Source organism: Opitutia bacterium (genome assembly GCA_016217545.1).
GTDB lineage: Bacteria > Verrucomicrobiota > Verrucomicrobiia > Opitutales > Opitutaceae > Didemnitutus.
Genome location: JACRHT010000003.1, coordinates 113,992 through 171,662 on the forward strand (window position 1 = coordinate 113,992; position 57,671 = coordinate 171,662).

Consider the following 57,671-nt stretch of genomic DNA (forward strand, 5'->3'; position numbering starts at 1 on the left):
GCAGCCGCGTAGGGCTCGCGCGTGCTCGTGGAGAAGACGTAGGTGTTCTCCTGCATCGGCGCGCCGACCTCATTCCACCGCAGGCGCACGAAGAACAACTCGGTGCACTCGGGCACGATCTTGAACGCGAAACGATCCACCATTGCGGAAGCGTTCTCCTGTGCCGGCACGCGCCAGTTCCGCTGCGCGAGCACCACGCCGCCGAAGGTCAGCAACTCCGCGCACAGCTCCACTTCGCATGCTCCGCCGGAGTTGTGCAGGTGCACCGAGCCGACGAATTCCTCGCCGACGCCGTAGCTGAGTCGCCGATAGTCGAGCGAGGCGTGCAGCGGCGCGAAGGCTTTGCGCGCCCAGTAATACGCCATCTTTTTCTCGCCGTAGTAGTCCACGAGACTCGTGCACGAGATGTTCGGCCACGGCTCGTTGAGCTGCCAGATGATGCTGCCGCTGTTGCGGGGCTGGCGGCGACGATTCGCCTCGAGGATGAAGCGCAGTCCCTCCGCCTGGATCCACTGGCTGCAATCCGCGAACGTGCGGAGATCGTCGACCGGACCGAAGAAGTCTCGGTCGCGCTGCGCCGTGTCCCACCACTCAGCGCGATGCCGCCAAACCAGACTGCGTTTCACGTCGGTGGGCTGCTGGTGCGGCGGCGTCAGAAATTTCCGCAAGGCGCGCGCATCGGCACAGCCATCCACGCCAAACTCCGAGTGAAAAAGGCTGTCGGACTCGCCGTAGATCGCGTAGTGGTCGATCGGTCCGGCATACTTCCAATGGCCGTGCACGTCGTGCATCACGCCCTTGCGCGTCGTCATGTGCTCGACCGGACCGGAGGCGGAGGTCGGCAGAAACAGCCGCGTCGGATCGTGGCGCTGCACGAGATCGCGCAGCATCGCGAGGTTCGGGTCGGCGAGGGTCGAGGGGACGTTGTTGGCGTCCATCAGTTCGTTGCCGCCGCTCCACACCGCGAGGCAGGTGTGATTGCGTCGCTCGTGCAGCGCGGCCTCGGCGGACTGACGCAGCAGCGCGAGAAACTCCGGCCGCTGCGACGGGATGTTGTCCACGCCGGAGCTGGACTGGATGAACTCCTGCCAGACGAGGATGCCGTGGCGGTCGCACAAATCGTAGAAACGCTCCTGCTCGATCACTCCCCCGCCCCACACGCGCACGAGGTTGACGTTCGCCGCCACCATGCTGCGCACGATCCACTCGTAATGTCCGGTCGTGACGTTGCCGTAGAGGTGATCGAGCGGCGTGAGGTTGACGCCCTGCACATACAGTCGGCGGCCATTCACGACGAAGGTGTAGGGCAACGCGTCGGCCGGTCCGCCCGGATTCTGCTCGTAACGCAGCCGTCGGAAACCGACGCGACGCTCGCGCTCGTCCACGAGTTCGCCGTCGACATAGAGCGCCAGCCGCAACGCATACAGCGGCTGCGCGCCGCAACCATTCGGCTGCCACAGCTGCGGGTGCGCGATAAGCAAGGATCGGCGCAGCGCTGTGCCGTCGCGTTCGACGTCCAGCCGCTCTGCGGCGACCTCGCGTCCGTCTGGATCGCGCAACGTGATTTCCCATTCCGCACGCGCGTCCGTCACCGCAAAATGCGCGAACTCCATTCCGACGTTCAGTTCGCCGCATCCGTCCACGACATCCGTGTCGATGGCCAGCGTCGTGATCGAGCAGCACCGGTGCACGCGCAGCTGCACGTCGTCCCACAGACCGATGTTCACCAGCCGGGTCGAGAAATCCCATTTGTAGCCAAAGCGACTCTTCTGCGTCGAGGTGAGCGAAGTGCGTCCGATCTGCCCCATTTCCGGCGGCACGCCGCGCAGGAGCACACGCAATTCCACGCGATCGCGCGTCGCGAAGATCGCGCTGAGATCGAACACCGCCGGGTGAAACATCCCGCGATGCTCGCCGAGCAGCACGTCGTCGGCATAGATGTTCGCCTCGTAGTCGAGTCCGCGAAAATACAGCTCGACGCGATCGCCGCAATCCGCCGGGCGCTCCAGCGTGGTGCGGTAAAGCCACCAGCGATTCTCCACCCACTCGCACGCAAGGCTCTGCGCATCGACATACGGATGCGGAATCAGCCCCGCGCGAAACAGATCGAAATGCACGCCGCCCGGCACGGTCGCAGGGAGCCAGTCGGTAACGCCCATCAGCTCCGAGGCCGTTTCCATGCTGCGGCCTTGAAGCGGCACCCAGGGCCAGAAGCCCTTCAACTGCCAGGCTTGGTGATTGAGCGAGACGATTTTCATCGCGAAAAATTTCCCACGCGCGCCATGCGCACCGATCGGGCCGCCCGTGTGAGCTGCGCCGTTCCCAACTCGACCGCGCGCGTTCCGCACGCCGTTACGTCGCGGGTTGATGTCCCGATTTGTCCGCCGACGGCGGCCGGCCGACGATCTGTTTGTAGACCCGCGAAAAGTGATAGGGATTTGAGAAGCCGAGCCGGTAGCCGACTTCCTTCACCGACATTTCGGTCTGCGTGAGGAGCTGCTGGGCGTATTGCACGCGCAACTGCAATAGCGCGCGGGCCGGCGAGGTCTGGAAGAACCGCGCGCAGCGCTGGCTCAGCACGCGCTGGCTCACGCCCAGCATCCGCGCGAGTTCCGGCACCGAGGGCGAGTTGTGCATGTGCTGCGTGAAGCACTCGTGCAACCGCTCCATGAAGCGCGTCTCTGCCGGCACCGGCGCCAGCCACGGCGCCAGCACCGACGTCGGGAACACGCGCACCAGTCGCCAAAACAACTCCGACATCACCGCATCCTGCACGTGCGCCGAGGCCCGGTCGGGGCTGCGCGCCTCGTCGGATATCTTGTCCAGCAGCGGCAGGTAAGTCTCCGCCGGTGCCGAGGTGCATTGCTGTTCCGGCGTCACTTCCGGTCGGAAAAAGCGCAACGCCTCCGCGCCCACCGCCGTGCGGGGAAACGAAAACCGCAGGCCCGCGTAATCCAGCGGCGGATCGCAGTAGTCCTCGTGCCAGTCTCCGGGTTGCACGACCATCACCGAGTTGTCGCTCAAGCGGAGCTCGTGGTCGTTGAGCAGGCAGCGGTATTTGCCGCGCAGCACGAGAATGATCTCGAACTCCGAGTGCTGGTGCCGGCGAAAAACGTAGGGCTCCGCCATGCGGTTCAGGATGAACTGTGTGAACACCGGCTGGCACATCGCGCCCGGATCCTCGTCGTGCGCGCGCGTGGCGCGGTTGAGATGCACGATCGCCGGATTCGGATTCGCGAACACCGTCTGGAGCGAACGCTTGGATCGCACGCGACTGAGACGATGAGCCGTGGGTTTCGCCACGAGGACAGTTTTCCGGTCGTCGCAGCGTCGGGCAAGGCGGATTGCGGTGGCAGGTGTGCACAGCGTGTCGGTCATCGGCGTCGGGGTGTTGCGCCGGCTGGAAAGGCGGGTGGTTCAGGAAGCGCGCGCCCGCACGCCCGCAGGCGAGAGAGGCTCGGTATTCTTGAAAGTTTGAGTTGAGCCGTCCGTCCACACGCCCTCGATCATCGTGACGGCGGCGCCCGAAGCGGTGCCCCGTTCGCCGACCTGGATCTGGCGCGCCAGCGCCTCGATCGCGAGCTGGCCGATCGTCCGCGGCTTTTGAATCACACCGCTCCACCGTCCGCCGGAGGGAACGTCGAGCGCGAAGACCGCGCGGTCCACGCCCGCGGCACGGCAAACGGCGGCAACTTCGTCGGCCGACTTCGCGTCCGGCACGAGCAGCGCGTCCATCGCCGAGCGGCGCAACAGCACGGCGTTGTCATCCGCACGGGTGCCCGGGGAAAGCGAAACCAAATCCACGCCCACGCCCCGCTGCGCGAGACTGTGCGCGGCCAGCGACAGCGCTCCGGCGCTCTCCTCGCTCGCACCGCGCGCGACCCACGCGACCCGGCGATACCCAGCCTCGGCGAGACGCCGAAGCGCGAGTTCCGCGATTTGGAAATAGTGCGGCGTGACTCGCGCGAGGCTCGGCGAACGCACGAGGTTTGTCACCGCCACGGCGGAAAACTGGTCCCAATCCAGCAAGTCCCGGCAATCCGTCGCCTCGGCCAACGGACCGAGCACCACTCCGCGCACTCCGCGCGAAGCCAGGATCTGCGTCACGCGAGCCCGTCCCATTTGCACCCGATCGATCTCGACCGTGTCCAAGGCAAAACCGAGCGCTTCAGCCCGCTCGCGCAGTCCCCGTCGCAGTTCGCGGCCGAACTCACCCGCCGCCGTCGAGCTGCCCTTGAGCGTCAGCACCGCCAGCGTCGCCTTGATCTGCGGACGATGCCGATCTCGCAACAGAAACATCAAACGACCCAATTCCGGATTGGGCGTGTAGCCGATGCGTTTCGCAATCGCGCAGATCCGCTGCCGCGTGGCGCAGGAAATCTTCGGGTCTCCGCGAATCGCATACGAGGCGGTAGCGAGCGAAACGTTCGCCGCCCGCGCCACGGCGGCCAAAGTGGGACGTTCGGCGGACGAATCCTCCAGCGGGAGCGATGGCGTCGACAGCATCGATTCAACCATGACGGGGAGCGAGACGAGTTTGGGGTGAGAGAGGAGCGGATATCCGTTTCCGCCGCAGGCGCGGAGCGAGATCACCGGACTGCGAGGGGGCGCAGCCCTAAAGCACGGGGAACTTGAGACGGCATATCTCTTTCGTCACCCCTCGACCCATATCCAACCTCGCGAGCGCATATCCATTTTCGCCGCCCGTGGTTTTGCCCCTGCCGCCAGTCAGCGAAACGTCACCTTGTCCGCGCCGCCGAGCTCCGCTTCGACGCGGCAGCCCGCCGGCACCGCTAGAGTGTAATTCCACGCATGGCCCGAGCGGCGTCCGACGACTTTCACCCATCCCCATGGCGTCGGCACGTTGCCGCGGATCGATCGCAAGTCACCCGGCGCGGGGCGGAAGCGAACAATACGCGATCCCGGCCTGCCGGGCGTGATGCCTAAAATCGCCGCGCTGAGAAAATACGTCGGCGCCGCAGACCACCCGTGGCAATGGCTGCGCGTCAGCCGCCCCGACGTGAGCGACCACAGTTCCCAGAACGTCGTCGCTCCCTCGCGCAGCATGAAGCCCCAGGAGCGGCGCATCAGTTCGAGCATCGCTCGACCGTCCGCGTTGCGCGCCAGCAATTCCAATTGGAAAAACACGAAAAACGGGCTGCCCGCGCGGACAAATCCCTCCGGCGCGTGCGCGACGATTTCCCGGCACCGCTGCGCGCGCTTCCCCTGCGCGACACCCGCGAGCAACGCGGCCACCTGCGTCTGCTGGCTCCGCACCGCGCCGAGAGCCCCATCGGCCCGGAGGCAATCCGCGTAAGCTTGCGTGCCGTCGTCCCACAAATGGCGGTTGACCGACTCGCGCAACTGCGCGGCGGTCGTTCGCCAGCGGACCGACTCGGCGCGGCGGTCGAGCCACTCGGCAAGTTCCGCCACGTCGTCGAGCGCCTGGGCCGCGAGACAGCTCAAGTGCGTCACCGCGCCGTCGGCCGGAGTCTCCATCGCGGCCCAGTCGAACATGTTCCAGGCGCGCAAACGGAAGAGCCCATCGCGGCCGACATTCGCTTCGATGCCAGCGACACACTTGCCGACCCAACCGAACAACTACTCCGCGCCGACGCGATCGCCGGTCCACCAGAGATATTCGCGGCAGGACCGCAGCCACAGAAAACTCCAAGCGGGCAGCAAATTCTCCCACGAACTCGGCACGTGACTCGGCACCAGCGGCAGGCGCTCGAGTCCGCGTCCCGCTTGCAGCAGGCAGTGCCGCCACAGGCGCGCATCGCCATTCACGACCCAATCGACCAGCGCCTCATTGCGCGCATCGCCGACCCAATGCGTCTGCTCGTAAGTCGGACAATCCGTGTAGGTGTCCTCCGCACAGCAGCGCAGCGTATGCGCGCCAACGCGCCAGATGCGGTTTAGCAACGGCTCAGAACAGGAGAACCCACCGCGTCCACTCTGCGGATACGTGCTGACCTCGACATCCAGTCGGCGCAGCTGCACCGCACGCCCGCGCATGTCGCGCGCGACGAGCCAGACATAGCGAAACCCACGGCGGTGGAGGCTGCGAAATTCCTGCCGCCCGTCACGCGACGTGTAGCGCAGCGTGTTGTTCATGCCGGTGGCCAGATTGTGCCGCCCGTCCGGTTGGATGAACTCGAACCCGTGCAAGTCGATCTGCACGCCGGCCGGCGCCTCGATCTCAAAACCGAGTCGCCCCACGACCATGCGACCGAAATCGAACAGCATCCGCACGTCGCGGCCGCGCGCGGCTGGAGCGATTTCCCATCCGTGCGGCGTCGCCGCGCCACGAGACGGACGCGCTCGCGTCGCGAGCACCTCGTCGCCGCACCATTGCGCAAACACGTCGGTCGTAAGCAGCTCCGCGGATGTCAGCGGGCGCATCCATTTCGCGTTCTGCCACGCATCCCACTGCTCGGCCGTCGCGCTCGCACAGCGCAGTGCCTGCGTCCGCGTCGCACCGGTCGGGAAACGTTCGGCTTGGACCACGCGCGGGAAATCCACCTGCGCCCGCATCGCCGCGGTCTGCTTGGCACTGAGCGGAAACGGGCCCGCAAACGCCCACTCTGCCCCGCCCTTCTCTGCCCGATACGCCCAGCGCAGCCACCGCTGTGCCCGCACCGTCAGCACGAACACCGGGAGATGCACGCCGCCGGCGGGCAAGTCCGCCGCGAGCGCATCGCGGTAGCCGGGATAAGGGAACACCACGCGATTCCAGCCACGCTTCAGCTCGACGGGCTGCGCGATCACGTCGCGATCCGCCGGCAACTCGATCGCCGGATAGCGTTTCGTGCCCACGAGGAACGGCCCGGCGTGGTGATGTGGGCGAATGAACTCCACTGTCTGATCGACGCTCGAATGCACGCTCGAGACGACGAAGCCGCGCACGAAGCAGAAATTCGGAGACGTATCGCGCGGCGCGAAAAGCGGCTTGAGGTCGAGATTCCAGACATGCGCGGGCGGGCGAACTTCCTCCTCGGCGAGCAGCGTCCGCGCAGCTTGTGTCTCGCCCGCCAAGTGCGGGATGTCGCGCGCCTCCACACGACGCGCCGCCGCGGGCGCCAGCACGGCGCGCCTCCAGCGCGCGTCATCGTAGTCCGGCGCGCGCCAGCCGTCTTCCGCGCGCGCGTCGTGATGTTCCTCGAAGCCGAGTTGAACCGAGATCCGCGCGGTGTGACTCGCCTCAGTGGGCGCGAGCGCCGATTTCCAATGCGTGCCGGTCTGATCGACAACGTGGCCTCCGCCCGTCTGGAGACGCACCGCCAGCCCTGCCGGCGCGGGCAGGTATTGAAAATTCCCGGCGCGCCAATGATTCACAATCACGGCGATCGCGTTGGGCCCGGGCCGCAGGTGCGGCGTGAGATCGTAGCGGTCGTAGCTCCAATGCGTCGGCCACGCGCGCGCGGGCCCCGCGCCGACAAACGCTCCGTTCACCCACAGCCAATAGCGCGCGTCAGCCGTGATATCGAGGTGCAGCGGTTCTGCCGGAGCAGCGATCTCCAGCGCGCGCCGGAACCGCACGTAGGCGTTCGGCGCCCAGACCGGTTGGGCGGTCCAAATCCACGGCACGTTCCAGTCGCCGGCGGCCGGCGTATCGTCGTCGCGCGCATGCCCCTCGCCGTCCACGGCACTCACTCTCCGGCGTTGCGGTGTCCCAGCACCCGGCCGTCGTCTTCGTGGTTCACGGTCTTGGTTCGGATCTGGGTAAAGAAATCCTTCAGGTCACGGAAGCCGCCCCAGGAGAACCACACTGTCGTAATCGTCGCGACCACGAGCGGGACCCCAAGCCCGAAGATCCGCCAGAACATCGACCACCGCTCAATGGACCACGGCGACAGCCAGCACCACAGCGTGCCGACCAGCGCGATCACCGACATGCCCATCGTGAAAGCGAAAATCCCGCCGACCACCCAGCGGTCGCCGCGCGTGTGATCGGCATCGAGACCGAGCAATCGCTCCCAGAATGGCAGTTTCGGCTCGAGGGCGTCATGCTTCTTTTCTCGCCGGTGGAGCATCGCCTCGAGATCGAAATCGCCGCGATTGGTGGCGAGCGAAACCACGACGTAGAGCGTGGTCGCGATGACCGCGACCCAGAAGTAGATTTCGATGCCGTTCAGCGGAAACGCGTCGCCGTAGAATTGCCGCAGCAAAATCCCCGCGGTCGACAGCACCATGCCCGCAATCACCGCGGCCCACGCACCCGCCGCCGTGCCTTTGCGCCAATACAGGCCGCCGATGATCGCGGCGCCGGCGCCGCCGACGTAGATGCCGGTCGTGAGCTGGAACCACATCACGACATACTCCGTCTGCTTGAACAGGCTGCCGAAAACGAAAGCGAAGGCCGCGACGCCCACGACGGCCCAGCGCAGCACGCGAACGTGCTGTTGCGGCGAGAACGGCTCCCTGCGCAGCGGCACGAGGACGTCCTGCACGAAGATGCTGCTCCACGAATGGAGGTGCGTGGAGTCGCCGCCGAAAATACCCATGACCATCGCCGCGCAGAACAAGCCCAGCACGCCCACCGGCAGAAACTCCGCGATCGCAACCGGCACCTCCATTTGTTGGCGCACCTGCGGGTTGTCGATCTGCTGCAGGCTCGCGGCCATCGCGCCGGCGCGTCCGGCGAAATCCGGATGCGTCATCCATGTGAGCGCGCAGACGGCGAGGACGGAGATGACGGCGTATTTCGCGATCTCCGGCATGCGGGCGAGCAGGATGCCCATCTTCGCCTCGTGCGGCGTGCGCGCCGCCGCGTTGTAGGAGCTGGAATTCTGCAGCGCCATCGTGCCGTAGACGCCGAAGAACGTGCTCATGAGAATGAACCAGACGTTGAAATCCTTCAGTCCGCCCGAATCCATCGGATTGAGCAGCGACTGCCCTGTCGGCGCGGCGGTGAGCGTCTCGACGATCTGGCGCCATTCGAATTTCTGCGCGAGGACGATCATCAGGATCACGAAGGTTGCCTGCGCGAAAATGCCTTCGAGGCAGTTCGTGACCATCACGGTGATCACGCCGCCCGAGAGCGTGATCAACACGCTCAGCGTCAGCAGCAGCGCCATCAGCGCGACGTTCGTCGGCAGCGCGAATCCGGCGATTTGGAGGTGCACGGGCAAACCGAGCAGGTGGACCATGAGCCGCGCACCGACGGCCGGAATGATGCCGAAATTCAGGATGCCCGCCACGAAGGCGAGCATACCCGTAAACACGCGAAAACTGCGGCCGTAGCGCAGCTCGAAGAACTGCGCGAGCGTCATGGCCCGCGTCTCCCGGAAGCGGTAATAGACGAAGCCGAGCATCGCGATGATGAGCCCGACCGGCCAGTTGGCCCAACTCCACCACAGCGTGGTGAAGCCGGAGTGCCGGTGCACCTCGAAGAGTGCGACGAACACCACCGCGCCGGCCTGCAACTCACCGCGCGCGACGCCAAGCAGATAGCGCCCCGCCAAGCGTTCGCCCGCCATGTAGGCGGCCACACTGCGCATGCAACGCTGCGTGTAGATGGCCACCGCGATGATCGCGGCCAGCGGCAGCAGCATCACTAACCAGTCGAGGACGTGCACAGCGTAAAGGGGTCGAGGAGGAGATGGAAAAGCCGGGCGGCCCGCACAGGCCGCCCGGTCACGGTTTCACCCGCAATCAGAAGCGACGCCGAGCCGAAAACACGAAGCCACGCGGCGTGCCGCGGAGCCAGCCTGCTTCATTGCCGGTCGCGTAGTAGTCGCGATCGAAGACGTTGCGGATGTTTAGGGAGACGTCCCAAAGCTTGCCCGCGGAGTAATAGAACATCGCGTCCACCACGGTTGCGTCGGGCAGCGACGCGAACCGGCGCGTGACGAGCGAGGCGGGCGTCCAGACCTTGCGGCCTGCCGCGTAGTTCATGCCGAGGCCGAAGCCGAGGCCTTTCAGTTCGCCGTCCGTGATCGTGTAGCGAGCGAGCGCGTTGGCGCGGTGGCGGGCGAGTCCTTGCAGCGGCAGGCCGAGCTGGCTGGCGTCGGTGGAGGACGAGGTCTTGCCGCTGGTATAGGCGTAGCTGCCCATCATCTGAAAGTTCTTCGACAGGACCGCGATCGTGGAGGCTTCGAAGCCCTGAGATTCCTGCTCGCCGATCTGGCGCAGGAAGCCGGCGCGGGTCGGAGCGGACTCGACGATGTTGCCGCGCTTCAGTTTGAAGACGGAGAGGTTCGTTGCGAGGCGTCCGCCCAACGCGGCGGCCTTGAGGCCAACTTCATACTGCTCGCCGGTCTCGGGCTTGAGGATCGAGCCGTCGGGATTCGAGTTGGTGACGATGATGTAGGCTTCGCTGTAGCCGGCATAGAGCGCCACGTCCTTGTTGAAGTTGTAGACGAGACCGCCGCGCGGCATGTAGTTGGGCTTCGCGTAGAATTTGTTGCGGCCGAGATCGAGGTCGGTGACCGGCTGCTGCGGCGGCAACGGCCACTTGATCTGCGTGGCGGAGATTTGCTGGAAGTCGTCGTAGCGCAGCGCGAGATTCACGCCGACCTTGCCGTCGAGGAGCTTCAGCGAATCGCTCACGTAACCGGCCCAATACCACGTCTCGGTGCGGCGGTGGCCGTAGCGGAGGTTGTTGAACACCTTGTCGCCGTATTGCCCGGAGAGCGCGGCGTAGGAGAGGTTCGAGAGGTCGATGCTGGAAAGCAGGCCGTTGTAGAGCGTGAGATCGTCGACGTCCTGCGTGACTTCGACGCCGGTCGTGAAGGTGTGCTCCACGGAGCCGGTGTCGAATTTGCCGACGAGGTCGAGCTGGTTGAAGTAATTGCCGACGAGGCGGTCGGTGTATTGCGGGCTGCGGACGAGCCAGTTGGCGGAAACATTCGCTGGGACGCCGCCGATGAGCGGAGTGCCGTCCGGGGCGACGATCACAGCGGCCGCGGTGCCGGCGGTGGCGAAGCCGAAGGTCATGCCGCCCTTGTCTTCCTTGTGGCGCGTGAGCTGGAGCGCGTTGCGGAGCATCCACTGCCGCCCGAGTTGCTGCGTGACCTCGAGATTGAAGGCGCGCCGGGTGGATTTTTCCTCCGAGAGGTTCTCACCGGGATTGAATTTCTGCGGGAGCTTCACGAGGGAATCGCTGTAGGGATTCCAGAAGTCCGCGTTGTATTCGGCGTGCGTGATCTGGCGTCCGTATTCGAGCGTGCCGCGCACGGTCGTGTTGCGCGTCGGGCGCCACTCAACGGTCGGGCGGATGTATTTGCGCTGAAGGGTCACGAAGTCCTGGAAGTCGTGTGAATCGATCCAGTTCGTGATCACGCGATACGCGGCGCGGTCGCCGAGCTTGCGGCCGAAATCGAGCGAGGCCTGGTAGTAATCGTTGTCGCGCACCTGCACGAAAAGCTCGGTGATCGGCTTGCTGAAGTCCGGCTTCTTCGAGATGCGGTTGATGATGCCGCCCAGACCGAAGGTGTTGCCGTAAAGAATGCCAGCCGGGCCCTTGAGAATCTCGACGCGCTCGACGTGCATCTGCTCGGAAGGCACGCCCTGCGGTTCGCGGAAACCGTCGAGCAGCGGCACGAGGATGTTGAAACCGCGGACCTGGATGTCCTCCGTCTTGTTATCGGAGGTCGTGACGCCCGGCGCGTAACGCAGGAGTTCCTGCACGGTGTTCGCACCGAGATCGCGGATCAGCTCCTGGTTGACGATCGAGATGGTGGCCGGGATTTCCTGCAGCGATTGGTTGAGCTTCGTGCCGGAGCTGGCGTTGGTCGACATGTAGCCGCGGTCCTTGTCGGTCGTGACAACGAATTGCGGCAAAGTGAGCACTTCGCCGTCCTTTTCCTTGGCGGACTCGGCGGGAGTGGCGGATTGCGCGTGGGCCAATCCGGGTTGGAGCAAAGCGGCGAGCGTCGCGGCGCAGGCGAGAGCCTGTCCTCGACGGCGGAGCACACGGAGTGCGGGGGCGAACGGGGTCTGCATTGGGCTGGTTGGGATCGGGGTTGGTGCCGCCCCGGCGCGGATGCGTTCGGGGCTGGGCACCTGCTCTGCGCCGGTGACCAACCCGCAGCAAGAACGGCCACGGTGAATCCTTCACTCGCCAGCAGGCAATCCCGCGCTCGCGATTCGGGGTGGAAATTTCACCGCAAAATGCCGAATTGGAAATGCGCTTCCGGTTGTCGAATCGCCGACACTCGCTACGGCTCCGCCTCGGTTCAGCCTCCTCCCCTTCCCATGATGCTCGTCGCCGTCCTCTCTCTCAGCGGTCTCTTCCAGGACCACATGGTCCTCCAGCGCGACCGCGCCAATCCGATCTGGGGCACCGACCGCCCGCGCCAGACCATTACGCTCACCGTCGAGGGCGCACCGCAGGTCGTCACGGCGTCGACGGTGGCCGACGAACACGGACGTTGGACGCTCCACTGCCCCAGCCTCCCGACCGGCGGCCCGTATCGGTTGCGTGTCTCCGGCTCGAGCGAGCGCGTGATGGAGGACGTGCTCGTCGGCGACGTGTGGATCGCCTCCGGGCAGTCGAACATGCAGTTCCCCGTCGGCGGCGTGATCGACGCCGGCCAGGAAGTGCGCGACGCGCAGTTTCCCGCCATCCGCATCGCCAAGGTTCCGCAACGCACCGCCATGACACCCGCCACCGACGTGCAGGTCGAATGGAAGCTCGCCACGCCGAAAGACGCCGCGGGATTCACCGCCGTCGGCTACTTCTTCGCCCGCGAGATTCATCGCTCGCAGCGCGTTCCGGTTGGCGTGATCGACGCGTCGTGGGGCGGCACCCGCGTCGAAGCCTGGGCGAGCGCCACGGGCCTGCGCTCGGCCTGGCCCGGCGTGGATGTCGAGCTGGCCCACCTCGCCGCGACCGCATCCGAAGTGCCGAAAATCCAAGCGGACTACCATCAGGCAATACAGCGGTGGGTCATGGCTGAGTTTCCGCGCGACACGGAGAACGTCGGCTTCGCCCGCGGCTGGGCCGCTCCCGATTGCGACGACCGCGCGTGGACGAACATCGACCTTCCCGCGACAATCCAAAGCGCCGGCCACGCCGACAACGGCATCTTCTGGTTCCGCCGCGAACTCGATCTCCCCGTCGAATCCGCCGGCCGCGATCTCCTGCTCGAACTCGGTGCCATCGACGACCGCGACCACACCTATTTCAACGGCGAACTTGTCGGCCACACCGGCATCGAGACGCCGAACGGCCACGAAGTGCTCCGTCGCTACACCGTGCCCGGCCGCCTCGTCCGCGCGGGGCGCAACGTGATCGCGGTGCGCGTCTTCGATCACTACGGACTCGGCGGTTTCATGGGGCCGGCCCGCGCGCTCGTCGCGCGCAGCGGCGATTTCAACCAGCCACTCGCCGGTCCGTGGCGCTGGCAGGTCGAGCGCACGATCCCCAAGGTTCCCGACAGCGTTTTCGCCACCTGCCCGCCCCCGCCGCCGGAAATCAATTTCCAGAATCAACCCGCCGCGCTCTTCAACGGCATGATCGCGCCGCTCGTCCCGTTCGGACTGCGCGGCTTCATCTGGTATCAGGGCGAGTCCAACGTCGGCCAGCACGACAGCTACCAGGCACGCTTCACCGCACTCATCCGCGACTGGCGCGGGCGTTGGGGGCAAGGCCAGCTGCCGTTCTATTTCGTGCAGATCGCCAACTTCGAGCAAAACGGGCTCTGGCCGCAGCTGCGCGAGGCGCAGACGCGAACGCTCGCGGAACCCGCAACCGGCATGGCGGTGACCATCGACATCGGCGATCCGCGCGACATCCATCCGCGCAACAAACAGGACGTTGGACGCCGCCTCGCCTTGCTGGCTCGCGCCGGCACCTACGGGGAAACCGAGATCGTCGCGGCGGGGCCAACACTCGCGCGCGTCGAGATCGACGGCGCCGAGGCGCGCATCCACTGGAACTCAGCGCGCGGACTGCGCACGCGCGACGGTGCGACCGAAGTGCTCGGCTTCGAACTCGCGGGCGCCGATGGCAAATTTCATCGCGCCGCCGCCCGCATCAACGGGGAGACCGTGATCGTGACCGCCGCCGCCGTGCCGGCGCCACAGCACGTGCGCTACGCGTGGGCCGACAGTCCCGCGACCAACTTGGTGAACGGCGCCGGCCTTCCGGCCGCGCCGTTCCGCACCGACGCTTACTGACGTCGCCCGCGAGTGCGGCGGGCTCGTGCCGCCGCGCTCAGAGGAAGCGTTGCAGGAAGCCCAGGATCTCGGCGGCGTAGTTGCCGCCCTTGATCGCATACTCGTCCTTGTGCCGGAGCAGGCAGAAGCCGCCGACCGACTCGATCTTCTCCTTCATCGGCGGACCGAACGACGGATGATGAATGCCTTTCTCCGGCGGCGAGTCGGGCTCGAGCGGCGTCAGCGGATCGTCGTAGTAGAGAAACACCGGAGGATCACCGGCAGTGACGTGATCGTAGGGGGAGACCTCCCGATAGAGCGCGAACGCCTTCTCCGTGTAGAGTTCCTCCCGCGGCAGCTGAAAGATGATCGGCGCGAGGTCGATCTCCGCGAGGCGACCGCCGACGTATTTCTTGATAAAACGCAGGTCGTAGGAAGTCTGCGCGCCCCAGACGAAGCTGCACGACACGCGCGTGGATTCCCGCGCGACCGGATCGGCGCTCTCCGGCTGCGCGAGGTCGTCGTGAAAATTCAGCCACAACGCGATGCCCGCGCCAGCCGAGCCGCCGCACAGCGCCACACGCTTGGGGTCGAGGCGGAGCTTGGCGGCGTTCGCCCGAAGGAACTGCAACGCGCGCCCCGCATCGAGCATCGGCCCCGGCAGCGGCACGCCCGGCCCACAATAGCGGTAGTTGATCGCCGCCACCGAGTAGCCCTGCCCGAGCAAGCCGAGCAGCATTTCCGGAGTGATGATCGACTTGTCGCTCGAGACAAAGCCGCCGCCATGGATGAAGATCACGAGCGGTGTCGGCGCCTTCGCGGCCGCCGGCGCAATCCACAAGTCGAGCACCTGACGCTCGTGGTCTCCGTAGTGGATGTTGGCCAAGATCGGCTGCGGTTTTTCCGGTGTGGCCGGCGCCGCACCGGCAACCAGCGCGATCCAAGGAAGAATGAACAGGAGTCGTTTCATGGGGTTGGAGCCCGGCCCAAGCACTAGCGCCGCGCGCCGGGTGCGCGCAAGCAACCACGCACATCAGGCGCGAGCCACGGACAATTCATGCCGCTTCCGTGCGGTGGGATGCCTTTTCCGCCGGCTCGGCGCGCGCTACGTCGCAGACAGCGACGCGCTGAAAGGCCGGGCCAGACGTCCGCACGCGGCCGCCTGCGCCGCATCCGTCGTCATCTGAAAACCGAGTTTCCCGCCCGCGACGATGTGCGCGTGGGAGATTTCGAGGCTGTCGTGGCGCCGGCCGTTGAGCGCCGCGCGCGCGACATACGGCGGCAATTTTCCTAGTCGCCCGCCGCGTGCCTCGATCACGAATTCGCCTCCGCCCGCGACCTGCAGAGTCGCGCCCGGGAAACGCGGCGCGCCGAGCACGTAGCCGGGATGCCCGCAAGTCAGCGGGAAGAGGCCCAACGTCGAGCAGACATACCACGCCGCCATCGCGCCGTTGTCTTCGTCGCCGGGAAAATGCTCCGGCGTGTAGAGTTCGTCCACCACGCGACGCACCCAGTGTTGCGTGCGATCCGGACGGCCCGCGCTGGTGAACAAATACAGCACGTGGTGCACGGGCTCGTTGCAGTGCGCGTATTGGCCGAACGGCACCGCTGCCATCTCCGTCATTTCGTGGATCTCGTGCGGATAACAGCCGGTCTCGAATCGCGGCGGGAGCGCCAGCATCTGATCGAGCCGTCGCACGAAGGCTGCATCGCCGCCGTGCAATGCGATCAAACCCGCCGCGTCGTGCGGCGCGCCCCACGCGTATTGCCACGGGCCGCCTTCGATGAAGTCGCCCGACCACTCGAACGCCCCGAACGGCGTCCTCCAGCTGCCATCGGCGAGACGGCCGCGAAAGAAGTGCGTCCGCCGGTCGAACACGTTGCGGTAGTTCCCGGCGCGAGCGCCGATGCTGCCGGTGAGTTCGCCGCGCCCGAGCGCGCGCGCGAAGCGGTCGATGGCGAAGTCGCTGTGCGCGTAGTCCTGCGTGCGCGCGACGGCATGCGGCGTGCGGTCGGCCGCGACGTAGCCACGCGCGGCGTAGTCCGCGCCGCCGACGCGTCCGAATTGCGCCGAGTCGGAGTCGGCCGTTGCGTCCTTGAGCAAGGCCTCCAGCGCCAACTCGCGGTCGAAGCCGCGGATGCCCTTCAGCCACGCATCGGCGATCACCGCTGTGCCGTGCGAGCCGACCATGCAGGCGCGATAGCCGGGACTCGCCCAATTTGGCAGCCATCCGCCCTCGCGGTAGGCGTTGAGCCAACCGGCGATCATGTCGCCGAGCACTTCGGGCGCGATGAGGCTGAGCAAGGGAAACAAGGCGCGGTAGCCGTCCCAAAATCCACAATCGGTGTAGAGCGGCCCATCGTGCACGCGGCCGTCGAACGGACTGTAGTGCCGGCGCTGTCCACTGCCATCGGTCTCGTCGAGGCGGCGCGGGAAAAGCCAGCAGCGATACAGTGCGCGGTAGAAAGTCCGGCACTGCACCGCATCGGCACCGAGGATGCGCACGCGGCCGAGTGCCCGCTCCCACTCGCGCTGCGCCGCCGCCCGGACCCGCGCGAACGTCTTTCCTTCCAGTTCGCGGCGCCAGTTGCACCGCGCCTGCTCCGCGTCGATCAGCGACGTGGCCACCTGAACGGTCACGACTCCGCTGCGCGGCCGGCGCAACTTCAGCCAGAGTCCCGTGCCGGTGAATCCCGGCACCGTGGCGCCATTCGAGGCGAAGGTTCCCGAGTCGATGATCGGCGCATCGATTGCCGCCACAAAGTGAGCCCGAAAATTTTCCGGCGCGCCGCCTTGGTTCGAGGTGGAGTAGCCGCTGATCCATCCGCGCGCGCCATCGGTCCGAGTCACTTCTCCGCGCCCGGATTGAAAGGCCAGCCACACCTCGCCCGGCCCTGCGAACGTGAAGCGCAGGCAACCGCCATGCGGCGTTGGCGTGATCTCGACGCGGATGTCGTAGCGCCGCAGGTGCACCCGGAAATAGTCCGGCCGCGCGATCGTCGCCTCCGCGTCGTAGGAGGAATCGACCACGCTCGGCGCGACCGGCGCCTCATGCCCGCCCGCGCAGGTGACGAGAAACTCGCCGTAATCGCCGATCCACGGACTCGGTTGGCGCGTCGCGCGAAAGCCCTGCAACTTCGCCGCACGGCGATCGAATATCCAGCGCCCGGTCGCGCTCTGCGGCGTCCAGCCGACGGCGCCGTGCGGCACCGTCGTCAGCGGCAGCGTGTTGCCGCGCGAGAAATCCGGATCGGAGTCCGTGCCTTGCCGCGTATCGACCCAGTCGAGCAGCGAGTCCCCCGGAGATGTCGCGGAGTCTTGGCTCATGATCGGCAGTTCAACGCAGGTAGCGCTCGAGAAAGTCGTGGATGTCCGCCGCCCACGAACCGCCCTGCGCCGCATAGTCGTCCTTGTGGCGCAACAGGCACACGCCGCCGACTTCCTGCACGCGCGCCTGCAACGGCGGACCGAACGCCGGATGGTGCGCGCCTTCCGTCGGCGGCGCATTCGGCGGGAGCGGCTTTCGCGACTCCTCGTAGTAGAGCATCACCGGAGGGTCGCCCGCGCTGACGAACTCGATCGGCGAAACTTCGCGGAACAGCGCGTGCGCCGCCGGCGTGTCGAATTGCTCGCGCGGCATCTGATAGAGCGTCGGCCCGAGTTCATGCTCCGCGAACCGGCCGCCGATGTAGCGGCGGAAGAAACGCGGATCGTAGGACGTTTGCGCGTCCCAGACGAAGGCGCAGGAGACGCGCGTGGATTGCCGCGCGACCGGATCAGTGCCGCGGCGCTCGGCCAAGTCGTCGTGAAACGCCAGCCACAGCGCGATGCCCGCACCCGCCGAGCCGCCGCACACCGCCACACGCTGCCGATCGAGGCCCCAGCGCGCCGCGTTGGCGCGGAGAAATTGCACCGCGCGCGCCGCGTCGCGCATCGGCTCCGGCAACGGCACGCCCGGACCGCAATAGCGGTAGTTGATCGAGGCGACCGCGAATCCCTGCGCGAGCAACCGCTCGAGCATGCCGTGCATGCCGAGCACGAGACTCTTGTCGCCCGAGACGAAGCCGCCGCCGTGGATGAACACGACCAACGGCGCATCCGGCCCGGTCGGCTTCGGCAGCCAGAGGTCGAACACCTGCCGCTCGTGCGCGCCGTAGTGGACGTCGGTCGCATCGGGGACGGGCGTTTCCGCGGCCGACAGCCGCGCAGCGCAAAACAGAGCAGCGCCGACAGCGGACACAGCGAACGGGATTTTCATACGGGAGAAGGCAGGCACACGGCTCCGGAAAACGCGCAGGCTAGCCGGCCGCTCGCCGAACTCACGCCTGCAATCCTGTCGCCGCGCGTTTCGGCATATCTGTTTGGGCCGCCTGGGCGCGGACCATCTCCTCGGCCCGCAATTCGCGCCGAAGATATTTTCCGACTCCGGACTTGGGCAGGGCCGCGCGAAACTCAACCAGCCGCGGCACTTTGTAGGATGCCAGATGCTGACGGCAGTGCGCGATCACCGCTTCGGCATCGAGCGCCGCTTCAGGCCGCCGCACGACAAAGGCTTTCACCGTCTCGCCGCGATAAGGATCCGGCACGCCGATCACGACCGCCTCCGCGATCGCCGGATGACGAAACAACGCCTCCTCGACCTCGCGCGGGTAGACGTTGAAACCCCCGGCGATGACGAGGTCCTTTTTTCGATCGATGAGAAAATAGTAGCCCGCGTCGTCGCAGTAGCCGATGTCGCCGGTATGCAGCCAGCCGTCGCGCAACACCCGCGCGGTCTCCTGCGGCGCTTGCCAATACCCTTTCATCACCTGCGGGCCGCGGATCACGATCTCGCCCGCCTCGCCCACCGGCAACTCGCGCGTGCCCGTCTCCACGTCGACGACGCGCACCTCGGTCTCCGGCGCCGGCCGGCCGATGCTGCCCGCGACCACGGGCCCATCGGGTGGATTGGCGTGCGTCACGGGCGACGTCTCGCTCAAACCGTAGCCCTCCGAGATTTGCCCGTGGCGCAGGAGGCGCGCTTGGAAATTCCGCATCACCTCGACCGGCAACGCCGCGCCGCCGCTCATGCACACGCGGATCGAATCGAAATCCTCCGGCGCCGCCTCGGGTGTGTTGAGCAAACCGATGAACATCGTCGGCACGCCATGAAAGATCGTCGGTCGATGCCGGCGGAACGTCTCCACGACGTTCCGCGGCTCGAAGCGCGGCAAGACAATCACCGTCGCGCCATGCGCCACTCCGCCCGCGAGCACGCAGGTCAGCGCGAAGATGTGGAAGAAAGGCAGCGCGCCGACCAACACGTCGTGCTCGGCGCGGCCGAGTCCCACGCACGCGGCGGACTGAAACACGTTGGCGACGATGTTGGCGTGCGTGAGCATCGCCCCCTTCGAGACGCCGGTGGTGCCGCCGGTGTATTGGAGGCACGCCAGATCGTCGGCGGTGAGCGCGACCGGGGCAGGCCGTTCTCCCGCCGCCAGCCAGGCGGACCAGCTCGCGCTGTCGGCTCCGTGTGCGCCGGCGCTGACGAACACGACAGCCGGCGCGGGCGAGCAATCGCCTGCCGCCGCGCACGCCACCTCGGCGCATTTCGCATCCGCCAAAATCAGCACCGCGCCGGCGTCGCGCCATTGCGCGCTCGCCTCGGTGCGCGTGTAGATCGTGCACGTCGGCACCGCGACCGCACCGATTTCCCACAGCGCGAAAAGCGCCACCGCAAACTCGACCGAATTCGGCATCATCAGCGCCACGCGATCACCGCGCTGGATGCCGCGCCGTTGCAGCCCGGCGGCGACGGCGTGCACGTCGCGGCCAAACGTCTCGTAAGTCACGCGGCGGGATTCGGAGAGGAAAGCAACGCGTTCCGTGACGCGCGCGAGTGTCCGAGCGAGGAGCTGCGGCAAAAGCAGTTCGGGGGCAGGCATAGGTCGCCCTGCGACGCGGCGAAAAGGGGTAACGCGGGACGCGCAGTGGCGCGGCCAAGACGCCACCGAGGCTTCCGTTCGACAACGCGTTCCGTTTGTCGATTTGGGCAGGCGAATGTCTCGGCGTCATGCCCTCACAGCGGCAATCAACTGGGCAGTCGCGGCGCAGGATTGCGGGGAACTTTCCCGCACGAGGGTCCGCGGCTCCGAGAGACGACGATTTCGTCTCCGACGTCCCGGACGTGAATCCGCAATCCTGCCGCCGGTGGAAACTCCGGAGGTGGACCCGGCGAGCTTGCCGCATACCGGCAACTTCCTCTTGGTGGTTGGGTCCTTCGCTGTCGGCTCCCGATTCGCCCCCGCATGTTCCGCTCGCTTCCCATGACGTTCAGTTCCTTTCGCGGACGCCTGCTCCTCCTCGGCGTGGTCGTCGCGGCCGCGTCCTTGATTCTGGGCGTCGCACTCACTTGGGGCGCCTACCTGCACGAACGCGACGCCATCGCGCGCGACCTGCAAAACACCTCTCGCGCCGTCGCCACGCTGATCGATCAGGAACTCAAATCCCACGAACGCTTCGTAGGCTCGCTTGCCACTGCCGATCCGCTCTATCGGGACGACTTCGCCGCATTCTACGAACGCGCGGCGCGCATCGCCTCGGGCAACGCCCGGTGGATCGTCCTGCTCGACCACACCGGCCAGCAGTTGATCAACACTCGCCTGCCGTTCGGCGCGCCCCTGCCCCGCAGTGAAATCCCTCCCGCTGCCCTGGAATCCTGGCGCGCCGGCCGTTCCTACATCTCCGACGTGATCGTCGGCTCGGTCGCGCAAAGCTACGTGCTGGCGATCACGGTGCCGCACATGCGCGAAGGGAAATTTCGCTACGCCGTCGCAATCGTGCTGACGCCCCAGGCTTTCGTCGAGGGCGTCGACCTGCGGCAGATTGCGCCGGGCTACATCATGTCCGTGCTCGATCGCACCGGGACGATCGTGTGGCGCAACCGCGCCGGCGAGGAATTCATCGGCAAGAAAGCCACTCCCGACATCGTGCAGGCGGTTCTGCACCGCACGCCCTACCTCGCTCCGAGCCGCACGCTCGAGGGTATCGACGTGCTCTCGGCCGTCTCCCACGGCGCCGATACCGGCTGGGCCACGGTGATCGGCGCTCCGGTCGCGCTGCTCGAAGCCTCCGCCAAGCACCTGCTCTGGCTCGGCCTCGCGATCACGCTCGGCATCCTCGCCATCGCCGTTCTCGTCGCGTGGCGCATCGGCCGCGACGCGGTGGAGGACGTGAACGCCCTCGCCGCCGACGCCGACAAGTTCGCGCGCGGCATGCTGCCCCCGCCGCGCACCTGGGCCTTCGCGGAGACCGCCATCGTCGCCCAAGCCCTGCGCCGCACGCTCACGCAACTGCACACCGAGCTCCATCACCGCACGCAGGCCGAGGCGACGCTCCGGCTCCTCGAGCAACGCTTCCGCCTCGCCGCCAACGCCGACGAGCTGACCTTCTTCGAACAGGACGCCGAGCTCCGCTACACCTGGCTTTACCCCGAACACCCGGAGCATCGCCCCGCCCTCGGTCAGAGTGACACCGAGTTCGCACCCGCTGCCGCCTCGCTCGTGCAACTCAAACGCGAGGTGCTCGCCACCGGCGAGCCGCGCCACGGCGAAGTCTCCGTTCAGCTTCCCACGGGGCTCCGCCACTATTCGCTCTTCGTCACGCCGCGCCGCGATCACGCGACCGGCCGCATCGTCGGCGTGGCCGGCGCGGCCGTCGATATCACCGACCGCAAAAACGCCGAGCAGGCCCTCGAGCGCGCCCAACTCGACCTCCGCCGCGCCAACGCCGAACTCGAGTCCAAGGTCCGCGAACGCACCGAGTCCCTCCACGACCTCGTCAAACAGATGGAGGAGTTCACTTACAGCGTGTCGCACGACCTCCGCGCGCCGATCCGCGCCATCACCGGCTTCTCCGGCATGTTGCTCGAAGACCACGCGCACCGCCTCGATGCCGACGCGCAGAGCATCCTGCAGCGCATCGTCCGCAGCGGCGAGCGGCTCGACCGCCTGATCAGCGACCTCCTCGCCTTCAGCCGCATCGCCCGCCACGACGCCGACCTCGCCCCCGTCGACGCCGCCCGCATCCTCCGCGACCTCGTCAACGATCACCCCGCCCTCCAACCGCCCGCCGCGATCGTTTCCCTGCCGGCCTCGCTTCCGCCGGTGCTCGCCCACGACGCGCTCCTCCAACAGGCGCTCTCGAATCTTCTCACCAACGCCGCCAAATTCGTGCCGCCCGGCCGCACGCCGCGCATCGACGTCTCCGCCGAGACGCGCGGCGATCGTCTGCGAGTCTGGGTGCGCGACAACGGCATCGGCATCCGCCCCGACCTGCAGCCGCGCCTCTTCCGCATCTTCGAACGTCTCCACGGCCAGGCCTACGAAGGCACCGGCATCGGCCTCGCCACCGCCCGTCGCGCGCTCGAACGCCTCGGCGGCGGCATCGGCGTCGAATCCGATGGCGTGAACGGTTCGCAGTTCTGGATCGAGCTGCCGCTCGCGCCGGACTCCGCGGCGTCATCCGCCGGACCGGCATCGCCCGCCTGAAAACCGCCCGCGCCGGGCCACGCCCGGACGCCTCAACGCGCCGAGTAAACGATCTCGCCCCCGACGATCGTATGCAGGCAGCACGTCTTCAAAATCTCCGGCTCGGAAATCCGCATGATGTCGGCGGAAAGCACGGTGAGGTCCGCCCACTTGCCGACGGTGAGGCTGCCACGCTCCTCCTCCTCGAAAGCGGCGTAGGCCGCGCCGAGCGTCATGGCGTGCAGCGCTTGCTCGCGCGTGAGCCGTTCCTCGAGATGCCAGTCCTCGTTGGCAAAGCCGTCCAGCGAGCAGCGCGCGACGGCGGCGTAGAACTCGATCATCGGTTCGCCGCGCTCGACCGGCGCGTCGGAACCGGCCGCGAAGCGCGCACCGCTCTTCAACAGCGACTGCCACGCGTAGGCGCCGGCGAGCCGCTCGCGTCCCAGCCGTTTGGGCGCGAAGTAGAGATCGCCGATGGCATGGGACGGCTGCATCGACACGATGACGCCCAGCTGCGCGAAGCGCGGGATATCCGCCGGCGCGATGATCTGCGCGTGCTCGATGCGCCAACGCGGCAGCTTCACCGCGCGCTCGCCGGGCGGCACGGCAGCGAAGGCCTTTTCATACCAGTCGAGCATCGTGCGGTTGCCGCGATCGCCGATCGCGTGCGTCTCGACTTGAATGCCGCGTCGCAGAGCGGCTTGGAGAAACGGCACCAGCTTCGCCTCCTCCTGCATGAGCAAGCCGCTCGATTGCGGCGAATCGGCGTAGGGAGCCAGCAACGCCGCGCCGCGCGAGCCGAGCGCGCCGTCGATGTAGAGCTTCACGCCGCGCCGCGTGAAACGCCCGGAGCTTTCGCCGATCACCGGGCCGGCCGCGAGGAGCTTCTCACCGCTGCCGTCGGAGCCGCTGACGGCATCGTAGACGCGCAGCTTGACGCGCCCGTCCGCCACGAGCTTCCGCACGGTTTCGGATTCCTCGTAGCTGTTGCCGGCGATCTGGATTCCGGTCCAGCCGAGGCTCGCCTCGCGCTCGGCCCCGACGATGAGCTGGCGCTCCACTTCGGCGGGCGTCGCGGGCGGCACAAGACGCAGGACGAGCGCCATGGCGCGATCGACGAGCATGCCGGTCGGCTCGCCGGCGGCGTCGCGGAGAATCTCGCCGCCGGACGGATTGGGCGTGTCGCGCGTGACGCCGGCAAGCCGCAGCGCGACGGAATTTGCGACGACGGCGTGGCCGTCCGCGCGTTCGAGCACGACCGGGTGATCGGGTGAAACCGCGTCGAGTTGCTGGCGCGTGGGAAAAGCCGCCGGTTGCCAGTGCGTCTCGATCCAGCCGCGGCCGACGATCCAGCGTTTCGCCTCGGTGGCGGCGACGCGCTCGGCGAGCCGTCGCTGGAGATCAGGAATGCCGGCGGTGCCCTCGAGATTGAAAGAGAGTTCGCGCTCGCCGATGCCGGCGAGGTGCAGGTGCGCGTCGTTCAGGCCCGGGACGGCGGTGGCGCCGTGGAGATCGAGCACGCGTTTCGCGTCGGCGCGGAATTTGGCCGCGCCGTCGTCGTCGCCGACGTAAACGATGCGTCCGTCGCGCACGGCGAGGGCGGTGGCGTGCGGCTGCGCGGAATCGAGCGTGTGGAGGTTGCCGCGGACAATCAGGAGGTCGACCGGCTGGGCGCCGGCGATCGCGACGAGGGCGAAAAGGGCCAGGGGCAGGCGAAACATGCGCGCAGCACGGCGCAAGTTCGCGGGGTTGGCAAACTCCGAGCGACGATCAGGCGGCGGCGAGCGAGCGCACGCGCTCCTGGATGTTCTCGGCGGCGAGACCGACGGCCATGATCTGCCGCGGCGTCTGGGCGGTGAGCATGCCGAGGTAGTTCAGCGCGTCGTCGAGCGCGACGAGTTCCTTGTTGGTCTCGTCGATCTTGTGGCGGAAATCGGCGAACATCGTGCGCAGGTTCTCCGCCTCGGGGATGCGGGCCGCCTCGGTGAGGCCGCGGACCTGCGCCATCTGGATGCTCATGGCGACCTTGCTCAATTGCTCGCGCGACTCGGCGAGCAGCGCGGATTCGGTTTGCAGCTCCAGGATGGAGCGCGCGGCGGCGCGGGTGCGCTCGACGAACGCTTCCTCGAGGTCGAAGAGCATCGTGGATTTTTCGTTCGCGGTGCCGTGCGCGAGCTCGGCCTGGTAGGCGAGGATCATTTCCATCTGGAGGCGCGCGATGGCGATGTCGGCGTTGATGCTCTCCGTGGCGGAGGACGTGCGCGTGACGTGGCTGCGCAGCTCGTGGGTGCCGCGGCCGAGTTCCTGCGCGTAATGGTCGAGGAACGTCGCGACCACGCCGACCGTGCGGCCCTCGAGGCCGTGGCGTTGCGCGGTGATGTTCACGTTCAGCGCGTGCATGCGGAAGTCGTCGGCGACACCGAGGACCGAGCGGCCGGCATTCTGCAGCTGTTCGTGGAAGCGGATGAAGCGGTGCAGTTCCCCGTAGACCTCCGTGACCTGGCGGTAGACACGCAGGCCGTCGTCGTAGAGTTGCGCCACGGTGGCGGAGATGTTCTGGCCGTGGAGCGCCGACGGGAAGAGTCCGAGTTTGGCGGATTCGAGGCGCGAGTCGCGTTCGCACAGCTCCGCATTGAGCGCGACGTGCGAAAAGAGATCGTAGCTGGCGAAGCCGAGTGCCTGGAGTTCCTCCGCGAGCTGGGCACGGCTTTTTTCCATGGCTTCCTTCGGCGTGGCGCCGCCGGCGATCGCGACGCTCTCGGTGCGCGCGAGCTTTTCGTAGAGGCGCTCGACGACGGCGAAGGTCGGGCTCGTGGGTTTGAAACGGATGGAGAGGAACCGGCCGCCGCTGATCGGCACGATGACGGCGAACACCCAGTAAAAGGCGCCGTCCTTGGCCATGTTCTTCACGTAGCCGGCGAACGAGCGACCCGCCTTGAGATTCTCCCACACGAGCTGGAACGCCGCGCGTGGCATGTGCGGGTGGCGAATGATGCTGTGGGCGTGGCCGACCAGCTCCTCGGAGGTGAAGCCGCTGACGCGCGTGAAGACCTCGTTCCCATTCACGATGACGCCGCGGGCGTCGGTCGTGGAGAAGAACATTTCATTGAGTTTGAACTCCCGCGCGATGCCGAGCGGGGTGACAGGACGCACATTCATAGGGGACCGGCGTGCGGCGTGGCACGTCGCCACCTTTACTAACGGCACAAAGCGCTCACGCTGAAGGCCCGCCGCCGAAAATTCGCCGCCGGCGTCAGACCCCCACGGCGCGCGCGACCGCCGCGAGCAAGTCGCCGGCCGCGAACGGCTTCTTCAACAGCGCCGGCGCCTGTCCATCCGTGTCCTTCGTGGCCGCTTGCACCGCATCGAGGTCCATCAGGCCCGACATGAAAATCACCGGCAGGCCCGGTTCCTGCCGCCGGATGTCCGCCGCCGCGCGATCGCCGGTGAGCAAGGGCATCATGATGTCCATCAGCACGAGCGCGATCGCTCCGCGCCGTTCGGAGAAGATCACGAGCGCCTCGCGGCCGTTGCCCGCCTCGACGACCTCAAAGCCGGCATGCCGGAGCACACTGCTCGCGACTTCGCGCACGCTCGGCTCGTCGTCGCACACGAGCACCAGCCGGCCGCGACCCGCGACCGTGGCCAACGGAATCGGCGCGGCGGAGTCGACTTTTTCCGGCGCGATGGCCGGCAAGTAAACGCGGAATTCCGAACCGCCCCCGGGCGTCGAGTCGACTTCCACGATGCCACCGTGACTGCGAACGATCCCGAGCACGGTCGGCAACCCGAGCCCGGTGCCCTTGCCGCGCGGCTTCGTGGTGAAGAACGGCTCGAAAATCCGCTCGCGCACCGCGGGCGTCATGCCTTGTCCGGTATCGCGCACGCTGAGCACCACGTAGGCGCCGGGCGGCAGCTCGCCCGTGAAACCGTTGCGCCGCGTCGCGACTTGTTCAGCGCGCGCGCGCAGCGTCAGCGTGCCGCCCTGCGGCATGGCGTCGCGCGCGTTCACCGCGAGATTGAGCAACACTTGGTGGAGCTGCGTCGCGTCGCCGCGGACCATGGGCAAATCCTCCGCGACCTCGCGGTGCACCTCGATGTCCCTCGGAAACGTCTCCTGGATGATCAACGCCACTTCGCGCAGCAGGTCGCGCGGCCGCACCGGCGAGCGTTCGCCATCGATGCCGCGCGCGAAAGTCAGCACCTGCCGCACGACACCGCTGCCACGCCGCGCCGCGGACTCGATCACCTCGAGCACGCGCCGGTCGGCCGCATCGTGGATGCGCAGGCGCAGCAACTCGGTGCTGAGCAGGATCGGCGCGAGCACGTTGTTCAGGTCGTGCGCGATGCCGCCCGCCAGCAGGCCGATGCCCTCCATCCGCTGCGCGCGGAGCAGTTGCTGCTCCATCACCTTGCGCTCGGTGACGTCCTGTTTGATCGCGATGAAATGCGTGATGCCTTCGCCGCCGTGCGACACCGGCGCGATGATCATGTGCTCGTTGTATTCGGTGCCATCCTTGCGCCGGTTCACGAGTTCGCCGCTCCACACCTTGCCACTGCGGATGGTGTTCCACATCTGGGCGTAGAAGTCATCCCCGTGGCGGCCCGACTTCAGCAGGCGGGGATTCCCGCCGATCACCTCGTCCGCCGCGTAACCGGTGAGACGCGTGAAATGCTCGTTCACCCACTCGACGCGCCCCTGTTCATCGGTGATCACGATGCCGGAGGGCATGGCTTGAAGCGCCGTCTCCAGCAGCGTGAGCCGCTGGCTGGCGCGCCGCACCTCCGTGAGATCGGCGAAGGTCCCGATCATGCGCCGCGCCTCCCCCTCCGGCGTCCGCTCCACGACCTTGCCGCGACTCAACACCCAGCGGTAGCTGCCGTCGCGACAGCGGACCCGGTGCTCGGCATGCAACACCGCGGTGCGCCCGCACAGGCAATCGACGAGCCGCGCCCGCGTGCGCGGCAGATCGTCGGGGTGCACGTGCTGCTGCCATTCCTCGTAACGGCCACGAAACTCCTCCGGCGCATAGCCGAACATCCGCGCGAGTTGCGGCGAGAAAAACGCGTCACCCGTCGCGACGTTCCAGTCCCACACGCCGTCGCCGGCGCCTTCGAGGGCGAATTGCCAGCGCTGCTCGCTCTCGACCAGCGCCGCGGCCTGCCGCTCGGAACGCTGTCGCACCGCGATGACGTCCAGTCCGTGCGCCAGATCGGTCGCGAGTTGTTCGACCAGCAGCGCGACCTCGCGCGTGAAGAAACCGGATTCCTCGGCGTAGATGGCCAAGGCTCCCCGCGCGCCATCTCCCAGCCGGAGCGGCACCGCCATGATCGCCCCGAGCCGGTGCTCACGCGCGCGCGCGCGCCACGGCGTCATGGCCGGATCGAACTCGATATCCTGGCAGACGAAGCTCGTGCCCGCGCGCAGCGCCCGGCCCACCGGTCCGTGGGCTTCCGGTCGCGCCGGGTCGACCGAAACCACGATTCCGTCCACGTAGCCCGCCGCGAGTCCGACCGCCACTTCCGTGACGACCTGCTGCGTTCCCTCGTCGACCCAGCAGATCCAGGCGAGGCGCAGGCCGCCGCTCCCGATCAACGTCTCGCCAATGGCGCGGCACAGCGGCTCGCGCTCCCGCGCGGTGAGGGCGATCTCGTTGGCGCGCGCCAGCGCGGCGTAGATGCGATTGGCGCGCTGCACGGAGCGAGCGCCCTCGAGCGCGACGTGGTGCCGTTCCCGCTCAGCCGCGCGCACGCGGGCCTCCATCGACCGCGCGAGGCGGTAGAGCACCAAGCTGGTGATGATGACGAACAGGCCGCCCTTCCCCATGTTGAGGGCGAGCGCGCGCAGTGTTTCGTGGCCGCGCACAGCTACGATCGCGTCGGAAACGACGACCCACCCGCCCGCGAGGAGTGCATAGGCGAGCGTCAGTTGAATCGGTGCGGGCAACTTTTCTCGGAACATCGGCAGCGTCGAATGGCCCGTCGACGGCGCGAAGCTACGGTCCCGCGACCGTCACACAATCTTTCTATTCGCGCCTTGGCCGGATTTCGCGGCGCAGGCAGCGGAGTCTTTTTCCGTCACACACTCTAGGAATGGTGGACGCTACTGGACTCGAACCAGTGACCCCGTGCGTGTGAAGCACGTGCTCTAACCAACTGAGCTAAGCGTCCGAAAAAACCGGACGGGCACGGTTGCGGACCGTTTTTCGGAAATCAAACTTTCTTTTCCGCTTCGACCGACACGGAGGCTTCATCCGCGACACGCAACGCCTTGAACAATTCCTCCTCCCCGAACGGCTTCGGCAAAAAGACCGCAACGCCCAGATCGGCCAGGGAAAGCGCCTCGCCGCCGTCTCCCTTTTCGTCGGCGTAGCCGGAGGAGCACACGATCTTCAGATTCGGCGCCAGCGCCCGCAGCTCCTGGATCAAGGCCGCACCACGCATGCGCGGCATCACCAGGTCGACGATCGCGAATTGGTAGGCGGCCGGCAGCAGTCGGAAGATCTGCAACGCCTCGACCCCGTCCGCCGCGGTCACGACTTGGAAACCGCGCCGGCGGAGGAGTTGGTCGAGGACGGTGCGGATCGGCTCTTCGTCATCGACCACGAGCACGCGGCGGCCCGCGCCGGACGGAACGACCGGCACCGAAGGCTCAGCCACCGCGGCGGCATCGACAGTCACCGCGGGCAACAACACGCGGAACGTCGTGCCGCGACCCAGCGCGGTATCGACCTCGACCGTGCCTTCGTGGCTGCGCACGAGTCCGTAAACCGTCGACAACCCGAGACCGGTGCCCTTGCCGCGCGGCTTCGTGGTGAAGAACGGCTCGAACATGTGCTCGAGCACTTCGTCGGGAATCCCGGTGCCGGTGTCGGTCACCGCCAGCTCCACGTAGGCGCCGGGCGCGATGCGGGAGAGCGCAGCCGCGCGGGTCGCGTCCACTTGCGTCAACCGCGCGCTGAACACTAGGCGTCCTCCCCGCGGCATCGCGTCACGCGCATTCACCGCCAGATTGAGCAGCACTTGGTGCAACTGCGTGATGTCGCCCCGGATCGCCGGCAGATCGCGGCCGGCGTCGACCGACACCTCGATGATGCGCGGGAAGGTCTCCTGCGCGAGCTGCGCGACTTCCTTCAGCAGATACCGCGGCTGCACGACCGTGCGCTCGCCCTCGACGCCCCGCGCGAAGGTCAGCACCTGCTTCACGATGTTGGCGCCGCGCTGCGCGGCCTGCGCGACGAGATTGAGGCGCGCGACCGTGGCCGGAGGCAGTTGCCGCTCGGCGCGCAGCAGCTCGATGGAAAGCACGATCGGGGTCAGCACGTTGTTCAGGTCGTGCGCGATGCCGCTCGCGAGCATGCCGACGCTCTCCAGCCGCTGTGACCGCGCCAGCTGCTGTTCGAGGCGGCGCTCGTTCGTGATGTCGTCCTTCACCGCGACGAAGTTGGTGATCGCGCCCGCGCTGTTGCGCACCGGCGCGATGGTCATGCGCTCGAAGTAGACGGTGCCGTCCTTGCGTCGGTTCTGCACGTCGCCCGACCACACTTCGCCGCGCAGGATCGTCTCCCACATCCGGCGATAGAAGACGTCGTCGTGCTGACCGGAGCGGAGCATGCGGGGATTCTGCCCTTGGGCTTCCGCGAGCGAATAGCCGGTCAGATTCGTGAACGCCGGGTTGACCCACTCGATCGCACCCGCGGCGTTGGTCACCACGATGCCGGCGGGCGTCGCCTGCAGCGCGGCGTGCAGGAGCTGGAGTTCCCGGTGTGCCCGCTGGCGCTCCGTGATGTCACGCGCCACGACGACAACGGAGCGACGTCCGTTGTGGGTCAGGCCGTTGAGCGTGATCTCGGTTTCGACATGCGATCCGTCCGGCCGCTGCAACCGCCATTCGAACGCCGGCACGCGCTCGCGCCACATTCGCTCAAGGATGGCGTTCGCCTTGGGCAGCGACTCCGCGCCGTCCGGCTGGTGGGTCGGGAAGAATTCCGCCAGGCGCCGGCCGAGCAGATTCTCCCGCTTCGTCTGCAACAGCTCAACCGCGCGCGAGTTGGCGCTGGCGACGGCGAACTGCTCGTCCGTGGTGAAGATCGCGTCGTTCGCACTGTGGAAAATGGCGCGGAACCGCTCCTCGCTTTCCTCGATCGCCTGCGCGACGCGCTGCCGGGCCGTCACGTCGTGCGCCACCACGACGCGCGCCGGCCGGCCTTCCCAGACGATCGCATGCGCCAGGATGTCGACCCAGATGATCTCGCCGTTCGCGCGCAAGTGCCGCCACGGCCCCGAGGCCTGCACCTTGCGACGAGGTTTCCCGAGATGATCCAGCAGCAGTGGCACATCTTGCGGTGGCCGCAGCGCGGCGATGTTCATCCCGACAAACTGCTCGCGCGGATAGCCGTAGTGGGCGACCGCGCAATCGTTCACCGCGAGGATGTGCATCGTCTCCGCGTCGAAGATCCACATCGGATTCGGGCTCTGCTCGAACAACGCCTGGTAACGCACCGCCTGCTCGGCCAATTGCTGCCTCAGCTCTGAACGTGCCGTGATGTCGTGGTGCGTGCCGATCATCCGCAACGGCCGCCCTTCCGCGTCGCGCTCCACCACCACGCCGCGATCGAGCACCCACGCGTAGGAGCCGTCCTTGCGGCGGAGGCGGTGCTCCGAGTGGTAGGCCGCAGTCTCCCCGGCAAGATGTCGCTCGAGCTCCGCGCGCACCGCCGGCAGATCGTCCGGGTGGACTCGCGCTTCCCATTCGGAAACGTGCGAGCGAAATTCTCCCGGCGCGTAGCCGAGCATCCGCTCCAACGCCGGCGAGAAATACACTTCGGACGTCTGGACGCTCCAGTCCCACAGTCCGTCTCCCACCCCGTCGAGCGCCTGCCGCCACCGCGCCTCCTGCCGGATGTATTGTGCTTCCGCCGCGGCGAGTCGCGCGGTGAGACGCTTCAGCAGCAGAAAAAGCAAAGCTGTCGTCACGCCCACGAACGCGATGCCCTTCGCCGTATCCCATCCAAAATGCAATCCCCGCGCGCCCGTCCGCGCGTCGAGCCACAAATCCGAGAACACGATCCAGCCCGTCGCCAGCAGGCCATAAGCTGCAGCGTAACGCCAGGGCACGATCGAGGACAGCCAGTTCACCAAGTGAAGACTCTACGACATCGCCGCGCCACCCGCCTGCGCAGCAATTGCGCGACCGCGAGCGGCGATTGCGCGTCCGCGGGAAGAAATCCCGCGCCAAGAAACGCGCAGCAATTCTCTTACACCTCCACCGCCACCGCGCCGATAAACAGGTCGACGACACCCCCCGAGCCGTCGGAGTCCCAAGTCATGTCCGTTACGTTCACGATCTCGCGGCGGGTGAGCGCAGGCTTCACCCTCCTCCTCGTCATCACGCTTCTGCTCGGAGCGTTCTCTGCCTGGTGGATGAATTCCGCCTCCAGCAACGCTCAATTCCTGAGCCGGGCCATCGCCCCCGAAGCGGACGTTTCCGCCCGGCTCGCCCAAGCCTCCGCCCAAACGCAGCTCACCGTCCGCACCTACGGTCTCACCGGTGACGTCGCGCAACTCGAACTCGCGAAGAAAAATCTCGCCGAGGTCGACCAAGCGCTCGCCGCGTGTCGCAAACTCTCGCAGGCCGAGCCGACGCTCAAGACACTCGCCGACGGGATCGCGAAGGCCGACGCCGTCCTCGCCGCCTACCGCGAGGGATTCGAGCTGACCCGCGCCAATCTCTCCGAGCTCGCCCGCATCCGCGGCGAACTCGACACCAGCGCCCGCGAATTCGTCGCGAAGCTCGAAGCCTACATCGAGAACCAGGACAAGATCCTCGCCGAGGAAATCGCCAGCGGCCTCGCCGCGGAAAAGCTCAACGAGCGGCGCCAGAAAATCGCCACCGCCAACGACATTGTCGACCTCGGCAATTCCGTCCGCATCGCGAACTTCAAATCGCAGGCGCTCCGCGATCCCGCGTTTATCGAGCAGGCCCTGCCCGCTTTCGAGCGCATCGACCAGCAAACGGCCAGCCTGCTCAAAGTCACCCGCCAGGAAGTGAACATCGCCCAGCTGCGCAGCGTCGAAGCCTCCGCCCGCGACTACCGCGCCGGCGTCGAGCACATCGTCGCCAACTTCAAGGAAGCGAAGGCGATCATGGAGCGCCGCTCGAAAGCCGCCGCCGAACTCGACGACGTCATCGGCAGCGTCCTCGATGGCTCGATCCAGCGCACCAGCGAGGAAGCGAACCTTGCCTCCACCACTCTCGGGCACACCACGACGCTGGTCCTCGTCGGCGTCCTCATCGCACTCCTCGTCGGACCCGTCACCGCGTGGCTGATCGTCCGCGCGCTGAACCGCACCCTGCGCGACACCTCCATCGGCCTGACCCAAGGCGCCGTGCAGATCGCCTCCGCGTCGAGCCAGGTCTCGTCCACCAGCCAGAGCCTCGCCCAAGGCGCCAGCGAGCAAGCCGCCTCCCTCGAGGAAATCAGCTCCTCGCTCGAGGAACTCTCCAGCACCACCAAGCACAACGCCGCCAACGCCAGCGCCGCCAAGACCGCCGCCGACGGCGCCCGCGCCACCGCCGAACACGGCGCCGAGGAAATGGCGAAGATGGAGCAAGCCATGGCCGGCATCCGCCAGTCCTCCGCCGACATTTCGAAAATCATCAAGACCATCGACGAGATCGCGTTTCAGACCAACATCCTCGCGCTGAACGCCGCCGTCGAAGCCGCCCGCGCCGGCGAGGCCGGCGCCGGTTTCGCCGTCGTCGCCGACGAAGTCCGCACGCTCGCCCAGCGTTGCGCCGTCGCCGCCAAGGAGACCAACGAGAAGATCACCGACGCCACCCAGCGCAGCGAGCAGGGCGCCGTCCTCTCCTCCAGCGTCACGCAAAGCCTCCAGGAAATCGTCGGAAAGTCGCGCGAAGTCGACCGCCTCGTCGCCGAAGTCGCCACCGCCTCCCGCGAACAAAGCGCCGGCCTCGAACAGGTGAACACCGCCGTCACGCAAATGGACAAGGTCACCCAATCCAACGCCGCCAGCGCCGAGGAAGCCGCCAGCGCCGCCGAAGAACTCAACGCGCAATCGCACGAGCTCCGCCACGCCGCCGAAGGCCTCGCCGCACTCGTCGGACTCACAACCCACGACGACGAACCCGTTCGCCCGGCCACCATGGCGACGCGGCCCGCCGCCAAGTCGACCGCCACCGCGAAAGCCACGGCGCGGAAGTCCAAGACGCCCGAGCCGGAGCCCGCCGACCTTCATTTTCGCTGATCAGGGGTGTTCAGCGACTGCGCCGCCGGTGCCCGCACGGGACCGGCGGCAAATATTTTCTCACTTCCCGTCGGAGAGCCGGGCCGCGAAAAAACCCGACACCACCGTCCAGGCCTCCGCGCTTTCGGGCAGCGCCGGATTCGCGAAGAAACAGTGACCCAGCCCGTCCCACACGTGCAGCCGGGCATCGACACCGACGCGCGTCAGCCGCCGGTGCGTATCCGCCGCCGCGCTCAACTCCGGCGCGCGCGTCGCCGTGAGCAACAGCGTCGGCGGAAAACGGCGCAGCGCCTCGTCCGACGCGATGGGCGAAAGCAACGGATCGTCGAACTTCGCGCCACCGTAGTAGAAACCTTCGTCGAGCGACGGCGGCGTGCTCAACTCGCGCAACGGCTTCTGCCACGACCAGCTGTCGCCGCCCCACTGCGCGTCCGCCGACGCGCCCATGATGGCGATGCCACCGGGCACCGGCAGCTCGTGTCGCTGAAACCACACCAGCGCCTGCGCCGCGAGCAAGCCGCCCGCCGAACAACCGTAGAGGCCGATCTCCGCCGCCCGATGATCGCGCAAAAGCGCGCGATAGGCACGCGCCACATCCTCGCTGGCCGCGGGAAATTTCGCCTCGGGCGCCTGCCGGTAGTCCATCGTGAACACATCGAAACCCGTCGCCGCCGCGACCGGGATCGATTCCGCCAAACCCATGCCCGCCGCACTGCCCACGAGGAATCCACCCGACGGCAGGTTCAACAGAACGGCGCGGCTCGCCTTGCCGTCGGCGCGTTGCTTCACCGCCGGACGCACCCAAAACCCGTGGACGCCGTCGAGTTCCGCTTCAACGAACGTGACCCCACTGCGCGCCGCGAGCGCCTCGGCGGCGCGCAGTCCGTCGCGTGCGATGGCGGCGCGCAAGGGCGTGATTTCGCCGTTTCGGATCTGCTGCTCGACGCTGGTAGTCTCCGGCCCGAGTCCGTCGCGCAATGTCCGTCGCGCCTCCGCGCTGAGATAGGGCGAGGGCGGCAACGTGTAGGATGGCACGCGGATGTTCTGCCCGTTGTCCTCTGCGCCGGCTCCGGCGCTCGCGTCCGCCGCGCACGCGAGCGCGAACCAGAATCCCAAACGACAGAACGGCGACGGAAAAGCGAAAGGACGGAAGGCCATCGGAAAGGGGGATGTGAACGCGGCATGCTGATCGCATTCGCGGAGCCGGCAAGCGCGGCCTTCCGCGCGATCCTCACTTCCGCGTCTTCACCGGCCGCGTCCGCGCCGGGAACAGCGTGCCGCAAATCTCGCACACCGTGCCGTCGCAGCCGTGCGCCGTGCAGTGATCGCGGCCGTAGTAGATGATCCGCAGGTGCAGCGGATTCCACTCCTCGCGCGGAAACAGCTTTTTCAAATCGCGCTCCGTTTGCTCGACGTTCGCGCCGCTCGTGAGTTTCCAACGCTGCGCGAGCCGATGGATGTGCGTGTCGACCGGGAACGCCGGCACGCCGAACGCCTGGCTCATCACCACCGACGCCGTCTTGTGTCCCACGCCGGGCAATTCCTCCAGCTCCTCGAAGGTCCGCGGCACTTCGCCGCCGTGTCGCTCGATCAACAATCGCGACAGCCCGCTGATCGCCTTCGCCTTCCGCGGCGAGAGCCCGCACGGCCGGATGATCTCCTGAATTTTCGCCACCGGCACGTGCTGCATCGCCGCCGGATTGTCGGCGACGCGCCACAAGTGCGGCGTCACCTCGTTGACGCGCTTGTCGGTGCACTGCGCCGAAAGCAGCACGGCGACGAGCAGCGTGTAGGCGTCGCGATGCTCGAGCGGGATCGGCGGCGCGGGATAGAGCTCCGCCAAACGCCCCGCGACGTAATCGGCGCGCGCCTGCTTCGAGGAAAAATCCCGTCCGCTCGCGCGGCCCGCGTGCCCGCCGCTCATTTCGCCTCCGCCGGCGGCGTGAACTTGAACGGCAGCTCCGCCTTGCTCTCCACCGCGACGCCGGCCTTCACCGGCGGCAGGAAGCGCCACAGCCGCACCGCCGCGAGCGCGGACTCGCCGAATTCCGGCGCCGTCGCCGAAGCGACCTCCGCGCTGAGCACCAGGCCCGTGCGCGTCACGCGGAAGCGCACGACGGCCTCGCCCTGGATCTTGCTCTTGAAGAAAGCCCGGGGGTATTCCGGCGCCGGCCCGATGAACGGCCGCAGCGGCGCGTCGGTCACGCCTTCGAGTCGGCGGCTCACCATCCGATCGAGCACCTGATCGCGGAACAACGGCGGCTGCTCCGAGTGCAACAGCTCGCCGCCCTCGGAAAACAAGTGCAGCTGGAAGTGCCCCTCGCCCAGCTTGAAGCTCACCGGCACGTAAACCTGCACGGGGCGCGGGACGCGCGGCTCGAGTTGGCCGACCTCGTAGTAGAAGATGTATTTCCCCGCCTCGAGCTGCAGCTCGAGCACGAAGAACACGTCCTTGAGCTGGAACGGCGACTCGAACGTCGCGTGGAATTCGAACTGGTTGTTGATGTCGCCGCTGCCGCCATTGCTGTGGAGCGTCAGGTAGGTGCTCCGCGCCTGCACGTTGCGGACCGAGACGAAGAACGGGAGGAACTCCTTCGCGTCGAGCAGCCCCGCCTTCGCGCCGCGCGAAGCCTTGATCCGCTTGCCCTCAACCTCGATCTGCGGAATGCCGTCGCGCACCGCGCGCACGACCGCGATCTTGCCCTTGTGCTCCACGCACAGCAATTGCTGCGCTGGAGCGGTGATGCCGGTCAGCGCCGCCAGCGCGACGATGAACGTCCTGATGTTCTTCTTCACGCATACCGGTGTAGCGCGGCGCTTTTTGCCGGGCAAGCTGCAGAACAAGCGGCACGGCACACGTCCACTCCGATCCCGCGGCGACGCGCGATCCGGCGGCGACGGGCGGCACGCTTCGCTCCGCGCGCCCAGCGCGATTCAAGCGTGCCCGGACATCGGCGCCGCCCGGCGGCGCCACGCGACCCAACCGAGCATCGCGAGCCCAGCCAACGCGGCGGCGGCGGCGGGCTCGGGCACGGCGGACACGGCGCTGAGCTGACCAGCCGTCAGCGCCAGCGTGGCGGTGCCGAGGAACTCGCCGCCTCCGAGGCGCCATGACGTGACGTTCGCGAAATCGAAACCGCCGCTCGGAGTGAGGGCGGCCTGCACGGTGGCGAGGTTCGCACTGTCGAAGCTCGAGACGAGGAACGTGCCCGTGGCGCTCTCGCCGTGGCTGTCGAGGAGCGTGATCGAGAAGCTCGAGGCGGTGTTGGTGCCGGCATCGATCTGCGCGGTGAAGGCGAGCGCATCGTAGCCCGCGAGATTCCACGCGCCGGTGAACTCGGCGCCCATGGTGTCGTCGGTGCTGCCGACGAACGAATATACTCCGACCCCCGGCGTGCCGCTCCAATCGCCCAGGAACGTGGGCTGGGCGGCGGAAAAATCGTCGAGCGACACTTGGGCGAGTGCCGGGGCAACGAGGCCGAGGAAAGCGAGGATCGCGAAAAGAGCGCGGTTGTTCATGGATCAGTAAGGAAGCGGAAGGACGAATTCGGTGGTGCCGGCGGCAGCGCCGGGGCGTTGGATGAGGATCAGCGAGCCGGCGGGAACGGGGACGGAGTTGCTGACCGCGCCTCCGGAGAGCGCGATCCAGTTGCTGCCGTTGTAGACGTAGCCGGCCCAGGCGGTGCCGTTGTGGAGGTAGACAGCGTCGGCGGTGGTGGTGGTGCCGGAGCGCCAGCCACCAAGCCGGGTCTGGAACGCGAGGGCACCGAGCGTGGTGTCGGTCGGGAAGCCATGCGTGAGCGTGGTGGCGCCGGCGTTGGCCACGGGCTGGCGGTAGGCGGTGCCGAGGACGCGACCGGTGGCGGTCACGGTCTTCGCGGCGCCGCGGCGCAGGAGTGCAAAGCCGGAGCCGGGACGCAGCGTGGTGTCGTCGGCGTTCGCGGTGGCGGTGGAACGGCGCCAGCAACCGAGACCCGTATCGTAGAAATACGTGAGCGCGGTGCCGCCGGTGCGAATCTGGACGTTGTCGGCGTTCGCGGCGGTGGTGCCGCCCTGGAGCGTCGCGGCGCCGAAGAGCGTGCCGAGGGTGTCGAGCGCGACGAGTTCGAAGGTGTCGCCGACAGCCACGCCGAGCGCGTTGAGGTCGGCGTTCTTGAGCGTGAGCGTCGTGGCGGTGTTGCCGGCGATGTCGACGAGTTTGCCGGCGGCGTTGCCGCTGGTGAAACGCACGGCCCACGGCGCGGCGGGGGCGGCGAGCACGCCGGGGCTCCAGCCGCCGGAGGAGTGCGAGAGGGTCGTGGCGGTGAACGCGGCGATCTTGCCGCCCTTGATGCCACTGATCGGGCCGGACGCGTCGTCGAGCGGAATGCCGAAGGCGAGCGTGCCGCCGTTCGTAAGCGCGAAGTTCATGTAGCCGACGGGGACGGTCGCGGTGCCGCCAACGAGCAGACGGAAGAACTCCCGCGTCTGCGTGGCGGGCACCGACGCGACACGCGTCTCGGTGCTGGCGTTCGAGGATTCGATCGTCGTGGAGATGGTCGTCCACGTCGCCAGGTCGGTGGATTTCTGGACGATGGAGACGAGGTCGGTCGTCGCGACGGGGCGAGTGTAGCGGAAGACGAAGTTGCCGCCCTCGGACGTGCCGGTGGGAAGGACGGCGGAGCCGGCGACGGTCGGATCGGTTCCCAGGGCATATTCGAGGAGATTGGCGATGCCGTCGCCGTCCGGATCGGCGGCATCGGCGGCGGTGCCGGTGCTCGCGGTCACGCCGAAGTAGGTGTTGCGCCAGTTTTGCTGGACCGTGAGCACGGAGACGGCGGCGGCGGTGCTGGTGGCGGAGCCGCCAGAGTTGGTGACGACAACGTCGTAATCGCCGGCGTCGGCGAGCGTGACGCTGGAGAGAGTCAGCGACGCGGTGGCGGCGGTGGCATTGCCGGAGATGGGCTGGCCGCCCTTGCGCCACTGGTAAGTCAAGGCGTTGCCGGTGGCGGTGACAGTTAACGTGGCGCTCGCACCAACGGTGACATTGCGCGAGTTCGGCGAAAGCGTGATCGTGGGCGCGAGATCGGGCGTGCTGAAGCTGAAGTCGTCGATCGCGAGCGCGTGGTCGTTGCCGGAGTCGTTCGCGTCGGTCCAGCGGAGGACGAGCGTCTGGCCGGCGCCCCACGTGAGTCCGGTCACGGTGGCGCTGATCGCGGTGCGGTTGGCGTTGGCATTGCCGTCGAGCGCCGCGGCGGTGCTGCCGACGGTGGGCGAGGTGAACTTGAGCGCGGACGCGACGGTGAAGGTGCCGGCGTTGATGCTGGTGGCACCGACGCCGTATTCGAACGCCAGGTCCTGCGCGGCGGTGTTGCCGCCGTTGCGCCATTGTTCGCCGATGTAGCTGAGCGTGAATTGCGAGATCGCGCGGCCGGTGGTGTTCACCAGCACCAAGCCGAAGCGGGAGATGGTGCTGTTGCTCGAGATGGTGCCGAGCGCGCGATCGGAGACGGGATTGGCGCCGGCGACGCCGAAGGAATAAGCGCTGCCGGTGGTGCTGGTGCCGGTGCTGATGTTGAACAACGCATTCGCGCCGGTGCCGCCGAATTTCGCGAGGTGCCAGCCGCCGAGATCCATGGCGTTGAACGGCGCGCTGTCGAAGGCGTGCGGCCCCGCGCCGGTGAGCGTAAACGTGCCGCTGCCGGGCAGGGTGTCGAAATTCTGGGTATAGGAACCGCCGGCGTAGGCGACCTGGCCGGGGAGAATGGTCTTCAGCGTGAGCGCCGCGGCCGCGCTGGTGGGCAGGCCGATGCCGTTGCTGACCGTGACGGTGTAGCTGCCGAGGTCGGCATTGCTGACGTTGCCGACGCTCAGCGTGGCGGTGGCCGCGCCGGAGATGTTGCCACCGTCGGTGAGCGTGACGCCGTCCTTGCTCCACTGGTAGGTGAACGGCGTGGTGCCGCGCGCGGCGACGGTGAGCGTGGCGGTGCCGCCGGCGATCACGCTGGTGGCGGCAGGCGGCGTGACGATCGTCGGCGCCGCGGCGTTGACCTGCAGGGCGACGGCGACGCTCGTGGCGGAGTTCACGGAGTTGGTGACGACGACGTCGTAGAGGGCCGCGTCGGCGGACTGGACGTTCGTGAGCGTGAGCGTGGCGGAGGTGGCGCCGGAAACGTTGCCGCCATTGGAGAGCGGTTGCGTGTTTTTCCGCCACTGGTGGCCGAGCGTCGCCGAGCCGCTGGCGACGACGTTGAAGATCGCGGTGGTGCCCGCGGAGACCGTCTGTGCCGTCGGCGCAGTCGTGATCGATGGCGGGATGCCGGTGATGTCGAGCACCGCGGCGCTGCTGGTCGTCGAGCCGACGTTGTTGGTCACCGTCACGGTGTAGCTGCCGGTGTCGGTGGTCTGGACGGGATTGAACGTCAGCGAAGTGCCGGTGGCGCCGGGGATTTCCACGTCGTCCTTGGACCACTGGTAACTGAGCGGGGCATCGCCGGTGGCGGTGACGGAGAAGGTCACCGCGCCGCCGAGCGCGACGGTTTGCGAAGCCGGATGCGTCGCGATAACGGGCATGCCGCTGACGGTCTGGCCGTCGACTTTGGTGCGAAGGACGTTGGCCGTCGCCGAGGGTAGCGCGGTGAGGAACGTGAAGCCGGTGTCGGCCTCGATCTGCGCGATAGAGGTGACGTAGTTCGTCCAAGGATCGCTGCGGACGCCGGCGATGTTGGGAATTCTGATCGCGATCACACGCGTCGAGGAAGTGACGCGATCAATGGCCATTCCCGAACCCGTGGGCACGACGAGGACGATCTTCCAGACGTAACCGGGAATCCCCACCCCGCTGGCGATGGTGGAGCCGGTGAAGCCGCTGCCGCCACAGGTGATCAACAGTTCGTTACCCTGCGAGGCGAGCGTGCGGCAGTAGGTTTCAAAATTGGCCCACACGCCCTGATTGTTGTCCGGTGTCTGCGGGACCATGTTGGTCATGTAGAAAACGATCTTGTTGTTAGCCGCATCGATCGTGCGGTCCGCCGAGGGACACATGTGGCCGCGATCATAGCCGGAGCCGGAATAGTCGCCGGTGCCAACGACCGTGAAGCTGGCGGGCAGGTCGGGATCGACGGCGAAATTCGAACGCCCGCTTCCACCCACATCCTCGGTCGTGAGATCCCAGCTGACCCAGTTCGGCACGCGGCGAGTGTCGTTGTAATCCATCGCGTATTGATCGCGCTGGATCAGGTAATGGACGTGATCGCTCGTGGTGCCGGTCGCGTTGCTCGGGTTGCCGAGCTGCATTTGGTAGGCGACACCAATCTTCGCCTGCCCGGCGAGGGCGGAGAACCAAAGCGACGCGACCAGCGCCAGTGCGATCTGGGCGGCGGAACGGAGAGAGCGGAGGATCAACATGAGAGGAAAAGGAACTCGGAGGATTGCTTGCAGGACCAGTTTGGTGCCACGGCACGCTCAGCGGCGGGCAAAACGGCGGCGGACAATTGCGCCGACCAGCGCCAATCCGCCGAAAATCGCGGCATAGGTGGACGGCTCTGGGACGGCGGAGAGACTCGAGTAACCAAGATAGTTGTCGGTGCCGGCGACCGCGGCGTCGACGGTGGCGTTCGACACTTGCGTCCAGACCGACGAGTAGCTGGCGACGCTGGTGCCGGCGGTCAGATTGTAGCCCGCCGCGAGGGAGGTGCGAACGAAGGCGCGGTCGGCCCCCTCGTTGCCCGCGTTCGTGAAGCTCAGGGCATCGACGATTCGCGAGGTCGAGTAGCTCGCCTGATCGTTCCAGAGCACCAAGCTGTCGTTGCCGTTGAAGGCGGCGACGCCGGTCGTCGTGACATTGGCCGAGGAGGAGGCCCGCGGCAGCACCGCGCTGGAGTGGGCGATGAGAAACGAGCTTCCGGACGCGAGCGTGCCGATCAGCGCGAGGTTGGACGACGAGGTGGAACCGGACTTCCAGTTCTCGGCCGCCGCGTTCGAGTAGAGAGAAACAGTGTAGGCACTGAGATCGACGCTGGCGGCACCGACATTGGTGATTTCGAGCCACTTGTTGTTGCTCGCCCCCTCGTAGTATTGCGTGAAGACCAGCTGCGCGTGCAAGGTGCTGGCGAGCAGCGTGAGCAATCCGCCGAACTTGACGGCGAGATAAGAAAGACGGTTGAGATACATGGGAGACGAAGGCTGCGAGGCGCGCACCGCGTCGATCAATCCGCCCAGGTTACGAAGGCGTTGAGATCACGTGACGAATCTGAGCGCCGCAAACGCCCGTCGAGCAGCGCCGCTTTCGCCCCACGTATGGTCCTTAATGCCCGCGCGCCGCTCCAAATCTCTGTTGCGGGCCGCTCGGACCGGGTCCTAGGTTCGCGCATGGCATTGTCCCGCGAATCCCTCGCCCCGCTCGACACCTTTGAACGCCGCCACACCGGCTCTCCCACCGCCGAAGTCGCCGAAATGCTGCGCACGGTCGGCTACGAGTCGGTCGACGCCCTCGCCGACGCCGCCGTCCCGGCCAAGATCCGCCTGAAGCGCCCGCTGCGCCTGCCCGCCGCCACGGGCGAGCGCGAGGCCCTCGCCGAGCTCCGCGCGATCGCCGCGAAGAACAAGGTCTACCGCTCGTTCATCGGCCTCGGCTACTACGACACCGCCACGCCCGGCGTCATCCAGCGCAACATCCTCGAAAACCCCGCCTGGTATACCGCCTACACGCCGTATCAGGCCGAGATTTCCCAAGGCCGCCTCGAGGCGCTGCTGAATTACCAGACGCTCGTCACCGACCTCACCGGCCTCGAAATCGCCAACGCCTCCATGCTCGACGAAGGCACCGCCGCCGCCGAAGCCATGATGCTCGCCCACCGCGTGAAGCTCGGCGAAGCCGCCGGCGCCTCGACGTTCTTCGTCTCCGAACGCTGCCACCCGCAGACGATCGACATCGTCCGCACCCGCGCCAAGCCGCTCAACGTCACCGTCGTCGTCGGCAATCACGCGACCTTCGACTTCGCGGCGGGCAACGTCTTCGGCGTCCTCGTCCAATACCCGGACACCACCGGCAGCATCGTCGACTTCACCGCGTTCTTCGAGAAAGCCCACGCCGCCGGCGCGCTCTGCGTCGTCGCGACCGACCTCCTCGCGCTCACGTTGTTGAAAGCCCCCGGCCAATTCGGCGCCGACGTCGCCGTCGGCTCCGCGCAGCGCTTCGGCGTGCCGATGGGCTTCGGCGGACCGCACGCCGGCTTCCTCGCCACCAAGGACGCCTACAAGCGCCAGATGCCCGGCCGCCTCGTCGGCGTCTCCAAGGACGCCCAAGGCAACCCCGGCCTGCGCCTCGCCCTCGGCACGCGCGAGCAGCACATCCGCCGCGACAAGGCCACGTCCAACATCTGCACCGCGCAAGTCCTCCTCGCCGTCATGGCGTCGATGTATGCCGTCTATCACGGCCCAGAGGGCCTGAAGAAAATCGCCCAGCGCACGCGTTGCCTCACGCGACTCCTCGCCGACGCCCTCAAGACCACGCACGCCATCATCAACAGCGATCCGGTCTTCGACACGCTGACCGTCTCCGGCGTCAACGCCGCCGCGCTCCACGCCGCCGCCGACTCCGAGAAAATCAACCTCCGCCGCGTCGACGACACCACCGTCGGCATCTCCCTCGACGAGACCACCACCCTCGCGGAAGTCGAAACGCTCGCCGGCCTCTTCGGCGCCACGCTCAACCTCGAGGTCGAGCCCATCGGCTACGCGCCCACGCTCGCCCGCACCACGCCGTTCCTCACCGCCAAGGTGTTCAACAGCTACCACACCGAGCACGAGATGCTGCGCTACATCAAGCGCCTCGAGCTGAAGGACCTCTCGCTCGTCCACTCGATGATCTCGCTCGGCTCGTGCACGATGAAGCTCAACGCCACCGCCGAGATGTTCCCGGTCACGTGGCCCGAGTTCGGCCGCCTGCATCCGTTCGCGCCCGCCGAGCAATCGAAGGGCTACGCGAAGATGTTCAAGGATCTCGATAAATGGCTCAGCGAAATCACCGGCTTCGCCCAGGTCTCGCTCCAGCCCAACGCCGGCTCGCAGGGCGAATACGCCGGCCTCCTCGTCATCCGCGCCTACCACGAGTCGCGCGGCGAAGGTCACCGTAACATCTGCCTCATCCCGACGAGCGCGCACGGCACCAATCCCGCCAGCGCCGCCATGTGCGGCATGACGGTCGTCCCCGTCGCTTGCGACGCGTCCGGCAACATCGACGTCGCCGACCTGAAGGCGAAGGTCGAGCAACACGCCGCGAATCTCTCCGCCCTCATGGTCACCTACCCGTCGACCCACGGCGTGTTCGAGACTGCGATCCGCGACATCTGCAAGATCGTCCACGCCGCCGGCGGCCAGGTCTACATGGACGGCGCGAACATGAACGCCCAAGTCGGCCTCACCTCGCCCGGCTTCATCGGCGCCGACGTCTGCCACCTGAATCTCCACAAGACGTTCTGCATCCCGCACGGCGGCGGCGGCCCCGGCATGGGCCCGATCGGCGTCGCGAAACACCTCGTGCCGTTCCTCCCCGGCCACGTCTTTTCAGGCTCTCAGCTCTCAGCTCTCAGCTCTCAGCTCGGCGGCGCGGTCAGCGCGGCGCCGTTTGGCTCCGCCAGCATCCTCGTCATTTCGTGGATGTATATCCGCATGATGGGCGCCGACGGCCTGACGCGCGCCACGAAGTTCGCCATCCTCAACGCCAACTACATCGCCAAGCGCCTCGAGAACCATTTCCCCGTCCTCTACAAGGGCGGCAACGGCCTCGTCGCCCACGAGTGCATCCGCGAATTCCGCCCGTGGAAAAAGCACGGCCTCGAAGTCGAGGATGTCGCGAAGCGTCTGATGGATTACGGCTATCACGCGCCCACGATGTCGTTCCCCGTGCCCGGCACGCTCATGATCGAGCCCACCGAGAGCGAGACGAAGACCGAGCTCGACCGTTTCTGCGACGTGTTGATCTCGATCCACGGCGAAATGGCCGCGGTCGCCAGCGGCGAGAGCGACAAGCTCAACAACCCGCTCAAGCACGCCCCGCACACCGCGGCGGTCGTGACCGCGACCGAGTGGCCGCATCCGTATTCGCGCGAAGTCGCCGCGTTCCCCGACAAGTGGACGCGCGCCTCGAAGTTCTGGCCCGCCGTCGGCCGCATCGACAACGTCTACGGCGACCGCAACCTCGTGTGCTCGTGCGTGGGCATGGAAGCTTACGCACAACAACCCGCACAGGCCTAACCGGTAGGGGCGGTTGCCCTCAACCGCCCTCGCTCGCCCGCTCACGGTAGCCCGCGACCTCCGGGCGCGGGTCTCGCACCTTGTGAGGTAGGGCGGGACCGCTGGACCCGCCGCAAACTGCCGTTGTCATTCAAGGCCCCGCCAAACAGCGGGGCTTTTTCACTCCATCAAGGCACGATCAATTCTCTGTAGCACCGCGTGCCGGTTCTCCATCCATTCGACGCTGTCCACGTGAACGATTCTCCAGCCACGCCGCCGTAACAAAGCCGCGCGTTGGGTCCGCCGAAATGCGCCATCTTCGTAGCTTCCGTCGTCACACAGGATGGCGAGCTGGTAGGCGCGTCCATTCTTCCCCTCCACGGCGACATCAACACGGAAGCCGGAGGATCCGAGTTTCACAATGGCCCTGCGCGAATTGGAGAGGAGCGCCTCCGCAATCTGGCCAGATAGAGGCACAAAATTCGGCAACGGTTCGACGGCCTGCACTCGCGCCGCCTCAGATGCGGAGCGCACGAGATCGAGCACCCGGTGCGCGAGCGTCCGCGAGTTCGCAGACAGATGATAGACATATTCCAAGTATGCCTTGAACAGCCTCGGACCATCGTTCTTCGCTCGTGCCACGCTCAACATCGATGGTTCGAACGAAGCCACAACCAGCGCCTCGGCCCGAGCGCGCGAGACGGCCACGTTCAAGCGGCGCTCGCCGCCACGCTGTCCCACGGGGCCGAATCGGGCCGGAACATATCGTTCTACCCCACGAGTGCGATGCCTGCGCTCCACAGGAGCATGACCGACGGAGAAGATGATGATGTCGCGCTCGTCGCCCTGGACGTTTTCGATGTTCTTCACAAACGGACGATCGTCCAGCAATTCGCGGGTCTCCGCTTCTGAGAAGACTCGCGCGAACTCCGGGTCATTGGCTCGGCGTCGGTCAATCGCATCGAGCACCGTCCTCCGTTGCGACAGGTTGAAAGTCACCACACCGACCGTTGGAGCGGGTTTCCGTCTGAGCGCATCATGCAAGAGATCGACCACCCGCTCCGCCTCCTTTTCGTTTCTGCCTTCCGCATAGACGGCGTCGGCTACGGCCACCCAGCGCAACGCAGGCTCAACCAAAGGCGTGGCCTGCGACGGGCAGGTCAGCAACGCGCCGCCATACATCGCATGATTGGAAAACGCGATCAGCTCCTCCTCACGACAGCGATAGTGCCAATCGAGACTGCGCTTGGGCGCGCGCTGCCGCGCCAAAGTCAGAAGCGACTCCGCATCCAGAAAATCAGCCGCCTCGCCTTGGCTTGCCTGGGTCTCCGCTTCCTCCTCGTCGGGTGCCGCCTTGAAAAAGGACGTCGGGGGCATCTGTCGATCATCGCCTGCAATCACCACCCGGCGCGCCCGCATCAATGCGGGAAAGCCGCTGGCCACGGTGCATTGCGACGCCTCGTCAAATATCACCAGATCGAAGATCGGGCGGCGGGGAAAAAGCACGGTAAGCGTCTCCGGCGAAAGCAACCACACGGGAAGCGCATCAAATAATCCAGCATCGGCGTAAGTGCGGACAAAGGTCCTGAGTGGCATCAATGCCCGTTGTTTCGCCGCTTCACGCTGCAACTTCTCCTTTGCCGCCTGCTCAAGCGTGCGGCGGGCGTGCTTCTCTGGCGGAGGCAACCGGATCAGGGGCGTCTCGTTTGCCCGTGCGACGGCGAGTTGCCGACGTCCGATGGCGTCCGCATCGAGAACATCGGCCAACTGGCGCGTGCCGGAGTCATCGCACTCCGCCCCGCGCAAGCGCGGAGGCAGACCCTCGTGTGCCGCCACCCGCGCTGTTGCCCAAGCCTTGGTCACAATGTCCCCCCAACGGACCTCCGGTCCGGCCTCGCTGCAGAGGGCGAGGACAAGAGACCCCTGTGAGTCGATTGCCTCGGCCGTGGTGAGCACGCGATCCATGTCAGCCGCTCGGTCTGCTTCTTCAGAGAACTTGGCAAGCAACTGCTGTAGTTGCTCCATTCCGGTCGCTGCATCGATGCCATGAAAGACACCCGAAGCCTCTCTGGCGGCAACCTCGTGCGCCTGCTGCGCCTCGGCTGCGGCCAACCGCGCGGAGAGTAGCGAGCACCACCTTTCGAAGTCGCTATGCGCCCAAGCGTTCAAGGATTCGAGCACCGGCCTAACATTCCGTAGTGCCAGAACCGGTTCCGCCACGTCGGCGGCCCGATCAAGAATGCGCGCAATCTCTCGCGCATCCCCCGAAAGACAATCGCGCAACCCGTCTCGCGCCGCTGCGTCATCTAATCGCTTCCACAAGCGTGCGAGTCGCATGCGACGATGTAAATCGCGCGCAAGCGGAACATCCAGCGGACGCCCGACGGCATCCGGCCAAACCAGAGGCAAGCGGTTACGCACCGCACCCCGCGCGTTCCACCATGCCGGTGAAAAGATGCGCAGGAACGAATCCCCCTTCGCAAGCAGGACCACCAACGCGGGCTCCAAATCGGGATCAACCTGCATCCGCACCGGGAGTGGCTCCGACTGCCACACTCCCGCTTCCGCCTGCCATTCGAGCCGCAAGCCCGCAAGCGAGCGAGCGCTGTCATCCGAGGATGCGCCCAAAAGCTGGGCCACCAAGGGTTCGATTTTGGTGAGCCGCCCTAATGAGGCCAGCGCCGTGCGCATGATCGGCGCGGACTGAAGGCACGCGGATGGAGAGGCAGGTTGCTCTGTCGCTGCTCGTTCAACCCGCTCCTTCGTCTGCACGACACGGGACAGCAGAGTTCGCATTTCCGCCCGCTCCTCCCGTGTGGTGCCAGCCAGTGAGCGGCGGACCGGACGCCCTTCGGTCGGTCGCCACGGGCTGCCGGGCAATAACAATGCCGACCACGGGCGCACGGAGTCCGCGACTCGCGCCAATTGCAGCGCCGATTTCGCTGTCAAATGTCCTAGCCGGGGCATCGCGGTCGGCACCATGACCTGAAAACCCGCGGCGTATGCCGCCAACGCGCCGAGTGTGGGCTCACCATGATTTGCCTGTCGCAGATGCGCGATGCGCTGGCGGAGATCACGCGCGATGCTTTCTCGATCACCGGATGCCACAGACGCCTGGGGCGCTCCGGCTTCCGCCGCATCTTTCGTCAATCGGGCGCTAATACGGCGATACAGTGTCTTCCGATCTTCGAAGACATCATGCACCACTCCGGTCAATTCTCCCAGTCCAGCATGGGTCAGTCGGTTGGCTACGACGTCGAGTGCCGCGCGTTTTTCCGAGACCACGGCGACGCGCTCACCCCGCGCGACCGCATCAGCGACCAGATTGACGATCACCTGGCTTTTGCCAGTGCCCGGCGGACCATCGACTACGAGTGCCGGCACTTCGCGTGCCATGCGCACGACGGCCACTTGCGACGGATCAGACGGGATGACCGGCACCACGGGCAAGTGCAGTTCGCGCGCTGCGCGCTCGCTCACCCGTAATGAGTCCCTCAGCGCCGCCGGCAGCAATTCCCGCGCGCAACCGAGCAGCTCGCCCAGATCAGCACCTGGCTTGGCGATATCAGCCAGCAATTGCTCGTAATCCTCCAGCAACTCCGAATTTGACTGCGGAAAAAGACCCACCACTGCACAAGCCTCCAACTCAAGGCGCCGTCCTTTCCACTCGTAAACCGCATCCGCCAGAGGATCGAGCTTGTGCAGGTCAGGCGTGACCTCGAAGACATCGATACCTGCTCCACGTAGGTGCTCCACCAACGCGGCCACCCCTTTGGTGCTGTCGCCCGCAAGCGCAGCCAGTTTTGCGGCCGTCTCCTCACCAAATGGCAGCCCAGCCTTGTGGTAAACGGCGCGCAGGACCGCCTGATTGGCAATCGGTGGTTCGTCCGCTAACGGCACGAGGGCAATTCCTCCCTCGCCGGCGCGCTCCAATTCAACCTGCTGTAGCAGCAACGGCGCGCGCACCACGTAACCGTCCACCGCGCCGCAAATGAACCCGGTCCCGAGAAAAAGATCGCGAGCCCCGGTTTCTTCCAGTCGAGCGAGGTGCTCACGGCGCAACTCGACCACCTGCCTCATCAAGGTCTCCGCTTCCCGAGACGCCCCCACTTGTTCGCCTTCCACCAACACCGCACGTTTGCCGCCACCCAGCATCGCCAACACCCGTTCAGCCTGCCCAACCGAAATCCGGTTGAGTTCGGCTAAATCAAATGATCGGCCGGAGCGGATTTCGCGCAAGCGCACGGACGGACTGTGTCCATCTCCACTGATCAACTCGTCCCGCAGGCGTTGAATCGCCCTTTCCAGTGCGCCCGGCGTTGGGCGCACTGCTGCGTCGCTCGCGGAAACCACGGCTACAGGCAGGAGCGAAACGCTGTCTTCCAGACCGGCCGAGGCCAGATCGATGGAGGCCTTGAGACCATAGCGGGACACGGCGGCGGCAATGCGGTGCAGCAATTCAGGCTCGCGAGAACCTGCACCGAGCAATCGGAGCAAACGACGCACGGTCACCTGGCCACCACCTCTGCGCACAGTCGCCACGAGGAATGAGTCCAGTGCCTGCAATGCGTCCTGCGCGCTAACCGGCAGCGGTTTCGACGCCACGTTTTCGCGACGCTCCACCGTCAGACGGCGCAACGCACCACGCATCAGCGACTCAAACAATTCCTCGCACCCCAGTATCCTGCCGATCTCGGTGATGCGCTGGAACTCGGCCGCCTCAGCCACGCCATCTGCGACTAGCACGTTCATCAGAAGGTTGAACAACGGACGCTGAAATCCCGGCCCGAATGCCGCCGCGACCGGCGCGAGTTCCTGCAAGCGCTGCGCCGCGAACGCAGGTTCGAGAAAGCGTCGCCACTCCGGCACCAACGCCGCGAAAGTCTTCTCGATCGCCTCCGCCTCTTCGTCCCCCAGCACACCGTCAGCCGAACCGACCAAAGCCGCAGCGGCCAAGGCCGCCTCGTGCAGTTCAGGAGGAGGCACATCCAGATAATGGTAGGATCCGTCGATTCCAGGCCGGCGGAGAACCCGCTCGATCAAAGCCTCCACCTCCGCGATTGGACGCGTGCCCGGACCGGCCCCGGTCATTTCGCGAAACAGGTCGCTTTCGCTGAAAAGCCACGCGGCCCATGCACGCACGCCATGCTCCGGGTGCGTCACGCCCATCGCCGTGTCGGCCTCATCGAGGCATGCCTCGACAAGTTCACGACACTGGTCGAGATAGCCTTCCGTATCGCGACCGAGTGCCTCGGCCGGCAATCCCGTCGTGGCCACCATCTCCAACCTCAAGAGCGCATGCAAATCGCGCGTGGCTAGCAAGGCGAAGCGATCGGCGGTCAACTCGCGCGCCATGCACAGACAAGAAGCTGCCATAGACAATTCGGGAGCGACCGAATCCGACAGTGCGAGTGTTGTAGCTTGAGCCCCTACCTCCGCACGCAACGAGTCCGGGCCGTGGGCCATGTAGTGCCCGAATTCGTGTCCAATCACCGCGCGCAACGCCCCCTCATCCAACAACGATAGCAGTCGTCCCTGAATTTCCATCAGGATGGGGTCGCGCAATAGATGCATGGCTGCGTTCTCACGGCCCGCTGACTGGTAAATCTCGACGGGAGCGCATAGCCCGAACTCTGCACGGACAGCTTCCGCTGTCCGCACCGCTACAGGTGCCATCGCATCCGTCAGTCGCACTGCCCGGCCGAGCAATTGACGACGTATCTGATCAGGAGCGAGTGCAACTCTCTCTTCCGGAGCCAACACCGCAAGGTCAACAGCGAGACGATCAAGCAGCGCAGCTTCAAGCGGCAGCCGCACACGGGAGAAATCGTGTGGATTCATAGCGGAGGAGTTTTGCGGCCCGTGAAGCTCGCAGCGAAGCGCCGCCATGCGCGCGTGGCAAGCGTGGGCTACACGCTCGGCCCAGCATCATTCGTCGCCTTCGTGTAACGTCCTTCATCAGCTTCGCCGTGCCCTCGTCGTGGTTTGGTGAAGCCGATCGGGATCGTTGCGCTCTTTGTGCTTCTTGTGGCCCACTCCGACTGCGAAATTCAGATTGAAATTGCGTGCGACGCCTCCCGCAGCAATTCGCGCTCCAATCCAGGCGTCGCGTTACTCCGCTCCACGCCAGCTGGAAGCTGGCGCTACTTTGCCCTACTCCTCCCCCTCCATTTCCGGCGCTTTGATCGGCGCGAGCAACCGATCGAGCTCGGCCTGCGTCGGATTGCGAATCGAAAGCACGGTGAGCATCGACGGACCAGCCGGGAGCTGCACTTGCGTCGGCGTGCCGGGCTTCAGTCCGAGCAACACCGCGGCAAGCGGCGAGCTGTGCGGGAGGCACTCGATGTTAGTCTCCTCGTCCGTCTTCGTCTCGCCGTAGGTGGCGACGAGGAACTTGAAGCTGTCCTTCCGCTTCGCGCCGACGTCCTGCTTCTCGATCTTGATCACGTGGCCGAGTTGCACGAAGTCCGTCGGCTTGGTCAGCCACGCCGCCGGATCGACTTCGATGAACGTGTTGCGGCGATAAAACCGGTCGAGGTCGTCCATCTTGCGATCGACGGCGCGGATCGCGTCCTTCGCGGCCTTGAAACCGAAATTTTCGCGCAGGTCGCCCTGGCTGTGCGCCTCGACCTTGTCCTCGACGAGCGCAGCGCGTTTCACCTTCAGCGCCTCGAACTCCTCCGTCAGCACGCGGAGGAAACCGCTGCGCACGTAGATCGTCATCGGCGGCGGCGGGGCGAGGCGGAAGATGTTTTTGCGGCGCGGCGGGGCCATCAGCCGCCGAGTGAGCGAGCCGCGGAACGAAAGGCAAGTCGCCGACGGCGGGATTTTTCTTTGCCGGCCGCGGGCCGCGCCGGTTGCATCGCGGCATGTCCGCCCCTGCGTCCCTGCGGTTCATCGTCGCCTCAATGGTCGCCGCGCTTGCTTGCGCGTCGGCCCGGGCCGCCACCATCAACGCCATTCAGGGCAAAGGCACGACCAGCCCGCTCGTCGGCACGACGCAGACGGTCGACGGCATCGTCACCCTCAGCGCGCAAGGCACCGGCGGACTCGGCGGTTTTTATCTGCAATCCACTCAGAACGACACCGACGCCGATCCTGAAACCTCCGAGGGAATCTTTGTCGCCAACACCTCCTTTCCGGTCGTCGTCGGCGAAGTCGTGCGCGTCACCGGCACCGTCGCCGAAGCCGGCACGGCGCCGAGCACGCAGACACAGCTGAACAACCTCACCGGTCTGACCCACGTCGCCGTCGCCTCGTTGCCCACGCCGGTCACGGTGACCCTGCCGTTCGCGAGCACGACGTTCGCCGAGCGCTACGAGGGCATGCTGGTCACCTTCGGGCAAAAACTCACCGTCACCGACAACTACGACCTCGGCCGCTACGGCGAACTCACGCTCTCGCTCGGCCGCGTCTCCACGCCCACCAACATCGCCGCGCCCGGCGCGGCCGCCGTCGCGCAGGACAATGCCAACTTCCTCGCTTCGATCCTCCTCAACGACGCCAGCAACACCTCCTACCGCGCCGCCACGCCCTACCTCGCCGACAGCGCGGGCCGCGGCGACACGCGCCGCGCGGGCAGCACGGTCACCGGCCTCAGCGGCATCCTCGACGAGCGCTTCGGCCTCTACCTCGTCGAGCCGACGAGCGCGCCGACCTTCGTCGACGAAAACCCCCGCGCCGATCCGCCCGCCGTCGGCGGCACGCTGCGCGTCGTGCTCTCGAACGTGCTGAATTTCTTCAACGGCCCGACCTTCCCGACCTCGCGCGGCGCCGACACCAGCGCCGAATTCGACCGCCAGCGCGCCAAGATCGTCGCCGGCCTCACGCGCCTCGCGCCCGACATCCTCGGCCTGACCGAAATCGAGAACGACGGCTTCGCCTCCGGCAGCGCGCTCGCCGACCTCGTCGCCGCGCTCAACGCCGCCGCGCCCTCCGGCACGACCTACGCCGCCGTCGACGCGAGCGGCGTGGACAACGGCACCGACCTCATCCACTGCGCGTTCATCTACCGCACGCAAACCGTCGAGCTCGTCGGCGCCCCCGCCGCCCTCACGAACCAATATTTCACGAGCCTCGCCCGTCCGCCGCTGGCGCAAACTTTCCGCGAGCGCAGCACCAGCGAGGTGTTCACGGTTTGCCTGAACCACTTCCGCTCGAAGTCCACCGCCGCCACCAGCGCCGCCTCCACCGACGGCCGCACGCCGAATCCGAATCTCGACCAAGGTGACGGCCAGGGCGTGAACGGCTACCTGCGCAAGCGCGAAGCCGAGACCCTCGCCGCGTGGCTCGCCACCGATCCCACACGCAGCGGCGATCCCGATGTGCTGATCATCGGCGACCTCAACGCCTACGCGAAGGAGGACGCGATCACTGCGCTCACCGGCGCCGGCTACACGAATCTCACCGAACGCTTCGAAGGCGCCGGCGGCTACTCCTACGCGTTCGGCGGCGCGTTCGGCCACCTCGACCACGCGCTCGCCAACGCCTCGCTGTTGCCCCGCGTCGCGGGCGCCGCGACGTGGCACGTCAACGCCGACGAACCCGACTGGCTCGACTACAACGTCGAGAGCAAGACCACCGCGCAACAGGCGCTCAACGTCGGCACGCCGTATCGCTATGCCGACCACGACCCCGTGATCGTCGGCCTCACGCTCCGCGTCTCGACGCCCACGACGCCCACGACGCCGACCACGCCCACGACGCCAAGCACGCCTTCGTCCTCGGGCGGTGGCGGCGGCGGTGGCGGCGCCGCGAGTTGGCCCTTCGCCATCGTCTTCGCGCTCCTGCTCGTCGCGCGCCGGGCTACGGCGGTTTCAAAGATTCGGTAGCCGCCCGCCTGTCATCGCGAGGAGCGAAGCGACGAAGCAACCGAGCTGGTTTTCAGTCACCGAGTTTCGCGTAAGTCGGTAACGCCGGTGGAGCGCGTTGCCCCCAACGCGCTCAGAGCGGATTGAGGTCAATCCGCTCCACCCCAAGGCATGACTCACTTTCGCGAACCTCAACAGATCGCCACGGCACGGCATCGCGCGCCTCGCGATGACACCCCAAAGAAACGGCCACGCGATTTCTGAAACCGTCCCCGCGCTCGCGCCGCGCGCGACGCCGCCGGTCCATCGCAACGGGAAACGCCAGCCGCGCGGCAGGTTCGCGGGTATTCGCCTTGCCTTCAGTGCTGCGCGCTCAAACTTCGGCGCGGGCCACGCATCCTCTCTTCGCCGTCACGCTTCGAATTTCGTGACCGGTTGACTTGGCCCCTGTCCGCCCGCTCCCCGGCACAGAGCCGTTTCACCGGATGCGCGGCGCTTACCCCGCTTCCGATTCCGCGCGCGCTCGGTTGTGCTCCAAGCCCTTCACGTTTCCCGCGTGCAAGGGTCGGCCGTGCCCGCGCGCGTCGATTCCGGCCCCTTTCTCCCGCATGAAAACCAACCTGCCCCCGTTCGGGCCCGGCTACGATCCGGCCGAAGCCCTCGAAATCCTCCGTCTCGCCGCCGCCGTGTCGGCGTTCGTTCCGCGCTACAACACCGATCACAAGTTCTCCGAACTCGATCCGACCGCGCCAGCGACATCGTCGCCGATCGTCGCGACCCTGCCCTATTCCAGTCCGGGGCCGATCATGCCCTCGCTGTTTCCCGATCGCTGGCCGACCGGCTGGGTCGCGGGCCTGTGGACGGGCGACAATCCCACGTGGGAACGCTCGATCGTCGTCTCCTACGGCGACGGCAACCTCTCCTTCGCCAACCAGGCTTTCCTCACCTACAATCCGGCAGCCGACGCCTACTGCCTCGCGTTTCGCGGCACGATCACGCCCGGCAACGTCCTTGAAGATCTCGGCTGCCTGCTCGTGCCCGCCGGGCCGCTGACCGTCGGGGACTTCACGCCGCCCGTGCTCACGGGCGAGGAAAACGCGCCGCCGCCGAAGCATCCCGCGGTCGTCGCGCACTTCATCGAGAAAGTCAAAGTGAGCAACCGCTGGTATTGCCCGAGCAACATCCCGGGCGTGTCCGAGCGCGCATGCGTGCACGGCGGCTTCCGCGTCGCGCTTGAGTCGCTCGACTTCGCCGCGGTCAGCCCCGTCGCGCCGACGAATCTGCTGGAGCGCGTCGAGAACGTCCTCGAGCGCAAGGAGCACACGCTCACCGGCCTGCTCGAGGAGATCGGCCGCCGCGCCGCGGGCCGCCCGATCAAGCTCTACGTCACCGGCCACAGCCTCGGCGCCGGCATGGCGTCGCTCTGCGCCGCGTGGCTGCAAACACAGCCGATCAAGAACGCGGAGTTCCGCGTGAAGCTCTACGCCTTCGCGCAACCGAAACCCGGCAACGACTACTTCGCCAGCGCGCAAGGCATCGCGTTCGGCCCCGGCTGGATTTACGCCGTGGTCAACAGCCTCGACACGATCCCGCAGGTCGGCCTGACGCTGCAGAATTTGAAGGCCTTGAACTACCAGGGCTGCATCGAATTCCTCGCCAGCAAACTCGGGCCCATCGCGTGGATCGCGAAAAATCTCATCCCGCCGTTCAACTTCGTCCACATGGGCTCCGAGATCTATCTCGAAGGCGGACCGATCACCGCCGGCGCCACGCCCGCCACCGACGGTTTCTACAATCTGCCGCAGGTGCCATCGCCTGACCCGGCGCCGAGTGCCGCTACCGCTGCCACCGAAGCTGAGAAACAAAAATCCGGCCTGCACCTGCCCACGCTCGGCAAGAAACCCACGCCGCCCGCGCCCAATCCCGGCCCGAAGCCGCCGGAGCCGGTCTTTAAGTTCCCCGCCTATCTGTTCCTCCCGGCGACGCCCGGCATGCCCAACGACTACGTGCCGCCCGCCGACACGTGGACGATCACGCCCTACGCCGATGAGGACGCGGCGACGCTCGGGATGTTCGCGCCGCTCTGGCAGCACATGCCGTGGATCTACCAACAGGCCCTCGTGCAACAGATCGCGCGACTCAAGGCCTCGAACGATTCCTGAGTCGACGCGCAGAATGGATTGAGATGCACGCGAAGCAAACCAGGTGGAACGCGTTGACCTCAACGCGTTCGGCGTTTCTCACCGCTCGATGAGCGCCTGAGCGCATTGAGGTCAATGCGCTCCACCTCGACGCGTCAGCCTGCGGCTCGAAGGCTGCGCGCAGCGAGCGATTGGGTCGCCTGCAAGCAGGCTCCTACAGGAACGGAGAAAGCGCGGTGCGGCGCGCGCGGCCATTCACCGCGCGCGAAAAAGCCCCGCGGTTTCCCGCGGGGCTTTGGCCCTGAATCGCGTTCGCGGTGTGCGCACCACGACCGCCGAACGCGACCCAAAGTAACCGGCGAAGCGTCAGCCTCCTACTGGCGGCGCGGCGCCGGCGCGGCGAGCGTCTTGACCTCGGTGGTCGGCGGCGGCGCGGATTGCGGCACGAGCACGGGCATCACGTTCGGCACGGCGTAGGGCGAGCCGGCGCCGAGCACGTGGCTGACCGCAACGAGGCGCGCGGGGAGCTTCGGCGGGTTGTTCTGGAAGTTATACGACGTCGCGTTGTGGCAGAGGAAGCAGTTGAGCATCGTGTTGCCGCCGGTGGTCGGCACGGCGTTCGACGGCTGCACGGCGGGGACTTGGAAGAACGTCTCGGCGGTCGTGTTCGCGAGGTTCACGGAGCCGACGGCGTTGGTGTTGTTCAGCGTGAGCGCGTTCGGGTTCGAGGGCACGTAGGTGTTCGGGAGCATCCACACGGTGCCGACGAGGAAGTAGCTGCCGAAGGTGTTCTGCGGTGCGGGCAGGCCGGCGTAGAAGGTTTTCGCGGACTTGTTCAGCGAGGCGATGTTGGACGGGCCCTGCGGGGAGTTGGTCTCGCTGCCGGTCTGGTTCGCGAGCACGACGTTGGTGCCGACGGAGGCGGAGCGCGTGGTGCCGGTGGTCGTGAAGTTCGGGCCGTTGATCGGGACGGTGACGGTCGTGAACTTCTGCGAGGCGAGGTCGAACTTCAGCAGGTAGGGCGCGGCTTGGTTGCCTTGGTTGTAGTTAACGTTCTGCCACGGCGTGTTCGCCTGGTAGAAGGTGTAGCTCTTCGGGTCGCTCGCGGTGGAGGTGGCGTCCCAGGTGTTGTCGGGGAACTTCGGCGTGTTGTCCTGATGCTCGAAGGTTGCCCAGAGAAACTCGGGGTGGTTCACGGTGTAGCCGACGACGTGGAGGCCGACAAGGGCAACGCTCACCGTGGTGGTCTGGCCGCTCGGTGCGACGGTCATGCTGTTCTTCGTGCGATAGACGGTGAGGACGGGCACCTCGGCCTGCGTGACGTAGGCACCGGCAGGCGGCTGCTGGCCGGGATCTAGGCGGAGCCACGTGGCCTTGAACACCGCCGCGCCGAGGTCGAAGTAGTCGTTGGCCGGCTGGCTGGTGTAGCCGCCGGTCGCGATGAGGTTGCGCTTCACCGTGGCGAAATACGACGGGTTCATGTGCACCGACGCGTAGACGGGATAACCGTTCGGCGAGACGAGCATGTTGCCGTCGGCCTCGACGATCGCGCCGGCGGTTTCGGTGAACGAGCCGTCGGCTTTCGCCTCGAGGGAGCGGTGGCCGAGCTTGAGCTTCCGCGGAT

30 protein-coding genes and 1 tRNA gene (2 of these 31 only partly in view) are annotated in these 57,671 nt (G+C 66.8%); 6 read left to right on the forward strand and 25 right to left on the reverse strand.

Annotated elements, in window-relative coordinates:
* From HZA32_03170 to HZA32_03200, 7 genes are all read right to left on the reverse strand, one after another.
* On the reverse strand, nucleotides 1-2,258 hold the 5' portion of the coding sequence (locus HZA32_03170) for a hypothetical protein (protein MBI5423059.1). The gene continues 346 nt to the left of window position 1, outside the view; the window shows 2,258 of its 2,604 coding nt (coding positions 1-2,258); it begins with the start codon at nucleotides 2,256-2,258; its stop codon lies beyond the left edge, outside the window.
* A 94-nt stretch (nucleotides 2,259-2,352) separates the two neighbouring features.
* Nucleotides 2,353-3,270 carry a helix-turn-helix transcriptional regulator gene (locus HZA32_03175; protein ID MBI5423060.1) on the reverse strand — a complete coding sequence of 306 codons (918 nt, stop codon included), beginning with the start codon at nucleotides 3,268-3,270 and terminating at the stop codon, nucleotides 2,353-2,355.
* Between the two features lie 147 nt (nucleotides 3,271-3,417).
* On the reverse strand, nucleotides 3,418-4,518 hold the full coding sequence (locus HZA32_03180; GenBank protein ID MBI5423061.1) for a LacI family DNA-binding transcriptional regulator: 1,101 nt from the start codon (nucleotides 4,516-4,518) through the stop codon (nucleotides 3,418-3,420).
* 210 nt (nucleotides 4,519-4,728) lie between these two features.
* Nucleotides 4,729-5,517, reverse strand: coding sequence for a hypothetical protein (locus HZA32_03185; protein ID MBI5423062.1), 789 nt, complete (start codon nucleotides 5,515-5,517; stop codon nucleotides 4,729-4,731).
* A gap of 84 nt (nucleotides 5,518-5,601) precedes the next feature.
* Nucleotides 5,602-7,656 carry a family 78 glycoside hydrolase catalytic domain gene (locus HZA32_03190; protein ID MBI5423063.1) on the reverse strand — a complete coding sequence of 685 codons (2,055 nt, stop codon included), beginning with the start codon at nucleotides 7,654-7,656 and terminating at the stop codon, nucleotides 5,602-5,604.
* Nucleotides 7,653-9,581: a sodium:proline symporter gene (locus tag HZA32_03195; protein ID MBI5423064.1), complete on the reverse strand. Its 1,929-nt coding sequence runs from the start codon at nucleotides 9,579-9,581 to the stop codon at nucleotides 7,653-7,655. Before HZA32_03195 ends, HZA32_03190 begins: the two co-directional genes overlap by 4 nt.
* Before the next feature lie 76 nt (nucleotides 9,582-9,657).
* Complete coding sequence (locus HZA32_03200; GenBank protein MBI5423065.1) at nucleotides 9,658-11,949, reverse strand: TonB-dependent siderophore receptor; 2,292 nt, start codon at nucleotides 11,947-11,949, stop codon at nucleotides 9,658-9,660.
* Nucleotides 11,950-12,201: 252 nt separating this feature from the next.
* On the opposite strand from HZA32_03200, the gene HZA32_03205 reads away from it, so the two are divergent.
* Complete coding sequence (locus tag HZA32_03205) at nucleotides 12,202-14,127, forward strand: 9-O-acetylesterase (GenBank protein MBI5423066.1); 1,926 nt, start codon at nucleotides 12,202-12,204, stop codon at nucleotides 14,125-14,127.
* Between the two features lie 37 nt (nucleotides 14,128-14,164).
* Here the strand turns inward: HZA32_03205 and HZA32_03210 are convergent, their stop codons facing one another.
* From HZA32_03210 to HZA32_03225, 4 genes are all read right to left on the reverse strand, one after another.
* Nucleotides 14,165-15,076, reverse strand: a complete 912-nt coding sequence (locus tag HZA32_03210; protein MBI5423067.1) for an alpha/beta hydrolase — start codon at nucleotides 15,074-15,076, stop codon at nucleotides 14,165-14,167.
* A gap of 135 nt (nucleotides 15,077-15,211) precedes the next feature.
* Nucleotides 15,212-17,434: a glycoside hydrolase family 92 protein gene (locus HZA32_03215; protein ID MBI5423068.1), complete on the reverse strand. Its 2,223-nt coding sequence runs from the start codon at nucleotides 17,432-17,434 to the stop codon at nucleotides 15,212-15,214.
* 10 nt (nucleotides 17,435-17,444) lie between these two features.
* The gene (locus HZA32_03220) at nucleotides 17,445-18,365 is read right to left on the reverse strand and encodes an alpha/beta hydrolase (protein ID MBI5423069.1); all 921 of its coding nucleotides are present in this window, start codon (nucleotides 18,363-18,365) and stop codon (nucleotides 17,445-17,447) included.
* 61 nt (nucleotides 18,366-18,426) lie between these two features.
* Nucleotides 18,427-20,031: a long-chain fatty acid--CoA ligase gene (locus HZA32_03225; GenBank protein MBI5423070.1), complete on the reverse strand. Its 1,605-nt coding sequence runs from the start codon at nucleotides 20,029-20,031 to the stop codon at nucleotides 18,427-18,429.
* Between the two features lie 381 nt (nucleotides 20,032-20,412).
* Between HZA32_03225 and HZA32_03230 the strand changes: the two genes are divergently transcribed.
* A complete protein-coding gene (locus HZA32_03230) occupies nucleotides 20,413-22,635 on the forward strand; it encodes a PAS domain-containing protein (protein ID MBI5423071.1) in 2,223 nt (740 codons plus the stop codon).
* A 32-nt stretch (nucleotides 22,636-22,667) separates the two neighbouring features.
* On the opposite strand, the gene HZA32_03235 is transcribed toward HZA32_03230, so the two are convergent.
* From HZA32_03235 to HZA32_03255, 5 genes are all read right to left on the reverse strand, one after another.
* The gene (locus tag HZA32_03235; GenBank protein MBI5423072.1) at nucleotides 22,668-24,335 is read right to left on the reverse strand and encodes an amidohydrolase; all 1,668 of its coding nucleotides are present in this window, start codon (nucleotides 24,333-24,335) and stop codon (nucleotides 22,668-22,670) included.
* Between the two features lie 49 nt (nucleotides 24,336-24,384).
* Nucleotides 24,385-25,773 (reverse strand): PAS domain-containing protein, encoded by a 1,389-nt coding sequence (locus tag HZA32_03240; protein ID MBI5423073.1) that lies wholly within the window; start codon nucleotides 25,771-25,773, stop codon nucleotides 24,385-24,387.
* A 94-nt stretch (nucleotides 25,774-25,867) separates the two neighbouring features.
* Nucleotides 25,868-28,561, reverse strand: coding sequence for a PAS domain S-box protein (locus HZA32_03245; GenBank protein ID MBI5423074.1), 2,694 nt, complete (start codon nucleotides 28,559-28,561; stop codon nucleotides 25,868-25,870).
* A 147-nt stretch (nucleotides 28,562-28,708) separates the two neighbouring features.
* Nucleotides 28,709-28,785: transfer RNA gene (locus HZA32_03250), tRNA-Val, on the reverse strand.
* 42 nt (nucleotides 28,786-28,827) lie between these two features.
* A complete protein-coding gene (locus HZA32_03255) occupies nucleotides 28,828-31,752 on the reverse strand; it encodes a PAS domain S-box protein (protein ID MBI5423075.1) in 2,925 nt (974 codons plus the stop codon).
* Nucleotides 31,753-31,941: 189 nt separating this feature from the next.
* On the opposite strand from HZA32_03255, the gene HZA32_03260 reads away from it, so the two are divergent.
* A complete protein-coding gene (locus HZA32_03260; GenBank protein MBI5423076.1) occupies nucleotides 31,942-33,882 on the forward strand; it encodes a methyl-accepting chemotaxis protein in 1,941 nt (646 codons plus the stop codon).
* Nucleotides 33,883-33,942: 60 nt separating this feature from the next.
* Here HZA32_03260 and HZA32_03265 read toward each other — a convergent pair whose 3' ends face one another.
* From HZA32_03265 to HZA32_03290, 6 genes are all read right to left on the reverse strand, one after another.
* On the reverse strand, nucleotides 33,943-35,040 hold the full coding sequence (locus HZA32_03265; GenBank protein MBI5423077.1) for an alpha/beta hydrolase fold domain-containing protein: 1,098 nt from the start codon (nucleotides 35,038-35,040) through the stop codon (nucleotides 33,943-33,945).
* A gap of 73 nt (nucleotides 35,041-35,113) precedes the next feature.
* Nucleotides 35,114-35,806 carry an endonuclease III gene (nth, locus tag HZA32_03270; GenBank protein ID MBI5423078.1) on the reverse strand — a complete coding sequence of 231 codons (693 nt, stop codon included), beginning with the start codon at nucleotides 35,804-35,806 and terminating at the stop codon, nucleotides 35,114-35,116.
* Nucleotides 35,803-36,678 (reverse strand): energy transducer TonB, encoded by an 876-nt coding sequence (locus tag HZA32_03275; protein ID MBI5423079.1) that lies wholly within the window; start codon nucleotides 36,676-36,678, stop codon nucleotides 35,803-35,805. The genes nth and HZA32_03275 overlap by 4 nt, the downstream gene beginning before the upstream one ends.
* A gap of 138 nt (nucleotides 36,679-36,816) precedes the next feature.
* Complete coding sequence (locus HZA32_03280) at nucleotides 36,817-37,401, reverse strand: PEP-CTERM sorting domain-containing protein (GenBank protein ID MBI5423080.1); 585 nt, start codon at nucleotides 37,399-37,401, stop codon at nucleotides 36,817-36,819.
* Nucleotides 37,402-37,404: 3 nt separating this feature from the next.
* On the reverse strand, nucleotides 37,405-41,268 hold the full coding sequence (locus HZA32_03285; protein ID MBI5423081.1) for an immunoglobulin domain-containing protein: 3,864 nt from the start codon (nucleotides 41,266-41,268) through the stop codon (nucleotides 37,405-37,407).
* 57 nt (nucleotides 41,269-41,325) lie between these two features.
* Entirely contained in the window at nucleotides 41,326-42,033 is a 708-nt protein-coding gene (locus HZA32_03290) for a lamin tail domain-containing protein (GenBank protein ID MBI5423082.1), read from the reverse strand.
* Nucleotides 42,034-42,231: 198 nt separating this feature from the next.
* Between HZA32_03290 and gcvP the strand changes: the two genes are divergently transcribed.
* The gene (gene gcvP / locus HZA32_03295; GenBank protein MBI5423083.1) at nucleotides 42,232-45,117 is read left to right on the forward strand and encodes an aminomethyl-transferring glycine dehydrogenase; all 2,886 of its coding nucleotides are present in this window, start codon (nucleotides 42,232-42,234) and stop codon (nucleotides 45,115-45,117) included.
* A gap of 159 nt (nucleotides 45,118-45,276) precedes the next feature.
* Here the strand turns inward: gcvP and HZA32_03300 are convergent, their stop codons facing one another.
* Nucleotides 45,277-50,937, reverse strand: a complete 5,661-nt coding sequence (locus tag HZA32_03300) for a DUF4011 domain-containing protein (GenBank protein MBI5423084.1) — start codon at nucleotides 50,935-50,937, stop codon at nucleotides 45,277-45,279.
* Between the two features lie 312 nt (nucleotides 50,938-51,249).
* Nucleotides 51,250-51,870, reverse strand: coding sequence for a hypothetical protein (locus HZA32_03305; GenBank protein MBI5423085.1), 621 nt, complete (start codon nucleotides 51,868-51,870; stop codon nucleotides 51,250-51,252).
* A 95-nt stretch (nucleotides 51,871-51,965) separates the two neighbouring features.
* Between HZA32_03305 and HZA32_03310 the strand changes: the two genes are divergently transcribed.
* Together HZA32_03310 and HZA32_03315 are read left to right on the forward strand one after the other, a co-directional pair.
* On the forward strand, nucleotides 51,966-53,927 hold the full coding sequence (locus tag HZA32_03310) for an ExeM/NucH family extracellular endonuclease (GenBank protein ID MBI5423086.1): 1,962 nt from the start codon (nucleotides 51,966-51,968) through the stop codon (nucleotides 53,925-53,927).
* Nucleotides 53,928-54,514: 587 nt separating this feature from the next.
* Nucleotides 54,515-56,068 (forward strand): lipase family protein, encoded by a 1,554-nt coding sequence (locus tag HZA32_03315; GenBank protein ID MBI5423087.1) that lies wholly within the window; start codon nucleotides 54,515-54,517, stop codon nucleotides 56,066-56,068.
* Between the two features lie 353 nt (nucleotides 56,069-56,421).
* On the opposite strand, the gene HZA32_03320 is transcribed toward HZA32_03315, so the two are convergent.
* Nucleotides 56,422-57,671 carry the 3' portion of a hypothetical protein gene (locus tag HZA32_03320; protein ID MBI5423088.1) on the reverse strand. It continues 385 nt past the right edge of the window, so the window shows 1,250 of its 1,635 coding nt (coding positions 386-1,635); its start codon lies beyond the right edge, outside the window; it ends in the stop codon at nucleotides 56,422-56,424.

Coding starts and splice junctions, on each gene's coding strand:
- HZA32_03180 (MBI5423061.1), bottom strand. CDS start 4,518: ATGGTTGAATCGATGCTGTCGACGCCATCGCTCCCGCTGGAGGATTCG.
- HZA32_03185 (MBI5423062.1), bottom strand. CDS start 5,517: ATGTTCGACTGGGCCGCGATGGAGACTCCGGCCGACGGCGCGGTGACG.
- HZA32_03200 (MBI5423065.1), bottom strand. CDS start 11,949: ATGCAGACCCCGTTCGCCCCCGCACTCCGTGTGCTCCGCCGTCGAGGA.
- HZA32_03205 (MBI5423066.1), top strand. CDS start 12,202: ATGATGCTCGTCGCCGTCCTCTCTCTCAGCGGTCTCTTCCAGGACCAC.
- HZA32_03210 (MBI5423067.1), bottom strand. CDS start 15,076: ATGAAACGACTCCTGTTCATTCTTCCTTGGATCGCGCTGGTTGCCGGT.
- HZA32_03215 (MBI5423068.1), bottom strand. CDS start 17,434: ATGAGCCAAGACTCCGCGACATCTCCGGGGGACTCGCTGCTCGACTGG.
- HZA32_03220 (MBI5423069.1), bottom strand. CDS start 18,365: ATGAAAATCCCGTTCGCTGTGTCCGCTGTCGGCGCTGCTCTGTTTTGC.
- HZA32_03225 (MBI5423070.1), bottom strand. CDS start 20,031: ATGCCTGCCCCCGAACTGCTTTTGCCGCAGCTCCTCGCTCGGACACTC.
- HZA32_03230 (MBI5423071.1), top strand. CDS start 20,413: ATGACGTTCAGTTCCTTTCGCGGACGCCTGCTCCTCCTCGGCGTGGTC.
- HZA32_03235 (MBI5423072.1), bottom strand. CDS start 24,335: ATGTTTCGCCTGCCCCTGGCCCTTTTCGCCCTCGTCGCGATCGCCGGC.
- HZA32_03240 (MBI5423073.1), bottom strand. CDS start 25,773: ATGAATGTGCGTCCTGTCACCCCGCTCGGCATCGCGCGGGAGTTCAAA.
- HZA32_03260 (MBI5423076.1), top strand. CDS start 31,942: ATGTCCGTTACGTTCACGATCTCGCGGCGGGTGAGCGCAGGCTTCACC.
- HZA32_03265 (MBI5423077.1), bottom strand. CDS start 35,040: ATGGCCTTCCGTCCTTTCGCTTTTCCGTCGCCGTTCTGTCGTTTGGGA.
- nth (MBI5423078.1), bottom strand. CDS start 35,806: ATGAGCGGCGGGCACGCGGGCCGCGCGAGCGGACGGGATTTTTCCTCG.
- HZA32_03280 (MBI5423080.1), bottom strand. CDS start 37,401: ATGAACAACCGCGCTCTTTTCGCGATCCTCGCTTTCCTCGGCCTCGTT.
- HZA32_03285 (MBI5423081.1), bottom strand. CDS start 41,268: ATGTTGATCCTCCGCTCTCTCCGTTCCGCCGCCCAGATCGCACTGGCG.
- HZA32_03290 (MBI5423082.1), bottom strand. CDS start 42,033: ATGTATCTCAACCGTCTTTCTTATCTCGCCGTCAAGTTCGGCGGATTG.
- gcvP (MBI5423083.1), top strand. CDS start 42,232: ATGGCATTGTCCCGCGAATCCCTCGCCCCGCTCGACACCTTTGAACGC.
- HZA32_03300 (MBI5423084.1), bottom strand. CDS start 50,937: ATGAATCCACACGATTTCTCCCGTGTGCGGCTGCCGCTTGAAGCTGCG.
- HZA32_03305 (MBI5423085.1), bottom strand. CDS start 51,870: ATGGCCCCGCCGCGCCGCAAAAACATCTTCCGCCTCGCCCCGCCGCCG.
- HZA32_03310 (MBI5423086.1), top strand. CDS start 51,966: ATGTCCGCCCCTGCGTCCCTGCGGTTCATCGTCGCCTCAATGGTCGCC.
- HZA32_03315 (MBI5423087.1), top strand. CDS start 54,515: ATGAAAACCAACCTGCCCCCGTTCGGGCCCGGCTACGATCCGGCCGAA.